Raw genomic sequence first — 47,467 nt, 5'->3', positions numbered from 1 at the left:
GAGCGAGGGAGGGGTGGGGGAGCAGCATCGAGGGCATGAACGGGATGAGGCGGGCGCGGCTGCTGCAGGCGATGCGCGAGGTCGACGGAGTCGCACGGGTCGAGCGGCTGCGGGATCGCGGGGTCAGTCGGTACGACCTCGAGACGGCGGTCGCGGAGCGGATGATCCGGCGGGTGCGGGTCGGGTGGGTGGCGCTGCCCGATGCCGATCCGCGTCGGGTGACCGCGGCCCAGCACGGTGTTCTGCTGACGTGCGTGACGCAGGCGCGGCGGCTGGGTATCTGGGTGCACGACGAGAGGCCGCGCCTTCACCTCGCGGCCAGCCCGGGCAGCCGGGGTGGCAAGCCGCCGGAGGCACGCGTGCACTGGGCTCGGCCTCTGGTTCCGCGACACCCGGATGCCCTGGAGGACCCGATCGAGAACGTGCTGAGCCTGGTGTCCACGTGTGAGCCGTACGAACAGGCGCTCGCGACCTGGGAGTCGGCATTGAACAAGGGTCTCGTCGATCGAGAGAGGCTGCTCCGACTCCGCTGGGGACCGCGCGGGTGGCGGCTCCTGGGCGAGGCGCTGCCGTTCGCGGATGCGGGGCTCGAGACCTACCTGCGCGTGCGACTGCGCTGGCTCCGTCTGCCGCTGCGCTTTCAGACATGGATCGCCGGACATCGGGTGGATGCCCTGATCGGGGAGCGGCTCGTGCTGCAGATCGACGGCGGCACGCATGTCGGAGCCCAGCGCGACCAGGACAACCGTCACGATGCGGAGCTGAAACTGCGCGGCTTCCACGTCATCCGTCTGGGCTATCACCAGGTGATGGACGAGTGGCCCGCGGTGCAGGACCTCGTCATGCGCGCCGTCGCCCAGGGACTGCATCGTGCTCGCACGACGTGATGTCGCAGATCCCGCCCCGGGTCGCAGGGGTGTCTCCGGTTCCTGCGACGTGGAAGGGAATCCGCGGGAGGAGGAGCACGCGTACAATGGGCACACGAGCATCGATCCGGCCATCACCGGGGAGCTCTCGGAAGAACGGTCCGGCGACGGACTCAGTAGAACCGAGCGGGGCAGGCCCGTCACAGCCGCAGTGAGAGTGGTCCGTGGGTCTCTGAGCTTGTCGAGGAGACGCAGGGGCACGCGAGGTGGTACCGCGGTCCGCGAGGATCGTCCTCGCAGCAGCATCCGCCACGACGACCACTGCGAGAGACCATGACCTACCCGCGCTCCTCCTTCGGCCCCGCTGCCGACCAGGCCACCACTGTGGCGCCGAGCCCCCGCTTCCCGCAGATCGAGGAGGAGGTGCTCGACTTCTGGAAGACCGACGACACCTTCCGCGCCTCCATCGAGCAGCGCGAGGGTGCCCCCGAGTGGGTGTTCTACGACGGCCCTCCCTTCGCGAACGGTCTGCCGCACTACGGCCACCTGCTCACGGGCTACGCGAAGGACGTGTTCCCGCGCTTCCAGACCATGATCGGGCACAAGGTCGACCGCGTCTTCGGATGGGACACCCACGGGCTCCCCGCCGAGCTCGAGGCGATGAAGCAGCTCGGGATCACCGAGAAGAGCGAGATCGAGGAGATGGGGATCGACGTCTTCAACGAGAAGGCGCGCTCCTCGGTCCTGAAGTACACGCGGGAGTGGGAGGACTACGTCACCCGCCAGGCCCGGTGGGTGGACTTCGAGCGCGGCTACAAGACGCTCGACCTCGGCTACATGGAGAGCGTGCTCTGGGCCTTCAAGACCCTGTACGACAAGGGGCTCGCCTACGAGGGGTACCGTGTGCTCCCGTACTGCTGGCGCGATGAGACGCCGTTGTCCGCCCACGAGCTGCGCATGGACGACGACGTCTACCAGATGCGACAGGACCCGTCGGTCACGGTCACCTTCCCGCTCACCGGCGCGAAGGCCGAGGCGCTCGGGCTCACCGGCGTGCGCGCCCTCGCCTGGACGACGACCCCCTGGACCCTGCCGACCAACCTCGCGCTCGCCGTGGGGCCGGACATCGAGTACGTCGTGCTGCCCGCCGGTCCCGCCGGCGCCTCCGACGTGCACCAGGGACGCGCCGCTCCCTCGGCCGACCAGCTCGCGGTCGAGGCCTCTGCGCACCGCTACCTGCTCGCGAAGGATCTGCTCGGCGGGTACGCCAAGGATCTCGGTTACGAGAGCCCGGAGGACGCGCTCGCCGCGGTCGACGCCACGCTGCGCGGTGCGGAGCTGGCCGACGTCACCTACGACCGCCTGTTCGACTACTACGCGGACGAGGAGACCTACGGCACGGGGAACGCCTGGCGCATCCTCGTCGACGACTACGTCACCACCACCGACGGCACCGGCATCGTCCACCAGGCACCCGCCTACGGTGAGGACGACCAGCGCGTCGCCGGCGCTGCGGGCATCCCGACGATCCTGTCCCTCGACGACGGCGGGCGCTTCCTCCCGAACGTCACGGATGTCGCGGGCGAGCTGTGGATGGACGCGAATACCCCGCTCGTGCGGATCATCCGCGACAACGGTCGCCTGGTCCGGCTGCAGAGCTACGAGCACTCCTACCCGCACTGCTGGCGCTGCCGGAACCCCCTCATCTACAAGGCCGTGTCGAGCTGGTTCATCCGGGTCACCGACATCAAGGACGACCTCCTCGCGAACAACGAGCAGATCACCTGGGTGCCGGAGAACGTGAAGGAGGGGCAGTTCGGCAAGTGGCTCGAGGGCGCCCGCGACTGGTCGATCAGCCGCAACCGCTATTGGGGCTCGCCCATCCCGATCTGGAAGAGCGACGACCCGGAGTACCCGCGCGTCGACGCCTACGGCTCGCTGGAGGAGTTGGAGCGCGATTTCGGCACGCTGCCGCGCAACCCGGAGGGCGAGGTGGACCTGCACCGCCCCTACATCGACGATCTGACCAGGCCGAACCCCGACGACCCCACGGGCAAGAGCACGATGCGGCGCATCGGCGACGTCTTCGACGTGTGGTTCGACTCCGGCTCGATGCCGTACGCCCAGGTGCACTATCCGTTCGAGAACCAGGAGTGGTTCGACTCGCACTCCCCGGCGGACTTCATCGTGGAGTACATCGGCCAGACCCGCGGCTGGTTCTACGTCATGCACGTGCTCTCGACGGCGTTGTTCAACCGCCCGGCGTTCACGGGCGTCAGCTGCCACGGCATCGTGCTCGGCAGCGACGGCTACAAGATGTCGAAGTCGCTGCGCAACTACCCCGACGTGTCCGAGGTTCTGGACCGCGACGGGTCCGACGCGATGCGCTGGTTCCTGATGTCCAGCGCAGTGCTCCGCGGCGGCAACCTCATCGTCACCGAGGAGGGCATCCGGTCCGGCGTGCGGGAGTTCCTGCTGCCGCTGTGGAACTCGTGGTACTTCTTCGCGACGTATGCGAATGCGTCGACAGGCTCAGCAACCCAGGGAGGAGCAGGCTCAGCAACCCAGGGAGGCGGGTACGAGGCATCGTGGCGCACCGACTCGACCGACGTCCTCGACCGGTACATCCTCGCGCGCCTGGGCGATCTCGTCCGCGAGGTCCGGGCCGATCTGGAGGGTCTGGACTCGACCACCGCGTCCGCGCGGCTGCGTGACTTCGCCGAGGTGCTGACGAACTGGTACATCCGCCGCTCGCGGGACCGGTTCTGGGTGGGCGTGACGGACGACCCGAAGAGCCGCGAGGCGTTCGACACCCTGTACACCGTGCTGGAGACGCTGTGCCGCGTGGCCGCGCCGCTCGTCCCGCTCATCAGCGAGCGCGTGTGGCAGGGGCTCACCGGCGGGCGCAGCGTGCACCTGCAGGACTGGCCGGATGCGGATCAGTTCCCCGCCGCCGACGAGATCCGCGACGCCATGGATGCCGTCCGTGAGCTATCGAGCGTCGGCAACGCGCTGCGCAAGAAGGAGAAGCTGCGCGTGCGCCTGCCGCTCGCACGGCTCACGGTGGTCTCTCCGCTCGCGGCCGACCTCGGTCAGTTCGAGGACATCCTCCGCGAGGAGCTCAACGTGAAGACCGTGGAGCTCGTCCCGCTGACCGATGAGGCAGCCGGGGAGTACGGCATCAGCCACCGGCTGAGCGTGAACGCCCGCGCCGCGGGTCCGCGCCTCGGCAAGGACGTGCAGAAGGCCATCCAGGCCGCGCGCTCGGGTGACTGGTCCGAGACCGACGGCGTCGTGACCGCCGGCGGCATCGCGCTGGAGCCCGCCGAGTACGACCTCGTCCTCGAGACCACGGGTCGCCCCGAGGGGGAGGCCCTGGCCATCGTCCCGTCCGGAGGGTTCGTCCTGCTCGACACCGACACGACGCCGGAGCTGGAAGCCGAGGGCATCGCCCGCGACGCCATCCGCGTCGTGCAGGAGGCGCGCAAGAACGCCGGGCTCGACGTCAGCGACCGGATCGTGCTGGCCCTCAACGCCGCTCCCGCGGAGGCGGCGGCGCTGGAGACCCATGCCGACCTCATCGCCGCCGAGACGCTCGCCGTGGCGTTCGCCGTGCAGCCGACCGATGACCTCGACCGGCTCGTCGACGAGGTCACCAGCCCCGGAGACGGCGTGCATCGGAGCGGGGCGAAGGCCCTCGGGGCCGGGAAGGCGCCGCTCCTCGTCACGATCGACACGAACCTGGAGAAGGTGGGCGCATGAGTGCGAGAGACCGGGCCGACGCCGTCTACGAGACGCTGCTGAGCCGTGCCGGGGAACGCTGGGTGCAGCCGCGCAAGGAGCGGACGGCGCGGATCCTCGAGTACCTCGACGATCCCCAGCGCACCTACCGCGTCATCCACATCACCGGCACCAACGGCAAGACGTCGACCGCGCGGATGATCGAGAGCCTGCTGCGTGCCCATGACCTGCGCACCGGCCTGTTCACGAGCCCGCACCTGGAGCGCTTCACGGAGCGCATCATGATCGACGGCGAGCCGATCGCCGACGAGGCCGTCGCCGACGCCTGGGACGAGATCGAGCCCTTCGTGGGGATCGTCGACGCCGAGCTCGAGGCGGCAGGGGAGGCCCCCCTGACGTTCTTCGAGCTGCTCACGGTCCTCGCCTTCGTCGCGGTCGCCGACGCGCCCGTCGACGTGCTCGTCCTCGAGGTCGGCATGGGTGGCGAGTGGGACTCCACGAACACCGCGGACGGCGACGTGGCGGTGTTCGCTCCGATCGACATCGACCACGCGGACCGCCTGGGAAGCACGATCGCCGAGATCGCCCAGGTCAAGGCCGGCATCATCAAGGAGGGCGCCGCCGTCGTCTCCGCCCAGCAGCCCGCCGAGGCCGCCGAGGTGCTGCGCCGCGTGGCCGCGGAGCGCCATGCCACCATCGCCTTCGAAGGCGAGGATTTCGGGCTCGCCGAGCAGAAGCTCGCCGTGGGCGGTCAGCTCCTCACCATCCGGGGCCTTGCGGGGCAGTACGAGGAGGAGTACCTGCCGCTGTACGGCGCGCACCAGGGCCACAACGCCGCGCTGGCCGTCGCCGCCGTCGAGTCGCTCATCGGCGGCGCCGGCCAGGCGATCGCCGGCGGCGTCATCTCCGACGGACTCCAGGGCAGCACATCTCCCGGCCGCCTGCAGCTCCTCGGCATCGCTCCCACCGTCATCGTCGACGCCGCGCACAACCCGCACGGCGCCGCGGCGCTCGCCCAGGCGCTGGACGACAGCTTCGACTTCGACGAGTGGGGCCTGGTGCTCGGCGTCCTCGCGGAAAAGGACGCGGCGGGGATCGTCGCGCGGCTCGCGCCGGCCGCCGCGCACGTCTTCGCGACCGCGCCGGAGTCGGACCGCGCCAGCGATGCCGACCTCATCGCCGATCTCGTCGAACAGGCCGGACAGCGCGCCACCGTGCACCCGTCCCTCGCAGACGCCGCGGACGCGGCCCGGGAATGGGCGGCCTCGTCGGATCGTCGGGCCGTGGTCATCGCCGGCTCCGTCGTGCTCGCGGGCGAGGCGATCGCGCTCTCCGAAGAGGAGGACTGGAAGTCGGGGTGGCGCGCATGAGTGCCGCCGCCGCCCCGCGTCGACCGCGCGCCCCGCGCACCCTCGTGCAGAAGCTCGCCCCGGTGGTGCTCGGCTTCGAGGCGATCGTCGTCTTCCTCGTCGGCCTCACCATCTTCGGCCTGAAGGCTCTGCCCGCCGGCATCGAGCAGTGGTGGGGGATCGTGGGCGGTGCCGTCGTGGCCGTTGCCTGCGTCGTCATCGCGGGCATGATCACGAAGCCCTGGGCGATCCCCGCCGGGTGGATCGTGCAGATCGTGGTCGCGTTGTCGGCCATCGCCGTCCCTGCGGTGCTTCTCGTCGTCCTGATTTTCGGCGGCATGTGGGCGTATGCGACCATCATGGGGGCCCGCCTGGACGCACGACGCCCGAGCGGGGCTCCGACCGCGCAGAACGCAGACACAGAGAGTGAATGACATGGCCACCGAAGAAACCCTCGTCCTCGTCAAGCCGGACGGTGTCGCCCGCGGCCTCACCGGCACGATCCTCGCCCGCATCGAGGCGAAGGGATACGCCCTCGTCGACATCCGCCTCGTCGAGCCCGACCGCGACCTGCTCGCCGCGCACTACGCCGAGCACGAGGGCAAGCCGTTCTACGAGCCCCTGCTCGAGTTCATGATGTCCGGCCCCTCGGTGGCGATCCGTCTCGCCGGCAACCGTGTCATCGAGGGCTTCCGCTCTCTCGCCGGCACGACCGACCCCACGACCGCCGCGCCCGGCACCATCCGTGGTGACTTCGGTCGCGACTGGGGGCTCCAGGTGCAGCAGAACCTCGTGCACGGCTCGGACAGCCCCGAGTCGGCCGCCCGCGAGCTGGGCATCTGGTTCGACTGATCCCGACCCTCACGACGAAGCCCGTCCGCCGGAATGGCGGACGGGCTTCGTCGTTCTCACGGAGAGATCAGAACAGGATCTTCGCCATCTCGCCGAGGAAGTCGAGTCCCTGCAGCTGCGCGAGGAAGATGATGAGCGCGTACGCGATGACGGTCGCCAGCGGCACCCACGGCATGAGCTTCTCGGCGCGCGCTCGGACCTTCGCGTTGCTCGTGAAGGTGCCGTTGCGGGCGAGATGGACCATCGTGGCGAAGAAGGTGGGGATCGTCACGGCCCAGGTGACCATGCACCAGGGGCAGAGCACGAAGAGGCTGTACAGGCTCTGCGCGATCAGCCAGCACACGAGGCCGAAGGCGAAGGTGATGCCCGCGCCGAACGCCGCCCAGAACCACCGCGGGAACCGCGCCCCGGCGAGGATCGCGACGCCGACGACGAGCGGCGCCATCCAGCCGGTGAGACCGATGATCGGGTTCGGGAAGCCGAACACCGATCCCTGCCACGACTGCAGGTTGACGCTGCACTGGATGAACGGGCTGAGATCGCACCCGAGCGCTTCCTGCGGCTTCTCCAGCAGTGCGAACTTCTCGACGGTGAGCTGGAAGGCGGCGTACCAGCCGATGACGCTCGCGATGATCAACCACACGGCATAGACGACGGGGCGGGTGCGCTGCTCGCTCATGCTCAGGATTATCCCAGCGACGGCTATGGAAAGGGCGAGAACCGCCCGGAGAAAACGGGCGGTGAGCGACGGGATGCCGCGATCGGACCGACTTGGTGCGATAATGACCTGTGATGCGATGAACGGCGTTGCCGCGACACGCGTCGAGCAGACTTCGGGGCCCATGCCCCACGCGACCAGAGCCATGAGCCGGTCGCAGGCCGATTGAGTTCGCGGCACCCGCGGGTGCCGCATGAGATTTCACGGGACACGCAGTGGACCGTGCCAGGGAGCACGCCAGAGATGGCCGATGAGAACAATGACAACAACGCCCCCGCCCTCGACGCCCCGGCTGATGCCGCGGAGCCGCTGACGGCGCCCACCCACGCCGCAGAGCTCGAGGCGGAGAGCGAGGCTCCCGCGGCGCAGGCTCTGTCCGAGGACGTCCCTGCGGAGTCCGAGGCTTCCGCGGAGTCCGAGGCCGCTGCGGAGTCCGAGGCGCCTGCCGAGCCCGAAACTCCTGCCGAGCCCGAGGCCCCTGCGGAGTCCGAGGCTCCTGCCGAGTCCGAGGCTCCTGCCGAGTCCGAGGCTCCTGCCGAGCCCGAGGCCCCTGCGCAGCCGGAGAAGCCTGCGCCGGTCACCGCCGTGTCGCTCGGACTGCTGCCCGAGGTCTTCGTGTCGCAGGTGTCGACCCAGCTGCACTTCTACGCACCGGAGATCGTCCCGCTTCCTGCTCGTCCCGGTCGTGACGACCGTGCGCCGGAGCGCGACCAGGACGAGTCCGGGGGAGGGCGCCGCGGGCGTCGTCGCCGCGGCGGCTCCGAGGGCGATGACCAGCGCGACGAGCCGCGGCAGCGCCAGCGCGTCGTCGAGTACATCACCGAGCCGAAGGCGATCAAGGGCTCGACGCGCCTCGAGGCCAAGAAGCAGCGCCGTCGTGACGGCCGCGACGCCGGTCGTCGTCGTCCGGTCGTGACCGAGGCCGAGTTCCTCGCACGCCGGGAGTCCGTCGACCGCAAGATGGTCGTGCGCTCCAAGAACGGCCGCACGCAGATCGGGGTGCTGGAGGACGGCGTGCTCGTGGAGCACTACGTCGCCCGCAATCAGGACGCCTCGCTGATCGGCAACGTCTACCTCGGTCGCGTGCAGAACGTGCTTCCCAGCATGGAGGCCGCGTTCGTCGACATCGGTCGCGGCCGCAACGCCGTGCTCTACTCGGGCGAGGTCGACTGGGACGGCGTCGAGACCGGCAACCAGCCCCGTCGCATCGAACTGGCGCTCAAGCCGGGCGATCGCGTGCTCGTCCAGGTCACCAAGGACCCCGTGGGGCACAAGGGCGCCCGCCTCACGAGCCAGATCTCGCTGCCCGGCCGCTACCTGGTGTACGTGCCCGGCGGCTCGATGAACGGCATCAGCCGCAAGCTGCCCGACAACGAGCGCGCGCGACTCAAGCGCATCCTCAAGGAGGTGCTGCCGGAGTCGTCCGGCGTGATCGTCCGCACGGCGGCCGAGGGCGCCACCGAGGAGCAGCTGACCCGCGACGTGCAACGCCTCACCTCGCAGTGGGAGCACATTCAGAAGCAGGTCGAGAGCCAGCAGGCCCCCGCGCTCCTGCACGCCGAGCCCGACCTGCTCGTGAAGATCGTCCGTGATGTCTTCAACGAGGACTTCACGAAGATGCTCATCCAGGGCGAGGAGTCGCAGCGCACGATCCGGGCGTACCTGGAGAGCGTCGCGCCCGACCTGCTCGAGCGCGTCGAGGCCTATGAGGACGACGTCGACCCGTTCGACGCGTTCCGGATCACCGAGCAGATCGAGAAGGCGCTGGATCGCAAGGTCTGGCTGCCCTCCGGCGGCTCACTCGTGATCGACCGCACCGAGGCCATGACGGTCGTCGACGTCAACACCGGCAAGTTCGTCGGCTCGGGCGGAAACCTCGAGGAGACCGTCACCAAGAACAACCTCGAGGCCGCGGAGGAGATCGTCCGCCAGCTGCGTCTGCGGGACATCGGCGGCATCATCGTCGTCGACTTCATCGACATGGTGCTGGAGTCCAACCGCGACCTCGTGCTGCGTCGACTCATCGAGTGCCTGAGCCGCGACCGGACGAAGCACCAGGTCGCCGAGGTCACCTCGCTCGGTCTCGTGCAGATGACGCGCAAGAAGCTCGGCCTCGGCCTGCTGGAGACCTTCAGTGAGGCGTGCGAGGTGTGTGCGGGTCGCGGCGTGATCGTCCACCACGACCCGGTCGTGAAGCACCGCGCGAACGGCAACGGCAACAACAACAACGGCGGCAACGGCAACGGCGGACGCCGCCAGCGCGGGAACGGCGGCAACGGCAACGGCAACGGCGGCGGAAACCACTCCGCCCCCGCCGCCCCGCCGGTGACCCACAGCATCACCGAGGGGGCCAAGTCGGCCCTCGCGCAGATCGCCGCGTCCACGATCGCCCCTGCCGGTGACGCGGTCGCCGAGGCTCCGGCCGCCGAGCCCGCACCGGCTCCTGCGTCGGAGCGCCCGAAGAAGGCCCGGAAGAAGCGCGGGGACCGCAAGGGGCCGAAGACGCCGACCGAGGAGCTTCTCGACTCGGTCCTGGACGCGCTTCCGGAACCCAAGGCGCCGGGTCAGGGTCGTGGACGGCGTCGGGTCACCACCGCCGCGCTGTCCGGCACGCCGGTGTCCGTGAGCTCGGAGGCGTCAGTGGCGCCGGTCGCGTCCGCGGACCCGGAGGCCTGACGCGATCAGGCGGGTGACCAGCTCCCTGCCGGAGACGTGCTGTGCACCGCCGGCGATGAGCCGGGGGACCGCGTCCTCAGGGACGTCGTAGTGATCGAGGTCGAAGGCCCGCGCCGGGATCCCGTGGCTGCGCGCGAACGCGTGCAGCTCGTCGAGGTTGTCGTCGCTGACCAGGTGCGCCCACAGGCGTCCGTGGGCGGGCCAGCGGGGGTCGTCGACGAGTACGGTCACTCCGTCAGCCTACGACCGGCCCCGTCACCCGGCTCACTTTGCGAGGTCGTCCGGCATCCGGTAAAGTAGTCCCTTGGTGCGCATGCCGCCTCGTCCTCGACGGCCGAAGCGGAGAGTCTTGCATTCGCGCCCGTCGTACCAGCGACGCATGCAAGCAACAGTCTTCCCGTGAGATTCTCGGAGCCGCGTGCTCCCCAACGAAACAGGTATGAAGTGGTTTACGCAGTAGTGCGCGCCGGTGGCCGGCAGGAGAAGGTCGAGGTCGGCACCATCGTTCAGCTCGACCGTGTTCAGGCTGCCCAGGGCGACAAGATCCAGCTGCCCGCCGTGCTGCTCGTCGACGGCTCCACGGTGACCACCGACGCCGACGCGCTGGCGAAGGTCACCGTCACGGCTGAGGTCGTCGGCAACCTCCGCGGCCCGAAGATCGTCATCCAGAAGTACAAGAACAAGACCGGCTACAAGAAGCGTCAGGGCCACCGCCAGGAGCTCACGCGCGTCAAGATCACCGGCATCAAGTAAGACCGAGGAGACCAGGACATGGCACACAAAAAGGGCGCAAGCTCCACCCGTAACGGTCGTGACTCCAACGCACAGCGCCTCGGCGTGAAGCGCTTCGGCGGTCAGCAGGTCCTCGCCGGCGAGATCATCGTCCGCCAGCGCGGCACGCACTTCCACCCCGGCGCCAACGTCGGCCGTGGTGGCGACGACACGCTGTTCGCTCTGGCCGCCGGTGCGGTCGAGTTCGGCGCGAAGGGCGGCCGCAAGGTCGTCAACATCGTCGCTGCTGCTGAGTGATCACAGCACCACGCTAAACATCCGGTTCGGGGCGGGCTTCGGCTCGCCCCGTCCGTGTATCTGCCGTCAGGCACCCTGAGCAACCGAAGGACTCGCACATGGTCACGTTCGTCGACACCGTCACTCTGCACCTGCGTGCAGGCAAGGGCGGCAACGGCTGCGTCTCCGTGCACCGGGAGAAGTTCAAGCCCCTCGGTGGTCCGGACGGCGGCAACGGCGGCGACGGCGGCGACATCGTGCTCGTCGCCGACACGCAGACCGGCACGCTGCTGTCGTACCACCACTCGCCGCACCGCTCGTCGGGCAACGGCGGACCGGGCATGGGCGACCACCGCTCCGGCTTCGACGGCGAGACCCTGGAGCTCCCCGTCCCGGTCGGCACCGTGGTCAAGAACCCGAACGGCGACGTCCTGATCGACATGATCGAGCCGGGCGAGCGCTTCGTCGTGGCCGCGGGCGGTCAGGGTGGACTGGGCAACGCGGCCCTGGCGACCCCCAAGCGCAAGGCTCCCGGGTTCGCCCTGCTCGGCACCCCGGGCTTCGAGGGCGATGTCGTGCTCGAGCTCAAGACCGTCGCCGACGTGGCGCTCGTGGGCTACCCGTCCGCGGGCAAGTCGAGCCTCATCGGCGCGATCTCGGCCGCACGGCCCAAGATCGCCGACTACCCCTTCACGACGCTGCACCCGAACCTCGGTGTCGTCCAGGTGGAGGACTTCCGCTACACCGTCGCCGATGTGCCCGGCCTCATCGAGGGCGCCAGCGAGGGACGCGGGCTCGGACTCAAGTTCCTGCGGCACGTGGAGCGCTGCTCCGCCCTGCTGCACGTGCTCGACTGCGCGACGCTGGAGCCGAACCGCGACCCCATCTCGGACCTCGACGTCATCCTCGCCGAGCTGGCCGCGTACGAGGTGCCGGAGGGGCAGACGCCGCTGCTGGAGCGCCCGCAGTTCGTGGCGCTGAACAAGGTCGACGTGCCGGAGGCCCGTGACCTCGCCGACCTCGTGCGTCCTGACCTGGAAGCCCGTGGTTTCCGGGTGTTCGAGATCTCCACGGTCTCGCACGAGGGGCTGCGCCCCCTCACGCTCGCGCTCGGCGAGCTGGTCGAGCAGCACCGCAAGGAGACCGCGGTCGAGGCGCCGCGCGAGCGCGTCGTCATCCGGCCGAAGGGCTCCGTGAAGCCGTTCACCATCCGCGTCGAGGGCGGCACCTACGGCAACATCTACCGCATCCTCGGCGAGAAGCCGGTGCGCTGGGTCCAGCAGACCGACTTCCAGAACGAGGAGGCCGTGGGCTACCTCGCCGACCGTCTGGAGAAGCTGGGCGTCGAGGACGAGCTCTTCCGCCTCGGCGCCGTGCAGGGTTCGACCGTCGTCATCGGCGAAGGCGACAGCATCGTCTTCGACTGGGAGCCGACGATGAGCTCCGCCGCCGAGCTCATGACGGCACCCCGCGGCACCGACCCGCGTCTGGCGCCGAACGCCCGCCGCACCACGTCCGAGCGGCGCGAGCAGTACTACGAGCGCATGGACGCCAAGGCGCAGGCGCGCGCGGAGCTGGAGGCCGAGCGCCTGGCCACCTACCGCGAGGACGAGGCGTGACCTCACGCACGCGCGCCGACCTCGCGACGGCGACGCGGATCGTCGTGAAGGTGGGCTCGTCGTCCATCAGCGGCGAGTCGTCCTGGCGCATCCCGGTGCTCGTCGAGGCGCTGGCCGCGGCGCATGCCCGCGGAGCAGAGGTCGTGCTCGTGTCGTCGGGAGCGATCGCGTCCGGCATCCCCTTCCTCCGCCTGGACGCGCGGCCCACCGACCTCGCCACGCAGCAGGCCGCGGCCGCGGTCGGCCAGAACATCCTCGTCTACCGGTATCAGGAGGCCCTGCGGCCCTTCGACATCGTCGCCGGTCAGGTGCTGCTCACCACCGGAGACCTCGAGAACCCGACGTCGCGGTCGAACGCGCGTCGCGCCATGGAGCGTCTGCTGGGGCTGCGCATCCTGCCGATCGTGAACGAGAACGACACCGTCGCGACACAGGAGATCCGCTTCGGCGACAACGACCGGCTCGGCGCTCTCGTCGCCCAGCTCATCGAGGCCGACGCGCTCATCCTCCTCAGCGACATCGAGTCGCTGTACACGCGCCCGCCGAGCGACCCCGGCGCGGAGCCCATCGACATCGTGGCCCCCGACGCCGATCTCTCCGGGCTGGAGTTCGGCGCCACCGTCGTCAACAGCGTCGGCACCGGGGGAGCGGCCACGAAGGTCTCCGCCGCCCGGCTGGCCGCGGCTTCCGGCATCGGCGTCCTCGTCACCAGCGCGGACCTCGTCGCCCAGGCGCTCGCGGGTGCCGACATCGGAACCTGGTTCGAGCCGGCCACCTCCTAGACTGGGCGGATGACCGACCTCACCCCTCAGACGCGCCTGGAGCGGGCCAAGGAGGCCTCGCGGGAGACAGCCGCCCTCACCAGCGACGACAAGGCGCGGGCGCTGGAAGCCGTCGCCGTCGCCCTCGAGGCGAACGCCGCCCGGATCATCGAGGCCAACGAGCGCGATGTCGCGCGCGGGCGTGACAACGGAATCGGCGAGTCCCTCATCGATCGGCTCCGCCTCGACGAGAAGCGGGTGTCGGCTCTCGCAGCCGCCGTCCGGCAGGTGGCCGCGCTGCCCGATCCCGTCGGCCGGGTGGTGGGTGGCCATCGGATGCCCAACGGCGTGGCCCTCGAGCAGGTGCGCGTCCCGTTCGGGGTGGTCGGCGCGATCTACGAGGCGCGTCCCAACGTGACCGTCGACATCGCGGCTCTCGCGCTGCGATCCGGCAATGCCGTGGTCTTGCGCGGAGGCAGCGCCGCGCGCGATTCGAACACGGTGCTCGTCGACGTGATGCGCGCCGCCCTCGGCACGGCGGGCGTGACGCCGGAGGCGATCCAGACCGTCGACGACTTCGGGCGCGACGGGGCGAAGGCGCTCATGCACGGCCGCGGCTTCATCGACGTGCTCGTGCCGCGCGGCAGCGCCGGTCTCATCGAGACCGTCGTGACGGAGTCGACCGTGCCGGTCATCGAGACGGGCGCGGGGAACGTGCACATCCTGCTCGACGAGAGCGCCCCGGACGACTGGGCCTGCGACATCGTCGTGAACGCCAAGGTGCAGCGGCCGAGCGTGTGCAACGCGGTCGAGACGGTCCTCGTGCACCGGCAGGCCGCCCCGCGGCTGATCCCCCTCGTCGCGAGCGCGCTCATGAGCGAGGGCGTGGCGATCCACGGCGACGATGTCGTGGCGGGCCTCGTCGCCAACGTGATCCCGGCCACGGAGGAGGACTGGGCCACCGAGTACCTCAGCCTCGACGTCGCCATGAAGGTGGTCGACAGTCTCGACGACGCTCTCGACCACATCCGCCGCTACAGCACGGGTCACACGGAGTCGATCATCACCACCGACGCGCGCAACGCGGAACGCTTCCTGGCCGAGGTCGACTCCGCGGTCGTGATGGCCAACGCCTCGACCCGGTTCACCGACGGGGCCGAGTTCGGCTTCGGCGCCGAGGTCGGGATCTCGACGCAGAAGCTGCACACGCGCGGTCCGATGGGGCTCGCCGAACTGACCAGTACGAAATGGCTCGCGCGTGGGGCCGGTCAGACGCGCGGGTGAGGGCTAGACTGGGGGACGCTGTATCCCCACAGGACCCCCGAGACAGCACGCCACGAACGGAGTCAGGATGAACCTCGTCGCACAGATCGCGATGGCCGCCGCAGAGACCGAGCACCACGGCAACGTGGCCCTCGACACCCTGATCTTCGGAGTCATCGCCGCGATCGTGTTCGCCGCGCTCGGGATCGTGACGCTGTCGTACAAGAACGTCGCGAACCGTCACTCGGCGAAGGCCGAGGCCTGGGCGGCCAAGCACGGCAAGGACCACGAGGCGGGACACGGCCACTAGGCCCTCATGAGCACCGCGACCACGCGCGCACCGCGCATCGGCGTGATGGGCGGCACCTTCGATCCGATCCATCACGGCCACCTGGTCGCCGCCAGCGAGGTCGCGCACTCGTTCGATCTCGACGAGGTGGTGTTCGTCCCGACGGGTCGCCCGTGGCAGAAGGCGGACGTGACGCCCAGCGAGCACCGCTACCTGATGACCGTGATCGCCACGGCGTCCAATCCGCAGTTCACAGTGAGCAGAGTCGACATCGACCGCGCGGGACCGACGTACACGATCGACACCCTCCGCGATCTCAAGGCCCAGCGTCCGGACGCCGAGCTGTTCTTCATCAGTGGCGCCGATGCCGTGGCGCAAATTCTCAGTTGGAGAGACCATGATGAACTGTGGGAGTTGGCCCACTTCGTCGCGGTCTCCCGCCCAGGACACGTTCTGAGCATCGACGGCCTCCCGAGCGACGACGTCAGCCAGCTCGAGGTGCCGGCGCTGTCGATCTCGTCGACGGACTGTCGTGAGCGTGTCCGTGACGATCAACCGGTCTGGTACCTCGTCCCCGACGGGGTCGTCCAGTACATCGCGAAGCATCATCTGTATCGGAGCAAGGCATGAGCACATCGGATCAGCGAGGTCCGCTGACGCGGAAGCAGCTGCGGGAGATCCGGTTGACGGGATCCACCCCGATCATCAGCGAGGAAGAGGCCAAGGCCGCCGCGGAGTCCGCTCCTCCCGCCCAGCCGCTGCCCCGCGCCGCCGAGCCCGTCGTCGTCCCCCCGGCGCCGGTCGCCGAAGGCCCCGTCGAGCCCGGCGCCGCTCCGCTGACCCGCCGCCAGGCGCGGGAGCAGGAGAAGATCAAGACCGCCTCGGTCCCGGTCCACGGCGCGGAGGATCAGGCCGGGCACGACGTCGCGGCGGATCAGCAGCCGGCGGCACCGACGGAGGAGGACGACGTCGTCGATGACGAGGTCGCCGCGGAGCCCGTCAGCGCCGCCGACGTCGCCGATACCGTCGGCACGGTGCCCCTCGTCGAGGACGAGGGTGCGCAGACGGAGTCGGCTCCGGAGGATCTGTCGGAGGTACTCGGCGTCTCCGCGGAGGACGAGGCCTCGGACGAGGATCTCCTCGAGGAGGAGGTCGACGACGACATCGAGGCGGGCGAGCGCCCGACCGTGAGCCCGACGTTCGGGGAGGGGGTGCTCCAGGAGGATGCACCCGCCGAGCCCGCGCCGTTCCGTCCCTCGTTCGACGAGCTGCTCACCTCGAACGACTCCGGGGGCACCCAGCACTCGGCACCGAACGCCCTGATCTTCACGCCGTCGGCCGGCGAGGGTTCGCTGTCCGGGCCGGTGGCCTCCACGGGCGAGATCCTCGTCACGGGGTCCTACGAACTGCCCAAGGGGCTCGGTTCGCAGGGGCACGCTCACGGCACCACGGACGGCAAAGAGGTCGACGCCGTCCTCATCGACGGGGAACTCCCGCCCGCGTCGTCCCCGACTCCGATCGCGGCGAGCTCCGCGGTCAGCACCATCAAGCCCGCCGGCGAGGTGATCCGTCCGCCGGCACCCGAGAAGGGCAACCGGCTGATGCTGATCGCCGCCATCGTCGCGGGCGCCCTCGCGCTGGGCCTGGGCACGGCCCTGGTCATCGCCTTCACAGGAAACGTCTTCTGATGCAATCACCCGAAACCGCCGAAGAGATGCTGCGCATCGCCGCCGACGCCGCCGTGGCCAAGGGTGGTGAGGACCTCGTCGCACTGAACGTCTCCGAGCCGCTTCCGCTCGTCGACATCTTCCTCCTCGTGACCGGCAACAGCGAGCGGAACGTCGCCGCGATCGCCGACGAGATCGAGGACCGTCTCGTCGAGTCCGGACACAAGCGCGTGCGCCGGGAGGGGCGTGCCGAGGCGCGCTGGGTGCTGCTGGACTTCGGCGACCTCATCGTCCACGTCTTCCACCAGGAGGAGCGGGTCTACTACGGCCTGGAGCGTCTGTGGAAGGATTGCCCGGTCATCCCGCTCGAAGTCGCCGAAGCGTCGGCTGACAACGCCTGACATGGCCACGCACCTACTGACCGGTGCGGGGTCGGGCATCGGCGCGGTCCTCGCCCGACGGCTCGTGGAGCGCGGCGACGACGTCGTGGTGCTCGCGCGCGACGCGGGACGCGCGCGACAGATCGCCGAGGAGCTGCCGGGGGTCTCGACCCTGGTCGGCGACCTCGCCCAGCCGGGACGCCTCTCGTGGGCGCTCTCGAAGCAGAGTCTGCCGGATCGCATCGACTCCCTGGTGCACGCGGCCGGCGTCGTCGATCTCGGGACGGTGGGGGAGCTCACCCCGGCGCTCTGGGACCAGCAGCTCGCCGTCAATCTCGTCGCCCCGGCGGAGCTCACCCGTCTCCTGCTGCCCGTGCTCCGGGTCTCGCGGGGGCACGTCGTGTTCGTGAATTCCGGCGCTGGGCTCCGGGCGAGCCCGGGGTGGTCGGCCTACGCGGCCTCGAAGCACGGCCTGCGGGCTCTCGCTGACGCGCTGCGGCAGGAGGAGGCCGAGCACGGTATCCGCGTGACCTCGGTGTATCCGGGGCGGACGGCGACGCCCATGCAGGAGCGGGTGCACCGGCAGGAAGGCCAGGAGTACGACGCGACGCGGTTCATCACGCCGGAGGCGGTGGCGACGACGATCCTCACCGCGCTCGACCTGCCGCGGGACGCCCACCTCACGGATCTCACGGTGCGTCCCCAAGGCTGAACGAGCCGATCACACCATTCTCCTGCACCTCCTCGTGAGGGTGTCAAGGCCCTTCCCTTCCCTGGCGGGGTATCGGAGGCTCGTCATCAGAGAGTCCTGGAGGGCCGACTGATGTCAGAAGTTCCTGATCCCCGTTTCGTGCTTCACCGCATCACGCCGTCGGAGTGGGTGATCAACGATCTGCGCTATCCCCCGAACGACCCGCGCCATGTCGTCGCCTGCGTGTACGAGCTCGCCGACACCGAAGTCGAGGTGACGTGGCTGCGCGATCTTCCGCTCGCGATCCGATACGGCACGGCGTTCGAGGTGCTGGAGGAGGTCGAGCGGATGCAGGGGGCGAGCCGGGCGACGCGTCCCATCGCGATCCCGCATCGACCGCCGCTGCTGGCCACCTGAGCCGGCTCCGCGTGAGAAAGGGCACCCCTCCGTGAGGAGGCGGTGCCCTTTCCTGTGTCCGGATCAGTCGTCGTCGCCGGCGACGGCGGCGCGGTCGGCCTCCGCACTGTCGATCTGGGCGTCGTCCGCATCCTCGTCGAGCACTTCTTCGCCGTCCACCTCGCGCGTCGGGACGTCGTCGGCGTCCCCGTCGGCGATCGGCGGGAGAGGCGGGATCGGGGGAGTCGTGTTGGACATGTCGTCTCCTTTCGTCGGATGCCCTCTGTCTACGCCGGCATGCGCACCCTGGGGAGACCGTTGACGGGCCGTGGCGGGGGCGGCTACGGAGCCGGCTCCGACCTCAGGAAGCAGGGGGCGTGCCGCCGCCTCCCGGGCCGCCCATGCCGGACGCGGCCTGCTGGGTGACGCTGTTCGCATAGTCGTTGGTCGGATCGCGGTAGATGGTGTGCACGTGCCCCCAGCCCGACGTGGTCACGCCGTCGACGTCGGCGCCCGCAGAGCCCTGCTGCGCCTGGAACGCGACGTACACCTTCGGGCCGGAGATCGAGAAGTCGATGCCGTTCCCGGTGCTCATGTCGTACGTCGTCGCCCCGGACCAGGCGATGACGGTGTCATCCAGCGTCTCCTCGATGTCGGCCAGCGTGGACGCCGTGGTCTCCTCGTCGCTCATCCCGGCCCAGTTCGCGATGAGCTGGAGCAGCAGGTCCCGCTGCTCGTCGGAGAGGTCGGCCCCGGACAGCCCGGCTCCGCTGACGAAATCGCACGTGTCGCCCGGTGCGCACATGCTCACATCGCCGGAGGTCAGCGTGGCCTGCTGGTCGGCGGTGAGGCTTTCGAAGAACGCGAAGGCGTCCGTGTAGATCCCGTCGAACGGCTGCACCTCCTCGCCGTCCTCGTTCGTGTAGACGGCGGGCTGGACGCCGAGGTGCGTGGGCGCGAACGTGATCGCGTCGGTGCTGCCGTCCAGCGTGGCGTTGATCCCGAGGTGGTGCCCGCCGAACTGCACCTCGAAGGCGCTGTCGGTCGCCGTCGGATCGCCGAAGAAGGCGATGTAGTACTGCCCGAGGGAATCCTCGGTGCTGCTGCTGTTCTCGGCGAGGTACTCGTCGCCCCCCATGATCCCGGTGACGGTGGCGTAGGCCTCGTCGCGCAGTAGAGCCTCCAGCACGGCGAGCGCCGCCGTCTGCTGCTCTTCGGTCAGATCGGTGAGGTTCAGTCCTGCCCTCTGCACGAAGGTCACCGGGAAGTTCGACCACGACGTCGTCTTCGTCTCGTCGTCGAAGTCGTACAGCACGGCCTCCCTCTGCTCGTCGGTCAGCGTTGCGAGGAAAGCCTCGGCGGCGGCGGACGTGTCGGCGATCGACCCCGCGGTCGTTCCGGCATCCGTCGAGGCGGCGGCGGAAGCCGAGGCGGACGACGAGGCAGAGGTCGTCGGTTCGGCGGTCGTGGCTGCGGCGCAGCCGCTCAAGACGAGGCCGCCCGCGAGGACGAGGCCGGAGAGCCAGGCGAGGCGCTTCTGTGCGGGAGAGGATGTCGTGTTCATGCCTCCACGGTAGGAAGGGGACCGGTGGCAGCCCTATGATCTGTCGATGTCCTTCCTATGACGATGGAGCCGCGGCCACGCCACACCGTGTTCTTCCGGACGATGACCGGGACGCCGCCTCAGGCAGGCGCGCGGGATCAGGTGGCCTCGCATATCGGAGCCTGTTGTCGCGCGAATGCCTGAGGTCGAGCGGGATCAGGGGAGGTAGCGGTCGACGATCGTGCGGAGCTGTGCCTCGTCGGGTGCCGTGGTCACGCCGGTCACGCGCTGCAGCGTCGCGAACGGGGTCGACGCGGACCCGACGGGAGCCGGCTCGATCTGCGTCTTCCAGTCGGGAGCGATGCGGTCGAGGAGGAGGCCGAGCTGTGCACCCGTGAAATAGGAGTAGTCGCGTTCCAGGACGGTCTGCTGCTCCGGGTCGTCGAACAGCGCGTCGAGACCGTCGGTGAAGGTGCTCTGCACGGGAGTGAGACCTCGTGCTCTGTCGAAGGCCCGCTCGACGTAGGTCGCCGTCCCCTCGATGGCCTCCAGCTCGATCTCCGCTTTCAGGGTCGGCCACGTCGTGTAACGCGCCATGCGCACGGTGGCGAGGTCGGAGGCGAGGGTCGCCAGCGCCTGCGGATCGGTCTCCGATTCGACCCGGTCGAAGATCCGCGCCTCCACGCGCAGCAGCTCGTACTGCGCCTCCGTGTGCGGGTAGTCCGGTATCGCGCCGCCGGCCTCCCACGGCCAGGCGCCGGGCGCTTCCGGGTCGAGCCCCTGCTTCGTGACGTGGAAGTTCTCGTGCAGGGAGAAGCGCTGAAAGCCCTGCGACGTCGTGGTCTCGGTGTCGAGCATCGTCTGGTTGTACTTGAACGCGAGGACATCATCGCCGCCCACCTCGATCACACCGAAGTTGGACGGGGCGTACAGCAGCGCGTCCCCGACGGCGAACGTCCGGCTGATGCGGACGTCATCGAGGTGGGTGGCCCCGGGGACGTCGATCTTCGTCATTCCGGAGGTGTCCGTGACACCGCTCATGTTGACGAGGATCGCATGCGACCAGAAGGAGCTCTTCTCCCCGTCCGTGCGCAGCAGAACCAGCGGTTGGTCCTCATACCGGTAGGCGTCCGTCCAGATCTCCGCCGCATGTGCGGCTGCGACGTCGTACTGCTCCGACAGCTGCGTGAGCATCTCCTTGTCGGTGGCGTCGAGGCCCTCGTAGTCCGACGGGGTGGGAGCGAGGAGGCGCCAGGCGATCACCCCGCCGATCCCGAGCGCGAGGACGGCGAGAACACCGAGGATCACGGGAGCGAAGCGGCGACCGCGTCGCGCGACGGAAGCATGCATATGTAACACGCTACCGTGATGACTGTTTCGTCTTCGTATGCTCCTCAGTCAGGCGATGGCGCGGCATCAGGCAGGGAGGGTGGTGAATGCCTGATGGAGCGCGGGCGCCTGATCTCGCGTGATGAAGCACGCCGCGGAAACACGAAAACCCCCGGCGAACCGAGGGTCTTTCGTGGACCTGAGGGGACTCGAACCCCTGACCCCCTGCATGCCATGCAGGTGCGCTACCAGCTGCGCCACAGGCCCAGACGCTGTTCCGGAGTGCTCCGGGCAACGTGAAAACACTACTACACGAATCCGCATCCGCACCAATCGGGACGGGCCGCCCGGGCGCGTCGGGGCGCGAGGAACATCCGGAGGAGCGACGGCGTTCGATCCATCGTGAGCACTCTCGACAGCATCGTGATCGGCGCCGGCCAGGCCGGGCTGTCCGCGTCGTTCCACCTGCGCCGCCGCGGGATCGAGCACGTCGTCCTGGATGCCGATGCTCGCGCCGGGGGAGCGTGGCAGCACCGGTGGGACGCTCTCACGATGCGCGACGTGCACGGGGTCGCCGAGCTCCCGGGCGACACCGCGCCGCCGCGGGACGAGCGGCGGGCCAACATCGCGGTACCGGAGTACTTCGCCGCGTACGAGGAGGCCCACGAGCTGCCGGTGCTGCGGCCGGTGCACGTCCGCCGGGTCCACGATGACGACGGCGTCCTGGTCGTCGAGGCCGACGAGGGGGAGTGGCGCACCCGCACCCTCGTCAACGCGACCGGCACCTGGACGCAGCCCTTCCTCCCGCACTATCCGGGGATGGAGACGTTCCTCGGGGAGCAGTTCCACACCGTCGACTACCCGGGTCCGGAGCACTTCCTCGGCAAGCGGGTGCTGGTCGTCGGCGGCGGTGCATCCGCCGTGCAGTTCCTCGGCGCCCTCGCTCCCCTCACCGAGACCCTGTGGGTCACCCGACGCCCGCCCGTCTGGCGCGATGACGACTTCACACCGGAGGCCGGTGCCGCCGCCGTCGCGCTCGTCGAGAAGCGGGTGGCGGCCGGGCTGCCCCCGGAGAGCGTGGTCAGTGTCACGGGTCTCATGCTGCGCCCCCAGGAACGGGAAGCGGAGCGCCTCGGCGCGTACGCCGACCGTCGACCGCTCTTTCAGCGCATCGAGCCCGACGGCGTGCGCTGGGCCGACAGATCGTTCGAGCGGGTGGACGTGATCCTGTGGGCGACGGGGTTCCGGCCGGCCATCGGCCACCTCGCCCCGCTCCACCTGCGCAGTGCCGCGGGTGGGATCCAGCTCGACCGCGGCGGCCGCGGTACGACGGCGGTGGCCGACCCCCGGGTGCAGCTCGTCGGGTACGGCCCCTCCGCGAGCACCATCGGCGCGAACCGAGCGGGGCGAGCCGCTGCGGCCGGTGTCGTCCGGGCGCTCGCGAAGACGGGAGCCGCGGTCTCGTCCTGACTGGTTCGTCGTCCGGCGCGTCCTGTGGATACGCTGGGAGGCATGCTGCGCATCGTCCTGACCGTCGTCTGGCTGCTGCTCTCCGCGTGGCTCGTGGTGTGGGTGGGGGAAGGCCTGTTCGGCGTGAACCAGCGGGAGTCGATCCTCCCCTTCGTGAGCGGTGACGGCCTGGGCGGACCGATCGTGATCGGCGTCGCCTGGGGCCTGCTGCTCACCTTCGGCGGATCGATGTCGGGTCTGGCGCGGCGTAAGAAGGTCCGCGGGCCGACGCAGATCGGCGTCGGCACCGTCGTCGAGATGTCGCGCACCGGCGTGACCGTGAACGACGTGCCCCAGTACGACCTGTTCATCCGGGTCAGCCCCAGCGTCGGCGACGACTTCATCGGACAGCTGCGCATGCTGCTCGACGCCGGTGACGTCGGAGCGCTGCAGGTGGGGCAGCCCGTCCCGGTCCGCTACAACGTCGACGACCCCGACACGGTCGAGCTCGCCGACCTCAGCGACCCGAGCGTCCGAGAGGCGATGCTCCAGTGGCGCATCGACCGGGGCCTCATCGACCCGTCCCAGGTCCGCGCGCGTACGACGGGGACCCAGGTGCCCGCGTCCGTCGTCGAGGTGCGTCCGACCGGACGGCGCCGTGAGGGGCAGAGCGAACTCGCGCTGAAGGTGCTCGTGGCCCCCGAGGGGGCAGAGCCGTGGGAGGCCGACACCACCGTGTTCGTCTACCCGCAGGCCGTGTCGCGCCTGCAGGTCGGGGCACCGATCTGGGCGTTCTACCGGCGGGAGGACCCGCACACGGTCGCCGTCACGATCGAGAAGGAGGCGGCACGATGAACCCCCTCGACACGCTGATGTGGCTGGTGAACTTCCCCGCCGCGCACGGCTATGCGATGGTCTTCATCGCGGCGTTCTCGATCCTCGGGCTGTTCGCGGTCTCCGCGCGAGGCACGACCGGAGGGGGCTCGCTGCGGGCTGTCCGTGAGCGGGAAGGCCTTGTTCCGGCGGGCACGCGATCCAGGGGGAACATCGGCGGCTCCGTGGTCCGCGTGTTCTTCCGCGTCCTGGCCTTCGTGATGCTCGGTTCCCTCATCATCGGGATCCTGAGCCTGACCGGTGTCCCGGTGACCCGCGCGTACATCTTCGAGAACGGTCGTCCCACCACGGGCACGGTCGACGGGGACTGGGTGACGTTCACGGCGGCCGACGGCACCGAGTACACGCTGGAGAGCGACTTCTTCACCCCCGCCGTGTACCCGGACCGTGACGCGTGGATCCCGACCGGGACGCCTGTCGTCGTGCGGTACCTCCCCTCGCATCCGCAGGCCTTCGTCATCGACAGTTCGCAGACCCCGGGCTGACGTCAGTCGGGGCGCGTAGGGTGAAGACATGTCGCGCATCCTCGTCTTCGGCGGCCACGGCCGCATCGCCCTGCTGCTCGCCCCGCTCCTCGTCGCCCGCGGTCACGAGGTCACCGGGGTGATCCGGAACCCCGATCACGTGACGGAGGTGGAGGACGGCGGCGCGATCGCGCTCGTCGCCGACATCGAGACCATGGACGTCGACGCCCTCACCGAGATCATCCGCGGACACGACGCCGTGGTGTGGTCGGCGGGTGCCGGAGGCGGGAGCCCGGAGCGTACGTACGCGGTCGACCGCGACGCGGCGGAGCGGACCATGGACGCGGCGGAGCGCGCGGGCGTGCGACGCTACGTCATGGTGTCGTGGATCGGCTCCACGGCCGATCACGGCGTGCCGGAGGACGACTCCTTCTTCCCGTACGCCGATGCGAAGTGGGCCGCAGACGAGCACCTGCGCGCTTCCGACCTCGACGGGACGATCCTCGGCCCCGGCACGCTGACCTTCGACGACCCGACCGGTCGCATCCGCATCGATCCGGAGGGGCGCGGCGAGGTCTCCCGCGCCGACGTCGCGGCGGTCATCGTCGCCACCCTGGAGGACCCGGGCACGATCGGGCGCACGATCCGCTTCGGCAACGGCGACGAGGAGACCTCGGTGCCGATCGCCGAGGCGCTCGCGCGCTGAGGGCGATGAAGCGGAGTCGGTCCCTCGGGCGCCGGGCACGGCGAGGTGCCGGCGCCGCGCTCGTCCTGACCGCCCTCGTGGGAGGTGCCTGCGCGTCGGCGGCTGCCCAGTCCAGTCCGGAGCCCGCTGAGGTGGTATCGGTACAGGCCGCAGAGCCCGGCGCGACCCGAGAGCAGGCCGCCGCCCTCGTCGCGGACATGAGCACCGCGGAGCAGGCATCGTCCATCGTGATGGGACACATCGGCGGGACCGATCCGGCGGCGCTGCGTGCCTATATGCAGTCGGGGCTCGGCGGATTCATCCTCATGGGCGGGAACATCCCGGCCACGGAGGAAGAGCTCCGCACGCTGACGGCCGCGCTGACCGTCGACCCCGCCCTCCCGCCGCTGATCGCCGTGGACCAGGAGGGCGGCATCGTCTCGCGCCTGCCCTGGGACGCCTTCCCGGCGTCGACGACCCTTAAGAGCCGTCCGGTCGCCGAGACCTCGGCAGCCTTCGCGGCCCGCGGCGCGCTCGTCGCGCGCGCCGGGATCACCGTCGACTTCGGTACCGTCGCCGACGTTCCCGCGGACCGCGGCTCGTTCATCTTCGGGCGGGCCCTCGGCACCGATCCGGAGAGTGCCGCCGACCGCACCGTGGCGGCGACCACCGCCCAGGAGCACTTCGTCGCGTCCACCCTCAAGCACTTCCCCGGGCACGGAGCGGCGCCGGGCGACTCCCATCACGCGATCCCGAGCACGGGCATGACGAAGGCCGCCTGGCGCGAGACGGACGGCGTCCCGTTCGCCGCCGGCATCGAGGCCGGCGCCTCGGTGCTCATGTACGGCCATCTCGCGTACACCGCCGTGGACTCCCGACCGGCGTCGCTCTCCGCGGAGTGGCATCGCATCGCGCGGGAGGAGCTCGGCTTCGACGGCGTGGCCGTGACGGACGACCTCGGCATGCTGCTGTCCTCGGGGGATCCCGCATACGCCGACCCCGTCGCGAACGGCGTCGCCGCGGTCGCGGCCGGCAACGACCTCGTGCTCATGATCGCGGGGTCCACCGCCCAGACCGCGACCGACATGGCCGCGGGGATCGCCGCGGCGGTCGACGCCGGGACGCTGCCCGCCGACCGGCTGGAGGACGCGGCGACCCGGGTGCTCACCCTGCGTCTGCAGCTCGCCGCAGCGTCGTCGTCGTGGGGCGTCTGCGGGGACTGCGCCGCCGGCTGACGCTCAGGCGGCGGCGCGCTCGTCCGGGCCGAGCCAGGCGGTGAGGAGGGAGGCGCGGAGGGCGGCGCCACGGTCCGCGAAATCACGCTGGCGCCGGACGTACTCGGCCTTGCCCTCCGGCGTCTCGATGCGTACCGGTTCGACGTCCCACGCCGACAGGTCGTACGGGGCGGCCTGCATGTCGAGCAGCCGGATGTCGCGCGCCAGCTCGAACGCGTCCAGCAGCAGCTCTCCGGGAACGAGCGGGCCGAGCTTCATCGCCCACTTGTACAGGTCCATGCCGGCGTGCAGGCAGCCGGGCTGTTCGAGGAGGGGCTGATCCTCTCTCGTCAACGCCGCCCGGTTGCGAGGCACCGCCTCCGGAGTGAAGAACCGGAAGGCGTCGAAGTGCGTGCAGCGGAGATCGTGCGCTTCCACCACGGCATCCGTGCCCGCCTGCCCCAGCCGAAGGGGGACGGCATGCCGATGCTCTGCGGCGCGGTAGACCATCGCCCATTCGTGCAGACCGAAGCAGCCGAACTGCCCGGGCCGGGAACCCGTGCGGCGCAGCATGAGGGCGACGAGGCGAGCGAGCTCGGGCTTCTCGGCGGCGAAGCGCCCGGCATCCGGCGTCACGCCGGCGGGGGTGACCCCGGGGGCGTACCAGCGCCATGCCGCCCGCTCGGGGGCTTCCTCCAGCTCCACACCCGCTCCGGGATGCCAGCGGCGGAGCTGCGCGGGCTTGTAGCCGTAGTAGGTGAAGAGGAAGTCCCACACCGGGTGCTTCTCGCCGCGCGTCACACGGTCTCGGTGCGAGGCGGTCAGCGCGTCGGCCCGCTCCCGATGCGCGTCCTTGCGCCGAAGCCAGTCGTCACGGGTGAGGATCATGTCAGTGCAGGATGCCGGCGTCGCCGAGCTGGTCGCGCAGGCCCGCGCCGTCCTCGGCACTCACCCACGGCACCTCGTCCGCGTCATGGGATTCCATCTCGGCACGGCCGCCGGCGAGCACCGCCTCGGCAGGCAGCAGCCGCCGGATCGCGACACCCGCGACCGAATCCGGGTACTCCTCCTGGAACTGCGTGTAGATCGCCTCGTCATGCTGGCCGTCGTCGCCGATCAGGAGCCACTTGATGTCGGGGAACTCGGTGGCCAGTCGCCGGAGGTTCGTGAGCTTGTGGTCGCGCCCGCTGCGGAACCAGCGATCGTGCGTGGGGCCCCAGTCGGTCAGCAGCAGCGAGCCGGCGGGGAAGAGGTGACGGCCGAGGAACCGTGACAGCGTGGGGGCGACGTTCCAGGCGCCGGTGGAGAGGTAGACCATCGGAGCCCCCGGGTGCTGCCGGAGCAGCTGGTCGAGCAGCACGGCCATCCCCGGGACCGGGATGCGGGCGTGCTCATCGACGACGAACGAGTTCCAGAAGGCGATGAAGGGCCGGGGGAGCGCCGTGACCATGACCGTGTCGTCGACGTCGGAGACGACGCCGAACCGGGTGCTCTCCGCGACGACGAAGGCCCGCGCCTCGATCGGCTCCTGTCCCTCGACGGTGATCGTGAAGGTCTGCCAGCCGGGTTCGAGGTCGGCGCGGATGACGGTGTCGATGACGCCGCCGCGGTCGGCGACCACCCGATGCGTGCTGTCGCCGACATGCACGTCGACCGAGGCGAAACCCACGGGGATGCCGACGAAGCTGCGCCAGCCGCGGATGCTCGCCGGTTCCCCGTCGCGGCCTCGGCGCTGCGGCGGGACGATCAGCACGCGACCGAGCACACGGACCCACCCGGGGCCGCCGTAGCCCGGGAAGGGCAGCACGGTGGCGCTCCGGCCGCGGCGGCGCGCTCGTCCCTCGCGCCACACGTGCAGGCGGTGCTCGAGACGGGCGAACCAGTGGATCCTGGGCGCCGGGGGTGCGGGGGCCATTGCCTCAGTCTTTCACGTCGGCGTCGGACTCCGCCGCCGGGGCCTCCAGATGACGAGCTTCGAGACGGTGCAGCAGCCGCTTGCCCAGGTAGGCGAGCACGAGGAACAGGGCGATGACTCCGACGAACAGGTAGCCCGCGAAGTGCACGCGGTCGACGAGCTCGCGGAAGCTCCCGGCCGCCAGCGAGGTGACGCTCACGTACGCCGAGGCCCAGATGATGCAGGCCGGGGTCGTCCAGGCCAGGAAGCGCCGGTAGGGGTACTCGCTCATCCCCACTGTGAGGGGGACGAGGGAATGGAGGACGGGGAGGAAGCGGGAGAGGAAGATGGCGATGCCGCCGCGTCGGGCCAGGTAGTTCTCCGCGCGGACCCAGTTGTGCTCGCCGATGCGCCGTCCGAGCCAGGAGGCACGGATGTAGGGGCCCAGCCAGCGGCCGAGCCAGAAGCCGACGCTCTCGCCGATGAGGGCGCCGACGACGACGGCCACGCCCATCGCGATGCCCTCGAGGGGAGTGGCGACGCCCATCGAGGCGATGATGACGATCGTGTCGCCGGGGACGATGAGGCCGATGAGGATGCTCGTCTCCAGCATGACGGCGAGACCTGCGACCAAGGTGCGCGTGACCGGATCGATCGACTGCACGGTGTCGAGGAGCCAGAGCAGGAGGTCGTCCACCCCATGAGGATACGGGAGCAGCCCGGTCCTAGGCTGGAAAGGTGCCCGACCGCCTGACCCCCCGAGCCCTGCCGTCCTGGGCGGCGCCGGAGCGACTTTTCGCGGTGCTCGCGCAGCGGCAGGCGGACGTGTTCTGGCTCGATGCGGGCGCTGACGCCGCCGAGGGATGGAGCTTCCTCGGCACCGGGGTCGCGGAACCGCTTCCGGAGGACGTGCGACTGGATGCCGGGTCCGTCGAGGCCGGAATGCCGCCGTTCCGCGGGGGATGGGTGGGCTGGCGCGACTACGAGAGCGGAGCCGCGCGCGCGGGAGCTCCGGTCGCCACCGAGCCGGAGCCGGAAGCCCGGACGTGGCTGCGCGTGACCAGGGCCGTGGCGGTCGATCACGACGCGCACCGCCTGTGGCTTCTCGCCCCGGAGGAGGAGACCAGTGAGGGGGAGCGCTGGCTGCAGTCCCTTCTGAGCGACGCCGGCCCCGAGGCGCCTACGCCGCGGGCAGTGGAGGACCGACACGTCGCCGAGGCCCGCCATACTCCCGCCGCGTACGAGCAGCTCATCGACCGCTGCCGCGACCTCATCCACGCCGGGATCGCCTACCAGCTCTGCCTCACGACGCGGTTCACCGTGCCCGGGGCCCACGACCCCGTCGCGGTGTACGGGCGGCTCCGGGCGGCGACGCCGGCGCACCACGGGGGATTCTTGCGCATCGGGGGACGTGCGCTCCTCAGTGCCAGCCCTGAGCAGTTCCTCCACGCCGGCGGGGGCGTCATCCGCACCCGTCCCATCAAGGGCACGCGTCCTCGGGGCGCCGATGCCGCGACCGATGCCGCGCTCGCCGCAGAGCTCGCCGCGGATCCGAAGGAGCGGGCCGAGAACGTCATGATCGTCGACCTCATGCGCAACGACCTCTCCCGGGTGTGCGTCCCGGGGTCGATCCGGGTCGACGGTCTCTGGGAGGTCGAGAGCTATCCGGCCGTGCATCAGCTCGTCAGCACGGTCAGCGGCACGGCCGCGGAGGGGATCACGGTCGGGGCGCTGCTGGAGGCGGCGTTCCCCGCCGGGAGCATGACCGGAGCACCGAAGCTGTCGGCGATGACACAGCTGCGCGACCTCGAGGGCGCCCCTCGCGACATCTACGCCGGCTGCTTCGGCTACATCGGCGTCGACGGTGCTCTTGATCTCGCGATGGTCATCCGCAGCATCGTCGTGGACGAGGAGGCGGCGTTCGTCGGCGCCGGTGGCGGGATCACGTGGGGATCGGTGCCCGCGGCCGAGGTGCGTGAGGTCGCCACGAAGGCCCGAGCCCCGCTCGCGGCGCTGGGCGCGGAAATGCCCGCCACCTGGCGTTCCGATATCCTGAACTGATCCCGTTTTTCCCTTCAGATTGGTCGTGCGTTCGTTGTCCGAGAACATGTCCACCGCTCCCGTCGACGAGGAGTTCTCCTCGCCGCACGCCATCCAGGCCAAGTGGCAGAAGTACTGGGCGGAGCACGAGACGTTCCTCACGGGCGGAGACGACGACACCCGGCCGCGGCGCTACGTGCTGGCCATGTTCCCGTACCCCTCCGGCGACCTGCACATGGGGCACGCGGAGAACTACCTCTACTCCGACATCGTCGCCCGCTTCTGGCGTCACCGGGGCCACAACGTCCTGAACCCGATCGGGTGGGACTCCTTCGGGCTGCCGGCGGAGAACGCCGCAATCCGCCAGGGCGCCGACCCGCGCGAGTGGACGTACCAGAACATCGCGCAGCAGAAGGTGGGCTTCCAGCAGTACGGCGTCTCGTTCGACTGGAGCCGGGTGCTGCACACGTCCGACCCCGAGTACTACCGCTGGAACCAGTGGCTGTTCCTGAAGATGTACGAGCGGGGCCTGGCGTACCGGAAGAAGAGCCCGGTCAACTGGTGCCCGAACGACCAGACGGTGCTGGCCAACGAGCAGGTCGTGGACGGGCGCTGCGAGCGCTGCGGCTACGAGGTCGTCAAGAAGAAGCTCACCCAGTGGTACTTCCGCATCACCGACTACGCGGACCGCCTGCTCGACGACCTGAACCAGCTCGAGGGGTTCTGGCCGCACAAGGTGCTGCAGATGCAGCGCAACTGGATCGGCCGCTCCGTCGGCGCCGACGTCGACTTCCGCATCGAGGGGCGCGAGGAGCCGGTGACGGTGTTCTCGACGCGCCCCGACACCCTGCACGGTGCGACCTTCTTCGTCGTGGCGCCCGACGGCGACCTGGCCGCCGAGATCGCGGCGGACGCTGAGCCCGAGGTGCGCGAGCGCTTCCAGGCCTACCTGGCCGAGGTGCAGAAGACCACCGACATCGATCGGCAGTCCACCGACCGTCCCAAGACGGGCGTGTTCCTGGGCCGCTACGCGATCAACCCGGTCAACGGCGAGAAGCTGCCGATCTGGGCGGCCGACTACGTGCTGGCCGACTACGGGCACGGCGCCGTCATGGCGGTCCCGGCACACGACCAGCGCGACCTCGACTTCGCACGCGCGTTCGACCTGCCGGTCAAGGTCGTCGTCGACACCACCGCTCCGGTCACCGGTGCCATGCCGGTCATCGAGGTGGACGAGGACGGCGTCCCGATCGACGCCGACGCCGCGCTCGACGAGCAGAACCCGGCGAAGACCGGCGTCGCGCTCACCGGGGAGGGGCGCATGATCAACTCCGGTCCGCTGAACGGACTGTCGAAGCGCAACGCGATCGCACGCGCCATCGAGCAGCTGGAGGCCACGGGGACGGGCCGGGCGGCGAAGAACTACCGCCTGCGCGACTGGCTGATCTCGCGTCAGCGGTTCTGGGGCACGCCGATCCCGATGCTCCACACCGAGGACGGCCGCATCGTCCCGGTGCCGGAGGACCGGCTGCCGGTCAAGCTGCCGAGCGTCGAGGGCCTCGACCTCAAGCCGAAGGGGACGTCCCCGCTGGGCGGCGCCGAGAGCTGGGTGCGCACGACGGATCCGGAGACCGGCGACCCGGTGCTGCGCGATCCGGACACGATGGACACCTTCGTCGACAGCTCCTGGTACTTCCTCCGGTTCCTGTCGCCGAACAGCGACACGGTGGCGTTCGACCCGGCCCAGGCGGCGCGCTGGGCCCCGGTGGACTCGTACATCGGCGGTGTCGAGCACGCGATCCTGCACCTGCTGTACGCACGCTTCATCACCAAGGTGCTCTTCGACATGGGGCTGATCGACTTCACCGAGCCGTTCTCCAACCTGATCAACCAGGGCATGGTGCTGCTCGACGGACAGAAGATGTCGAAGAGCAAGGGCAACCTGGTGCTGTTCCAGGAGGAGCTCGACGCCCACGGTGCCGACGCGCTCCGCGTCGGTCTGGCCTTCGCCGGTCCGGTGGAGGACGACAAGGACTGGGCAGACGTGTCGACCACCGGTGCGCAGAAGTTCCTCGCGCGCGCCCTGCGGATCGCGCACGAGGTCGCCAGCCCCGTCGACGTCGTCTTCGACGGGGGCGACGCGGCGCTGCGCCGTGCGACGCACAAGCTGCTCGCCGAGGCGCCCGCGCTGGTCGAGCAGACGAAGTTCAACGTGCTCGTCGCCCGTCTGATGGAGCTGGTCAACGTGACCCGGAAGACGATCGACGGCGCTGCCGGTGCTGCCGACCCCGCCGTCCGTGAGGCGGCGGAGACCATCGCCGTCATGCTCGACCTCATCGCCCCGCACACCGCGGAGGAGATGTGGGAGATCCTGGGACACGAGCCGTCCGTCGGCCTCGTGTCGTGGCGCTCCGCCGATCCGGCGCTGCTCGTCGAGGACACCGTCACCGCGGTCGTGCAGATCGGCGGCAAGGTCCGCGCGCAGCTCGAGGTGCCGGCACGCATCGGCGAGGCCGAGCTCGAGGCGCTGGCGCGCGCCGATGAGCGCGTCATCCGGTCGATCGGCGATCGGGAGATCGTCAAGGTCGTCGTGCGGGCCCCGAAGATCGTCAGCATCGTCGTCAAGGGCTGAGTCCTCGGCGTGCTCCGCGGTTCCGCCTCCCCCGGTGCGAAGGGATGATGCCCGGATCACGTCGCGACCGGGAACGGCCGTCCTCCACGACGAGTCCCGTCTGAGCGTCTCTCCACGGTCGCTGTGTCCGGAGCCGGGAGGCGGTGGGCGCGGAGCTTAGGGTGACCGGATGACCTCGTCCCCGCCTCCACCTCCTCCGCCCCGTCGGAGGCTCCGCCTCGGACTCGGCGCGGCGGTCGTGCTGGCGATCGTCGCGCTCTCCACGGCCGTCGGCCTCGGGCTGGTGCGGGGTCAACCGTCGTCCGTCGAGGCGGTTCCGCTCGCGGAGAGCTCGGCGTCGGTCGAGCCCGCGCCCGCGGAGATCTACGTGCATGTGCTCGGGGCGGTCGAGCGCCCGGGCCTGTACGTCCTGCGCGCCGACTCCCGGGTCGTCGACGCTCTCGCGGCCGCCGGCGGGTCGACGGACGCCGCCGACCTTGCGGGGGTCAATCTCGCCCGCCGGGTCGAGGACGGTGAGCAGATCCTGGTTCCGGTCGTAGGTGCTGTCGCCGACCCGTCGGCGCCGCCATCCGGAGACGGGACCGTCGATCTGAACACCGCGGATCAGGCGGCTCTGGAGGAGCTCCCGGGAATCGGGCCGGCGCTGGCCGAGCGTATCGTCGCGTGGCGCGAGGACAACGGTCGGTTCCGCACGGTCGACGATCTCCTGGCGGTGCCGGGGATCGGGGAGAAGGTCTTGGAGGGGCTGCGAGACGGGGTGCGCGTGTGAGAGTCGCCTACCCCTGGGGATCGCAGGTCAGCGTGGCATCCATGATCACCTGGGTCGCCAGCTCCCGCTCGGACTCGAGCGGATCGCGTCCGTCGACCAGGAGCTGGACGCTCTCATCGGACAACGCGGAGTCGTAGACGTACTGCCCGACGCAGGGATAGAAGTCCGGCATATCGTCATAGGTGGTCAGGCCGTTCGACCGGTTGATCTCCTCCGCGGACGCGCCGATCTCCTCAGGTGTCGGACGGCTCTCACTGGCGCTGCTCGGCGGGTCCGATGGCTGGGCGCTGGCCGGGGGCGCGCTTTCGGCGGGCAACGAGTCGTTCAGCGCCGACGAGGCCAGCACGAGCGACACGATGAGCACGATGACCCCGATCACGGCGCCGACGACCGAAACGACCATGCCGACGATCGACGGCCACTTCGCGGCGTTCTTCGTGAACAACCCGATCAGCGACACGACGAACCCGGCGAACAGGATCACCGCGCCGACCACGAACAACACGGGGATGAAGGCGAGAACGGCGCCGAGGACGGCCAGGCCCAGCCCGATGAACCCGAGGACCGGCGTCGGCCGAGAAGCAGCGTCAGGGACCTGTTGCGCCGGGGCGGCCGACCCGTATGTCGGCGCCTCGGGATGAGGCAGCGAGGGATTCGTCGGAGCCGAAGGGGGAGCGTAGGCGTCGGTCCACCGTGCTCCGTCCCACCACCGCTGGCGCCCGGAACCATCGTCGTACCACCCAGCCGGGACACTCATGCGCTCTCCTCCTCGTCGCGGCAGCGTCCGCCGCGCGCCAGTACCCAGGCTACTCAATCGCTTCCGACGAGGTCGTCACCGCGTCCGACGCCGGCGGTCTCCTCATCGGAGAAGTGCTCCTCCACACCCTGACCTCCGGGGTCGTTGTCCTCCGCTCGTGCGGCGGCGGTCGCGGCGGGCGGAGTGGGCGCCGGCGCGACTCTAGGGTGATCCGATGCATGAGAGGCAGCGTTCGTCCCTGGGGCCCGAGGAGGGATCGGCGTGACGGGCGATCTGCGCCTACTGCCGGTGGCGGTCGGTGCCTGGGGTGTGGCCCTGGTCTGCGTGTTCGTGCCGGGAGCGGCGGCGTGGGTGGCGGGTGGATGCCTGGCGGCCGCGGGGATCATCGGCGCCGCTCTGGCGATCCGGCGCCGCGCAGTCGCGACGATCGGGGGACTGGTCATCGTGGTTCTCGCGACGGCGGCGGCCGTGGCGTTCACCGTGTTCGCACAGTCCGCGGGCCGTGACGCCGTGCACGCGTGGGGAGGCAGAGCCGTCGAAGCGGTCGGTGAAGTCTCGTCGTCGGCGTCCGTGGGACGCGATGGGCGTCTGTGGATGGACGTGCAGCTGAGCGGCATCGGTGCGCCCGGGGCCGTGGCGCCGGCGGCCGGTCCGGTGCGCATCGGCATCGAGGAAGGGGAGGGGTTCGTCCTCGGTGCGCAGGTGCGGGTGACCGGAGAGAGTGCGGAAACGGATGCGGGGGAGCGGGCGGCCCTCGTCGTCTTCGTCACCGCGGGAACGGTGGAACGGTCCGCACCGGGCGTCTTCGGATTCGCTGCCGACCTCCGCCGGTCGTTCGTGGAGCGCGCGACGCGGCTCCCGGAACCCGGCGCCGGGCTCCTTCCGGGGCTGGCGGTGGGCGACACGACCGCTGTGCCTGCCGCAGTCGACGCCGACATGCGTACGAGCGGCCTCAGCCACCTCACCGCCGTGTCCGGGGCGAACTGCGCGATCGTGGTCGCCGCGGTGTTCGCGATCGCGGCGCTGAGCGGCGGGACGCGAGCGCTGCGGGTCGTGCTCGCGGCCCTCGCGCTGGCGGCCTTCGTCGTGCTCGTGACGCCGGAGCCGAGCGTCATCCGGGCCGCCACGATGGCCGCGGCAGGCATGCTGTCGATCCTCGTCGGGCGGCCGAGCGCAGGCGCCGGGATCCTGGCCCTGTGCGTGGGCGCGCTCCTCGTCGCCGATCCCTGGCTCGCATCGACGCCGGGGTTCGCGCTGTCCGCCGTGGCCTCCGGGGCCCTCATCCTGCTCGCCCCGGCGCTGGCGAACGGAATTGCTCGCTGGCTGCCCGGTCCGCTGGCCCTCGCGATCGCCGTCCCTCTGGCGGCGCAGCTCGCGTGCGCGCCCGTCATCGCGCTGTTCGCGGAGCAGCAGTCGCTCGTCTCGGTCGTCGCGAACCTCCTCGCCGAGCCGGCCGCGCCGGTCGCCACGGTGATCGGGCTCGTCGCCTGTCTCGCTGCGCCTCTCCCACCCGTCGCGGATCTGCTCACCGCGTGCGCCTGGCTGCCATCTGCGTGGATCGCGACCGTCGCGCATGTCACTTCCGGGCTCCCCGGCGCTCAGGTGCTCCTCCCCGCGGGGCTCGGCAGCGCTGCCCTGGTCGCGCTGGTGAGCGTCGCGATCGCCATCGTGTGCTGCCGCGGAAGGCCGCGCCTACGGGACGTCACGCGCCCGGACGTCGTGACGGTGTGGTCTCGTCGGCCGGGGCCCTCGATGTCCGGCGGCGTCCTCACCATCGTCCGATGCGTGGCGGCCGGCGTTCTCATCGTCGTGGCGTCCATTGGCGCCTCCCGCGTGCTGGTCGACGGTCCGCTCGCCCCGCTGGTGACGCCGCACGGGTGGGCGATCGCCGCGTGCGACGTGGGCCAGGGCGACGCGATCCTGGTGCGTTCGCAGGACGCGATCGCCCTCATCGACACCGGTCCGGACCCCGGGGCGCTCGACGCATGCCTCCGCTCGCTGAGCATCGACCGCATCGACCTGCTCGTGCTCACGCACTTCGACGCGGACCACGTCGGTGGTGCGGCCGTGCTCGAAGGGCGAGTGGACACCGTGTTGCACGGACCACCCGCCGACGATGCCGATGCGCGCGTGCTCGATGGCCTGGCGCGGGCGGGCGCGGCCCTCCGCGCGGTCGGCGCCGGAGACCGGGGCACTCTCGGCGGAGCATCGTGGCGGGTGCTCTGGCCGCGGAAGGACAGCGTCGCCTTCCCGCCGGGCAACGATGCGAGCGTCGTCACCGAGTTCGCCGGGGGAGGAGTGCCGCGCGCCCTGTTGCTGGGCGACCTCTCCGCGGCCCCGCAACGCGCGCTGCTCCGCGATACGCCGCTGACACGATACGACGTGGTCAAGATCGCCCACCACGGGAGCGCTGATCAGGAGCCCGCTCTGTACGAGGGTCTGCATCCGAGCGCGGCGCTCATCACGGTCGGCGCCGGCAATGACTACGGACACCCGCGTCGGGAGACCCTGGAGCTGCTGTCGGGTCTCGGCGCGCACGTCTACCGCACCGACCGCGACGGTCGCACCCTGCTCGGCATCGAGGACCATGCCCTCCGCGTCTGGACCGATGTCGCCCCGCCCTGAGTCGGGTGTCCGACACCGCCGGTAGGCTGGTCCCATGGCAGCTTCCCGTCCTCCCTCCCGCGGCGGCGCGAAGGCCACGAAGATCCCGCAGGTGTCCTGGCGAGAGCCGCACCCCGCGCCGCTGGTGCTCGTCTCGGGCCCGGAGGAGGTCTGCGCCGAGCGCGCGATCGCCGGGGTGCGCGACTACCTCCGTGCGGAGGATCCGGCGCTCGAGGTCAGCGATGTCCGTGCCGACGACTACGCGCCCGGCACGCTGCTCTCCCTGACCTCGCCGTCGCTGTTCGGAGAGCCGCGCCTGGTTCGCGTGTCCGGCGTGGAGAAGTGCTCTGACGCCTTCCTCCAGGAGGCCATCGGGTATCTGGAGAACCCGCAGGAGGGGGCCACGGTCGTGCTCCGCCACACGGGCGCCAGCGTCCGCGGGAAGAAGCTCCTCGATGCGCTGCGCGCGGGGACGGGCGGCGGGATCGAGATCGCGTGCCCCGCCATCAAGCGCGACGGCGACCGGGTCGACTTCGCGGCGGGGGAGTTCAAGGCGGCGAAGAAGCGCATCGCCCCGCCGGCACTCCGAGCGCTCGTCTCGGCCTTCGCCGACGACCTCACCGAGCTCGCCGCCGCCTGTCAGCAGCTCATCGGCGACGTCGAGGGCGACATCACCGAAGAGGTCGTCACGAAGTACTACGGCGGCCGGGTCGAGGTGTCGGCATTCGTCGTGGCCGACACCGCCATCGCCGGACGCTACGGCGAGGCTCTCGTGGCGCTCCGTCATGCCCTGTCCTCCGGCGCGGACCCGGTGCCGATGGTCGCCGCGTTCGCGATGAAGCTGCGCACGATGGCGCGCGTCGCCGGCAACCGTGAGCCCAGCAGGCAGCTCGCCCAGCGCCTCGGGATGAAGGACTGGCAGGTCGACCGCGCGCGTCGCGACCTGGCGGGCTGGAACGAGCGCTCCCTGGGGATGGCGATCCAGGCGACCGCGCGCGCCGACGCCGAGGTCAAGGGTGCGGCGCGCGACCCCATCTTCGCGCTCGAGCGCATGGTGACGGTCATCGCCACCCGTGAGCCGTTCGGGGGGTAGGGCTCCCGCCTCCCGGGAAAGCAGAAAGCCCGCCTCACGAGGAGACGGGCCTTCCGGAAGTCAGAAGCTCAGAGAGCCGAGACCTGCTTGGCGATCGCCGACTTGCGGTTCGACGCCTGGTTCTTGTGCAGGACACCCTTGCTGACGGCCTTGTCGAGCTTGACCGAGGCCTTCTTCAGGCTCTTCTCGGCGGCGGCCTTGTCACCGGCGGCGACGGCCTCGCGGGTCTGGCGGACGAGAGTCTTCAGCTCGCTCTTCACGGCCTTGTTGCGCTCGTGAGCCTTCTCGTTGGTCTTGTTGCGCTTGATCTGCGACTTGATGTTTGCCACGTGTGGACGCTTTCTGTACAGGAGTGATTCGGAGTGCCGGCAGCAGAAGAGGGCTGCTGCACGGCGGTCGTGAGGGAAGAACCCACACGCAAGCCAAGAGTCGAGTCTACCAGTACCGGGCGGGATCGTGCGAAACGACGTCACTCGGGCGAGACGCCGTCGCGCGAGAGGCGGGACCGGGTGCAGAATCATCCACAACGACGATGACGTCAGGAGCCCGATGACCCCCCTCAGCACCGACCCGGCCGCGCGTGCGCGGCTCCGCTGGTCCGCCGCCACCTCGTCCGTCCAGATCGAGGGTTCCCGCCGCGCCGACGGCGCGGGCCGGTCGATCTGGGACGACGAGATCGCCAAGCCGGGACGCATCCGGGACGGCTCGACGGCGGAGCCGGCCTGCGACAGCTATCGCCGCGTGGCGGATGACCTCGCCCTGGTGGCCGGTCTCCTGGTCGATCGGTATCGGTTCTCGATCCCCTGGGCGCGCGTGCAGCCGGACGGACGCGGCCCCGGGAACGTCGCGGCGCTGGACCACTACGCCCGCGTCGTCGATGGACTGCTGGCGGCCGGCGTCACCCCGTTCCCGACCCTCTATCACTGGGAGCTGCCGAGCGCGGTCGAGGCCGACGGCGGCTGGCTGGCCCGCGACACCGCTGAGCGCTTCGGCGAGTACGCCGCCCTCGTCGCCGCGCGCCTCGGAGACCGGGTGTCGTCCTGGTACACGCTGAACGAGCCCGCGATGACCACTCTGCAGGGCTACGCCGTCGGTGCGCTCGCACCCGGAAGGCAGCTCCTCTACGGCGCGCTTCCGACCGCACATCACCAGCTGCTCGCCCATTCCCGAGCCGCCGAGGCGCTGCATGCCCGTGGCGCGGCGAGCGTGGGACTCGTCAACAACCACACCTGGGTCCTGCCGCTGCGGGACACCGAGGAGGATCAGGCCGCGGCCGCGGTGTACGACCTCCTGCACAACCGGCTGTTCAGCGAGCCGCTCCTCTCCGGGACGACACCGGACCTGGAGGTCCTCGGGCTCCCGCCGCTGCCCGTCCTCGGTGACGACCTCGCACGCATCGCGGGATCGATCGATTTCTACGGGGTGAACTTCTACAACCCGACCACGGTCACCGCCGCCGCCGCCGAGGATGACATCCCGTTCGAGATCGTTCCGACTCCCGGAGTGCCCGTCACCGGGTTCGGTCCCGAGTGGCCGATCATGCCGTCCGCGCTGCGCGACCTCCTGATCGATCTGCACCGTCGCCACCCGAGCATGCCTCCGATCATCATCGGGGAGAATGGGGCATCCTTCCCGGAACCCGACGTCGCCGGTCCGGTGGAGGACATCGACCGGATCGCCTACCTCTCCGCGCACATCGACGCGGTGGGCGAGGCCATCGACGCCGGCGTCCCCGTCGAGGAGTACACGGTCTGGTCGCTGCTCGACAACTGGGAGTGGACGGACGGCTACACGCAGCGGTTCGGCCTCGTGCACGTGGACTTCTCGACGGGGGAGCGCACCCCGAAGGGCTCCTACGGCTGGTACCGCGACCTCATCGCGGGTGCGCGCGCAGCCGAAGACGCCGAGGCGGCACGCGCATGAGCGCGACCCCGGGCCTCGGCACCCACCGAGCGGGCCTGCGCTGGATGTCGCTGTTCACCCTCGCCTGGCTCGCGATCTGGACCGTCCAGCTCACCCCGGTCCAGCTCCTCCTCCCGCTGCAGCTCGACACTCCGGAGGACGACTGGATCCGCGGCGTCGTCTCCTCCGGGATCGTGCTCGGACTGGGTGGCCTCGCCGGCGTCGTCGCCGGGCCGCTCGCCGGGGCACTCTCGGATCGCGCCCGCGCCGGCGCGCATCGGCGGCGGCCATGGGCTCTGGGAGGGGTCGCGCTCACGGCCGCCTGTCTCGTCCTCACCGGATTCGCCGACGGCCCGTGGGCGGTCGGCGCCGGCTGGGTCGGCGTCTCGATCGGCGTCGCCGTCTCCTCCGCCGCGTTCACCGCGCTCATCGCCGACCAGCTCCCGACGACGCAGCGCGGTGCCGCATCCGCCGCGGTCGGGTCGAGCCAGGCGGTCGGGATCGTGCTCGGGGTCGGACTCGTCGTGCTGCTCGGCCTCGGCATCGTCGCCGGGTATCTGCTCCTCGCCGGCATCATCGCGGTGGTGGGCGTCGCGGCGGCACTGCTGCTGCCGGACCCGCCGAGCACGGAGGCGCTGCGCCCTCAGCGCATCGGGCGGCCCCGCCTGGCGTCGCTCCGCGACCGCGACTTCGCCTGGATGCTCTCGGGCCGGCTCGTCACCAACATCGGCAACGCCCTCGGCACGGCGCTGTTCCTTTTCTTCCTCCTCCACGGGCTCGGACAGGAGAGCACGACCGCACAGGACAACCTCCTCCTGCTGATCGTCGTCTACACGGTCTTCGTGGTGCTCGCCTCCGTGATCACCGGGATCATCTCCGACCGCACCGGGGAGCGGCGCCGGCTCGCCGTGGGGGCCACGATCGTGCAGGCGGCGTCGGGTGTGGTGATCGTGGCTCTGCCCACCTTCGAGATGACGATGGTCGCCGCCGCGCTCATGGGCGTCGGCTACGGCGCCTTCTCGACCGTGGGGCTCGCGTTCGCGGCCGATCTGCTCCCGGATGAGCAGGACCACGCGCGCGACCTCGGCATCGTGAACGTCACCGCCGCCCTCGGACAGCTCATCGGTCCCGTGCTCGGGGCGGGGCTCGTCGCGCTGGCCGGCGGGTTCTGGCTCGTCTTCCTCGCGGCAGCCATCCTGTCGCTCGTCGGCGGAGCGCTCACTGCCGCCGCGCGGCCTCGGGTGCTCTCAGCCTGACGCCGTGCGCTGCTCGATCGTCGCGATCGCGAGGGAGAGGACGGCGTTGAACACCCGCGGGCGCATGGCCGTGATCAGGTGCGTGGTCCGTGGCACGACGATGAGCTCCGCCTCCGGGGCCAGGCGCCGGAACAGGGGTTCGTTCAGCCGGAGCTGATCGTACTGGCCGTTCACGAACCAGAGGGGCACCTGGATGCGGGGGACGGCGGCCGCCACATCCAGGGCGGCGAGGCTGCGCAGCGTCTGGTCCTGGATGTCGAGGGCGTACCCGCCGGCGGCGAAGTCTCCGCGATTCTCCTCGGGGATCGTCGCGGCGAGCATGCGCTGCGTCAGCCACATGCCACGGTCGGGCAGGGAGTCGACCGCCCGGGCGAACAGGCGGTACGCGCGCAGCCCGGCGCCGCGGGGAAGCGAGGTGCATGCGGCGGCGACGAGTCCGTCGACGGGCGGAGGCTCAGCGCCACCGGTGTACGCGAGCGAGAGCAGCCCGCCCATGGAGTGGCCGACGAGCAGCACGGGGCCCGTCTCGGCCGCGGCGCGGACGGCCGCATCGATCGTGTGCAGCGCCTCGTGGAGGGTGAAGTCCTCGTCCATCCGGCTGCCGTGGCCGGGGAGGTCGACGGCGGTGACGGGGAGCCCGCGTGCCCCCAGGTACTCGATCTGCGACCGCCACATGGTGGCCGACGTGCGGATGCCGTGCACGAGGACGGTCTGGACGGTCACGCCTTCAGCATAAGGAAAGCGGGGCCGGTGGATGGACCACCGACCCCGCTTCGACACGAGATGTGTCAGAGGATGTTACTTCTCCCAGCCGACGTTCTCGACCGGCGTGACGCCGAACAGGTCGAGACCGACGTAGGGCTCCGGCGTGAGGTTCGCCAGGCCGTTCTTGACCACGTAGATCGAGGGGCCGCTGTACAGCGGGATGAGGCCCCAGGTCTGCTCGATGATCTTCGGCTCGAGGTCCATCGCCGCGGTGGTCCAGGACTCCGCGTCCTTCTGGCTCTCGACCTCGTCGGCGATCTGCTGGTCGATCTCCTCCGTGCCGGTCGCCGAGAGGTTCAGACCGCTGTCGGAGCAGTAGAGCTGGCAGAACCAGGCCGGGCCGAACGGGTCGGAGTCGGTGAAGCGGAGCGAGACGACGTCCCAGTTCTTCGTGGTGAAGTCGCTGGAGAAGTCGGCGGAGGCACGGACATCGATCTTGAGGTCGATTCCGATCTCCTTCTGCTGCGCCTGCAGCGACTTCGCGAGGGCCTCGATGGTCGGGTCCTCACCGAAGATCGGGAAGGTGACGGAGAGCTTCTCGCCGTCCTTCTCACGGATGCCGTCCTCGCCCTCGGTCCAGCCGGCGTCGTCGAGGAGCTTCTTGGCGCCCTCGACGTCGTGCTTCAGACCGGCTTCGGCGAACGAGTCCTTGTAGCCGTCCTGGAACGAGTACAGGTTGAGCGAACCGGCGACCGGCTCCTCGTAGCCGAGGCCGTTCCACGCGATCTGCTTCTGCTGGTCGACGTTCACGCCGAGGAAGAACGCCTTGCGCACGTCGATGTCCTCGAACTGCGGCTTGTCGGCGTCGACGAGCAGGACCGTCTTGGCGGTCTGCTGTGCGCGGCGGACGACGGTGTCGTCCACTTCCTGGACCTGCTTCAGGCGGTCGTTGGTGTTGGCGCCCACCATGTCGATCTCGCCGTTCTTGAAGGCGTTGATCGAGGCGTCGGGCTCCATGGCCGTGAAGGTGACCGTGTCGAGCAGCGGCGCGTTGCCCCACCACTCGGGGTTCGGCTTGAACGAGACGAAGCCGCCGTTCGCGTCGAACGTGTCGACGGTGTACGGGCCGGCGCCCCACTCGGGGTGCATGTTGCCGATGAAGGCCTCGTTGAACACGGCCGGGTCGGCGATGTCCGGGTGCAGGACGCCACCCGTGAGGAACGCCATGGACGGCCAGGCGTAGATGCCGTCGAACGTCACGACGGCGGTCTTCGCGGTGTCACCCTGCTCGACGGTCTTGATCTGCTTGTAGCCGTCGGTCGCGTTCGGGTTGAAGCCCTCGTCGTAGGAGCGGTTGGCCTTCCACGTGGCGTCGATGGACGTCCAGTCCATGTCGGTGCCGTCGTTGAAGTGCGCCTCGTCCTTGAACGTGAAGGTGATGGTCGTGTTGCCATCCTCCTCGCCGATCTCGTACGCGTCGAGGTAGGCGTCGTTCTTCGTGACCTCGCCCTCCGGCGAGACCAGGAGGATCTGCGGCATGTACCACGACCACAGGCGAGCGGTGTCAGCACTGGCATCGCTGTTGAAGCCGTTCAGCTGCTCCGGGATCTCGTTGATGGGGAAGTTGACCTCGCCACCTTCCTGGAGGTTGCTGCGGTCCTGCGGGTTGTAGTCGGCGGTCTTGGTCTCGACCTTCTCGCCGCCGTTGTCTCCGCCGCCGTTGTTCCCGGAACCGCTCGCGCAACCCGCGAGGGCGAGTGCGAGGGCGCCGCCGACCGCGACCGCCCCCAGCAACTTCTTGTTCTTCATGGTGCTCCTTTCGCCTTTCGGCGTTTCATAAAGGGAAGACTAGTTCGCGCTGTATCCCGGAACACGGCGCTGCGGTGAATGCCGCCTAACCGTTATCGGACGGTGACCAGGAACGCGCGCATGGGATCCGGGTCAGACCGTCGCGGGCTTCGTCGACATCGTCTCAGCGTCGAAGACCACCCGCTCGCGGGTGCGCTCGATGTCGGGATCCGGCACGGGGATCGCCGACAGCAGCGCCTTCGTGTACGGGTGCTGCGGGTCGTCGAACACCTGGTCGACGTCGCCGTGCTCCACGAACTCGCCGAGGTACATCACGGCCACCCGGTCGGCGATGTGACGCACCACCGAGAGGTCGTGCGCGACGAAGAGGTACGACAGCCCGAGCTTGGTCTTGAGCTCGTCGAGCAGGTTGATGACGCCGGCCTGGATCGACACGTCGAGCGCGGAGACCGGCTCGTCGAGCACGACGATCTTGGGGTTCGTGGACAGGGCCCGGGCGATGCCGATGCGCTGCCGCTGACCGCCGGAGAACGCCTGCGGGAAGCGGTCGCTGTGCGCGGGGTTGAGCCCGACGAGGTCCATGAGCTCGTCCACCCGCCGGTGCGCCTCCTCCTTCGGCGTGCCGATCGCGAAGAGCGGCTCCGAGATGATGTCGGCCACCGTCATGCGCGGGTCGAGGGCTCCCATCGGGTCCTGGAACACGATCTGGATGTCGCGGCGCAGGGCGCGCTCGACCTTGCGGCTGTGGATGTCGTTGACGCTGGTGCCGGCGATGACGATGTCGCCGTCGGTCTGCTTGACCATGTCCATGATCTGCAGCAGCGTCGTCGTCTTGCCCGAGCCCGACTCGCCGACGATGGCCATCGTCTCGCCCTCGCGCACGTCGAAGCTGATGCCCTTGATCGCCTGGACCTCGCCGACCTTGCGCTTCAGGAACGCGCCCTTGACCAAGGGGAACGTCTTGCGGAGGTTCTTCACCTCGAGCGTGATCGGCCGCTCCTCGCGCGGCGTCCGTGTGAGGTCGCTCTCCGGGACGGGGCGGACGGGGTAGACCGGCAGGCCCCCGAGGAGGCCGCCGTCCTCGATCTCGTGCGCGCGGATGCAGGCGGCCTGGTGCAGGTCGCCCGAGCCCGTCGGCACGGGGAGCAGTTCGGGCTCCTTGGCGCGGCAGGCGTCCATGACGATCGGGCAGCGGTCGGCGAACGGGCAGGCGTCCGGCAGGTTGATGAGCAGCGGCGGGTTGCCCTTGATGGGGGTCAGCGGCTCCTTCTCGGCCTTGTCCACGCGGGGGATGGCGCCGAGCAGACCGATCGAGTACGGCATGCGGGTCTTGTGGAACAGCTCGCGCACGGGCGCGTGCTCCACGGGCTTGCCGGCGTACATCACGAGCACGTCGTCGGCGGTGCGGGCGACCACACCCATGTCGTGCGTGATCATGATCACCGCGGCGCCGGTCTCGTCCTGCGCCTTCTCGATGAGGTCGAGGATCTGCGCCTGGATGGTGACGTCGAGGGCCGTGGTGGGCTCGTCGCAGATGATGAGCTTCGGATCGTTGGCCATCGCGATGGCGATGACGACGCGCTGCCGCATGCCTCCGGAGAACTCGTGCGGGAAGGACTTCATCCGGCGCTCGGGCTCGGTGATGCCGACGAGCTTGAGCAGCTCGACGGAGCGGTCCCAGGCGTCCTTCTTGGACAGGCCGCGGTGGACCGTGAGGGCCTCGATGAGCTGATCGCCGACCGTGTAGACCGGCGTGAGCGAGGTCAGCGGGTCCTGGAAGACCATCGACATGCCGTTGCCGCGGATGACCGACAGCTGCTTGTCGCTCATGCCGACGAGCTCCTGCCCGTCGTACATGATCGAGCCGGTGACCTTGGCGTTCTCGTCGAGGAGACCCATGATCGCGAGCGAGGTCACGGACTTGCCGGAACCGGATTCGCCGACGATGCCGAGGGTCTTGCCGGCTTCGAGGTCGAAGGAGACGCCGCGGACGGCGTCGACACGGCCGGCCTCGGAGGCGAAGCTGACCTTGAGGTCGCGGACGGAGAGGACGTTGGTCATGCGCGGCCTCCAGCAGCCGAGGTGGGATCGAGGGCGTCGCGCAGGCCGTCGGCGATGAGCGCCATCGACACGGTGAGCAGGGTCAGCGCCGCCGCCGGGAAGTAGAACAGCCAGGGCGCGGTGGTCAGCGAGCTCGAGCCGGCGCCGATGAGGGCACCGAGCGACACGTCGGGGATCTTGACGCCGAAGCCGAGGAAGGACAGGCCCGTCTCCGTCACCACGGCGTTGACGACGCCGAGGGTGAAGTTGATGACGAGGAGCGAGCCGATGTTGGGCAGGAGGTGGCGGAGCACGATGCGCATGCCGCCGACGCCCATGTACCGGGAGGCGCTTACGTACTCGCGCTCGCGCAGCGACAGGGCCATCGTCCAGATGACGCGGGCGGGGAAGTACCACCCGATCACGAAGATCATGATGAGGGCGATGACGCGCCAGTCGCCGCCGGCCTTGTTCGAGATCATCGCGAGGATGAGGAAGCTCGGGATCACCATCATGAAGTGGATGACCAGGAGCGAGATGCGCTCCGTCCAGCCGCCGAAGTAGGCCGCGGCCGTGCCGACGAGCGCGGACACGATCGTGACGCCGACGGAGACGGTGATGGCGATCATGAGCGACCGCTGCAAGCCGACGGCGACCTGGGCGAAGAGGTCGTTTCCGGCGTTGTTCGTGCCGAACCAGTGCTCCGCGGACGGGGGAGTGCTGAGGTTCAGGAAGTCGAGCTCGATGTGGTCGTACCGGGCGATGAAGGGCCCGAGGATCGCGAACAGCACGAGGACGACGAAGATCACGAGGCCGATGAGGGCTCCGCGGTTCCGGGAGAAGCGTCGCCAGTACAGCGTCCACTTCGACAGCCGCTTGGTGGCGACGCGGGTGGTCTCGGGGCCGGCGGTCTCCGGCTCCGGGTGGATGGTCGGGTCGAGCATGTCGGTGCTCATGTCAGCTCACTCTCACGCGCGGGTCGAGGACGACGACGGCGATGTCGGCGAGGATGGCGCCGATCGCCGTGAGGACCGCACCGAAGGCGGCGATCGCGACGGTTCCGTGGATGTCGTTCTTGGTGATGGTCTCGATGAAGTACCGGCCCATGCCGTTCCACGCGAAGATCGTCTCGGTCAGGACCGCTCCGGTGAAGATCGCGGGGATCGTGAAGGCGACCTGCGTGGCGACGGGGATGAGGGACGTCCGGAGCGCGTGCTTGCGGATGGCCTGCTGCTTGGTCAGGCCCTTCGCGCGGGCCGTGCGGACGTAATCGGCGTTGATGTTGTCCAGCAGGAGCGACCGCTGCAGGAAGTGGATGCTCGCGTACCCGGTGAGCACCAGCGCGATCGTCGGCAGCGTCAGGTGTTGCAGCACGTCTATGAGGGTGGGGAAGAAGCCCTCGACCCCTTGGCTGGCGTTACCGGTCACGTAGAAGATGCGGGTGCCGGTGGCGTTGTTCAGGCCGATCGCGAGCAGGACGATCGCGAACGCCGCGACGACGATCGGGATGTTCAGGGTGATGATGCTCGTCGCCTGGCCGATGCGGTCGGCGAGCTTGTACTGCCGAGACGCGGTGTACACGCCGAGCGCGATGCCGAGGACCGTCGTGAGGATCGTCGCGCCGAGGACGAGCTCCGCGCTGACCCACATGCGGTAGGCGACCTGCTCGTTGACGGATCCGCCCGTCGGGCTCACGCCCCAGTCCCAGCGGAGCAGGATGCCGGTGAGCCACGTCCACCACCGCTCGATGAGCGGGACGGTGTCGCTCAGGTTGCGGGGAGCGAGGGTGTTCACGATCTGCTCTTCGGTGAGCGGAGGGCGACGACCCACGTAGTTGCTGCGCGGATCGAGGAAGCCCCACGCGAGGAAGTAGGTGAGGTTCGTCGCGACCACGATCATGAGCAGCCAGCCGAGGGCACGGCGCGCGAGGTACTTGATCAAGGGGGATTTGTCTTTCTCTTCTCCAGACGCGCTCGGGGTCTGCCGACGCAACGCTGAGCCGGGCGGATGATCGGGTTTCATCCGCCGTTCCGCGCGACGCGACAGCCCTCACGGAGTCTGTGACGGAGTCGTATCGCTTACGGGATCCGGTGTCACGGATTGATCCCGGGC

The 47,467-nt window shown here is 70.0% G+C and carries 44 protein-coding genes and 1 tRNA gene; 29 read left to right on the top strand and 16 right to left on the bottom strand.

Going from position 1 to position 47,467, the window contains the following annotated elements:
* The first annotated feature begins 35 nt into the window (after positions 1-35).
* The 5 genes from BV453_RS06580 to ndk all read left to right on the top strand — a co-directional run bounded on the left by BV453_RS06580 (position 36) and on the right by ndk (position 6,808).
* Positions 36-887, top strand: a complete 852-nt coding sequence (locus BV453_RS06580; RefSeq protein ID WP_249521168.1) for a DUF559 domain-containing protein — start codon at positions 36-38, stop codon at positions 885-887.
* A 312-nt stretch (positions 888-1,199) separates the two neighbouring features.
* Positions 1,200-4,628 carry an isoleucine--tRNA ligase gene (gene ileS, locus BV453_RS06575; RefSeq protein ID WP_249521166.1) on the top strand — a complete coding sequence of 1,143 codons (3,429 nt, stop codon included), beginning with the start codon at positions 1,200-1,202 and terminating at the stop codon, positions 4,626-4,628.
* Entirely contained in the window at positions 4,625-5,977 is a 1,353-nt protein-coding gene (locus BV453_RS06570; protein ID WP_144881232.1) for a folylpolyglutamate synthase/dihydrofolate synthase family protein, read from the top strand. The genes ileS and BV453_RS06570 overlap by 4 nt, the downstream gene beginning before the upstream one ends.
* Positions 5,974-6,390: a DUF4233 domain-containing protein gene (locus tag BV453_RS06565; RefSeq protein ID WP_231919630.1), complete on the top strand. Its 417-nt coding sequence runs from the start codon at positions 5,974-5,976 to the stop codon at positions 6,388-6,390. Before BV453_RS06570 ends, BV453_RS06565 begins: the two co-directional genes overlap by 4 nt.
* Before the next feature lies 1 nt (position 6,391).
* Complete coding sequence (gene ndk, locus BV453_RS06560) at positions 6,392-6,808, top strand: nucleoside-diphosphate kinase (RefSeq protein ID WP_025104977.1); 417 nt, start codon at positions 6,392-6,394, stop codon at positions 6,806-6,808.
* 67 nt (positions 6,809-6,875) lie between these two features.
* Here the strand turns inward: ndk and BV453_RS06555 are convergent, their stop codons facing one another.
* Positions 6,876-7,487 (bottom strand): vitamin K epoxide reductase family protein, encoded by a 612-nt coding sequence (locus BV453_RS06555; protein ID WP_025104976.1) that lies wholly within the window; start codon positions 7,485-7,487, stop codon positions 6,876-6,878.
* 282 nt (positions 7,488-7,769) lie between these two features.
* On the opposite strand from BV453_RS06555, the gene BV453_RS06550 reads away from it, so the two are divergent.
* Positions 7,770-10,202, top strand: coding sequence for an Rne/Rng family ribonuclease (locus BV453_RS06550; RefSeq protein WP_249521165.1), 2,433 nt, complete (start codon positions 7,770-7,772; stop codon positions 10,200-10,202).
* Here the strand turns inward: BV453_RS06550 and BV453_RS06545 are convergent.
* The gene (locus BV453_RS06545) at positions 10,164-10,433 is read right to left on the bottom strand and encodes a DUF4031 domain-containing protein (protein ID WP_025104974.1); all 270 of its coding nucleotides are present in this window, start codon (positions 10,431-10,433) and stop codon (positions 10,164-10,166) included. The genes BV453_RS06550 and BV453_RS06545 overlap by 39 nt on opposite strands.
* Before the next feature lie 213 nt (positions 10,434-10,646).
* Here BV453_RS06545 and rplU point away from each other — a divergent pair, with 213 nt between their 5' ends.
* The 11 genes from rplU (at position 10,647) to BV453_RS06490 (ending at position 18,297) form a co-directional block, all read left to right on the top strand.
* Positions 10,647-10,955 (top strand): 50S ribosomal protein L21, encoded by a 309-nt coding sequence (gene rplU, locus BV453_RS06540; RefSeq protein WP_025104973.1) that lies wholly within the window; start codon positions 10,647-10,649, stop codon positions 10,953-10,955.
* Positions 10,956-10,973: 18 nt separating this feature from the next.
* A complete protein-coding gene (gene rpmA, locus BV453_RS06535; RefSeq protein ID WP_025104972.1) occupies positions 10,974-11,231 on the top strand; it encodes a 50S ribosomal protein L27 in 258 nt (85 codons plus the stop codon).
* 98 nt (positions 11,232-11,329) lie between these two features.
* A complete protein-coding gene (obgE, locus tag BV453_RS06530) occupies positions 11,330-12,829 on the top strand; it encodes a GTPase ObgE (protein WP_249521164.1) in 1,500 nt (499 codons plus the stop codon).
* Positions 12,826-13,611 carry a glutamate 5-kinase gene (gene proB / locus BV453_RS06525; RefSeq protein ID WP_249521163.1) on the top strand — a complete coding sequence of 262 codons (786 nt, stop codon included), beginning with the start codon at positions 12,826-12,828 and terminating at the stop codon, positions 13,609-13,611. The genes obgE and proB overlap by 4 nt, the downstream gene beginning before the upstream one ends.
* Before the next feature lie 9 nt (positions 13,612-13,620).
* Positions 13,621-14,874: a glutamate-5-semialdehyde dehydrogenase gene (locus tag BV453_RS06520; RefSeq protein WP_249521162.1), complete on the top strand. Its 1,254-nt coding sequence runs from the start codon at positions 13,621-13,623 to the stop codon at positions 14,872-14,874.
* 67 nt (positions 14,875-14,941) lie between these two features.
* Positions 14,942-15,163 carry a hypothetical protein gene (locus BV453_RS06515; protein WP_025104968.1) on the top strand — a complete coding sequence of 74 codons (222 nt, stop codon included), beginning with the start codon at positions 14,942-14,944 and terminating at the stop codon, positions 15,161-15,163.
* A gap of 6 nt (positions 15,164-15,169) precedes the next feature.
* Positions 15,170-15,772 (top strand): nicotinate-nucleotide adenylyltransferase, encoded by a 603-nt coding sequence (gene nadD / locus BV453_RS06510; RefSeq protein ID WP_029989831.1) that lies wholly within the window; start codon positions 15,170-15,172, stop codon positions 15,770-15,772.
* A complete protein-coding gene (locus BV453_RS06505; protein ID WP_025104966.1) occupies positions 15,769-16,830 on the top strand; it encodes a hypothetical protein in 1,062 nt (353 codons plus the stop codon). Before nadD ends, BV453_RS06505 begins: the two co-directional genes overlap by 4 nt.
* Positions 16,830-17,210 (top strand): ribosome silencing factor, encoded by a 381-nt coding sequence (rsfS, locus tag BV453_RS06500; protein WP_025104965.1) that lies wholly within the window; start codon positions 16,830-16,832, stop codon positions 17,208-17,210. Before BV453_RS06505 ends, rsfS begins: the two co-directional genes overlap by 1 nt.
* Before the next feature lies 1 nt (position 17,211).
* Positions 17,212-17,901, top strand: coding sequence for an SDR family oxidoreductase (locus tag BV453_RS06495; protein WP_025104964.1), 690 nt, complete (start codon positions 17,212-17,214; stop codon positions 17,899-17,901).
* 138 nt (positions 17,902-18,039) lie between these two features.
* Positions 18,040-18,297, top strand: a complete 258-nt coding sequence (locus BV453_RS06490; protein ID WP_164498151.1) for a hypothetical protein — start codon at positions 18,040-18,042, stop codon at positions 18,295-18,297.
* Between the two features lie 63 nt (positions 18,298-18,360).
* On the opposite strand, the gene BV453_RS06485 is transcribed toward BV453_RS06490, so the two are convergent.
* The 4 genes from BV453_RS06485 to BV453_RS06470 form a co-directional block, all read right to left on the bottom strand.
* Entirely contained in the window at positions 18,361-18,534 is a 174-nt protein-coding gene (locus BV453_RS06485; protein ID WP_164498152.1) for a hypothetical protein, read from the bottom strand.
* Positions 18,535-18,637: 103 nt separating this feature from the next.
* On the bottom strand, positions 18,638-19,840 hold the full coding sequence (locus tag BV453_RS06480; protein ID WP_249521161.1) for a DUF3500 domain-containing protein: 1,203 nt from the start codon (positions 19,838-19,840) through the stop codon (positions 18,638-18,640).
* A 195-nt stretch (positions 19,841-20,035) separates the two neighbouring features.
* Entirely contained in the window at positions 20,036-21,169 is a 1,134-nt protein-coding gene (locus tag BV453_RS06475; RefSeq protein WP_249521160.1) for a hypothetical protein, read from the bottom strand.
* Between the two features lie 173 nt (positions 21,170-21,342).
* Positions 21,343-21,415 (bottom strand) — tRNA-Ala (locus BV453_RS06470).
* A 135-nt stretch (positions 21,416-21,550) separates the two neighbouring features.
* Here BV453_RS06470 and BV453_RS06465 point away from each other — a divergent pair.
* The 5 genes from BV453_RS06465 (at position 21,551) to BV453_RS06445 (ending at position 25,875) form a co-directional block, all read left to right on the top strand.
* Positions 21,551-22,618, top strand: coding sequence for an NAD(P)/FAD-dependent oxidoreductase (locus BV453_RS06465; RefSeq protein WP_249521159.1), 1,068 nt, complete (start codon positions 21,551-21,553; stop codon positions 22,616-22,618).
* Between the two features lie 42 nt (positions 22,619-22,660).
* Entirely contained in the window at positions 22,661-23,452 is a 792-nt protein-coding gene (locus BV453_RS06460; RefSeq protein WP_249521158.1) for a hypothetical protein, read from the top strand.
* Complete coding sequence (locus BV453_RS06455; protein WP_249521157.1) at positions 23,449-23,976, top strand: hypothetical protein; 528 nt, start codon at positions 23,449-23,451, stop codon at positions 23,974-23,976. Before BV453_RS06460 ends, BV453_RS06455 begins: the two co-directional genes overlap by 4 nt.
* Positions 23,977-24,004: 28 nt before the next feature.
* Complete coding sequence (locus BV453_RS06450; protein ID WP_025104957.1) at positions 24,005-24,661, top strand: SDR family oxidoreductase; 657 nt, start codon at positions 24,005-24,007, stop codon at positions 24,659-24,661.
* Between the two features lie 131 nt (positions 24,662-24,792).
* Positions 24,793-25,875, top strand: coding sequence for a glycoside hydrolase family 3 N-terminal domain-containing protein (locus BV453_RS06445; RefSeq protein ID WP_249521156.1), 1,083 nt, complete (start codon positions 24,793-24,795; stop codon positions 25,873-25,875).
* Between the two features lie 3 nt (positions 25,876-25,878).
* Here BV453_RS06445 and BV453_RS06440 read toward each other — a convergent pair whose 3' ends face one another.
* Genes BV453_RS06440 through BV453_RS06430 form a run of 3 tightly spaced genes read right to left on the bottom strand, consistent with a single transcriptional unit; the run spans position 25,879 to position 28,445 of the window.
* On the bottom strand, positions 25,879-26,742 hold the full coding sequence (locus BV453_RS06440; protein WP_249521155.1) for a 3-methyladenine DNA glycosylase: 864 nt from the start codon (positions 26,740-26,742) through the stop codon (positions 25,879-25,881).
* 1 nt (position 26,743) lies between these two features.
* A complete protein-coding gene (locus BV453_RS06435; protein ID WP_025104954.1) occupies positions 26,744-27,769 on the bottom strand; it encodes an App1 family protein in 1,026 nt (341 codons plus the stop codon).
* A 4-nt stretch (positions 27,770-27,773) separates the two neighbouring features.
* On the bottom strand, positions 27,774-28,445 hold the full coding sequence (locus tag BV453_RS06430) for a DedA family protein (RefSeq protein WP_249521154.1): 672 nt from the start codon (positions 28,443-28,445) through the stop codon (positions 27,774-27,776).
* A 41-nt stretch (positions 28,446-28,486) separates the two neighbouring features.
* Between BV453_RS06430 and BV453_RS06425 the strand changes: the two genes are divergently transcribed.
* The 3 genes from BV453_RS06425 to BV453_RS06415 all read left to right on the top strand — a co-directional run bounded on the left by BV453_RS06425 (position 28,487) and on the right by BV453_RS06415 (position 33,189).
* The gene (locus BV453_RS06425) at positions 28,487-29,809 is read left to right on the top strand and encodes an anthranilate synthase component I family protein (RefSeq protein WP_249521153.1); all 1,323 of its coding nucleotides are present in this window, start codon (positions 28,487-28,489) and stop codon (positions 29,807-29,809) included.
* A 46-nt stretch (positions 29,810-29,855) separates the two neighbouring features.
* Positions 29,856-32,420, top strand: coding sequence for a leucine--tRNA ligase (gene leuS, locus BV453_RS06420; protein WP_029989824.1), 2,565 nt, complete (start codon positions 29,856-29,858; stop codon positions 32,418-32,420).
* A gap of 169 nt (positions 32,421-32,589) precedes the next feature.
* Entirely contained in the window at positions 32,590-33,189 is a 600-nt protein-coding gene (locus BV453_RS06415; protein ID WP_025104950.1) for a ComEA family DNA-binding protein, read from the top strand.
* Positions 33,190-33,196: 7 nt separating this feature from the next.
* Here BV453_RS06415 and BV453_RS06410 read toward each other — a convergent pair whose 3' ends face one another.
* On the bottom strand, positions 33,197-33,946 hold the full coding sequence (locus BV453_RS06410; protein WP_249521152.1) for a DUF2510 domain-containing protein: 750 nt from the start codon (positions 33,944-33,946) through the stop codon (positions 33,197-33,199).
* A gap of 261 nt (positions 33,947-34,207) precedes the next feature.
* Between BV453_RS06410 and BV453_RS06405 the strand changes: the two genes are divergently transcribed.
* Both BV453_RS06405 and holA read left to right on the top strand, forming a co-directional pair.
* Complete coding sequence (locus tag BV453_RS06405) at positions 34,208-36,571, top strand: ComEC/Rec2 family competence protein (RefSeq protein WP_249521151.1); 2,364 nt, start codon at positions 34,208-34,210, stop codon at positions 36,569-36,571.
* 34 nt (positions 36,572-36,605) lie between these two features.
* On the top strand, positions 36,606-37,643 hold the full coding sequence (gene holA, locus BV453_RS06400; protein ID WP_025103705.1) for a DNA polymerase III subunit delta: 1,038 nt from the start codon (positions 36,606-36,608) through the stop codon (positions 37,641-37,643).
* Between the two features lie 68 nt (positions 37,644-37,711).
* Here holA and rpsT read toward each other — a convergent pair whose 3' ends face one another.
* Positions 37,712-37,972: a 30S ribosomal protein S20 gene (rpsT, locus tag BV453_RS06395; protein ID WP_025103704.1), complete on the bottom strand. Its 261-nt coding sequence runs from the start codon at positions 37,970-37,972 to the stop codon at positions 37,712-37,714.
* A gap of 220 nt (positions 37,973-38,192) precedes the next feature.
* On the opposite strand from rpsT, the gene BV453_RS06390 reads away from it, so the two are divergent.
* The gene (locus tag BV453_RS06390; RefSeq protein ID WP_249521150.1) at positions 38,193-39,566 is read left to right on the top strand and encodes a glycoside hydrolase family 1 protein; all 1,374 of its coding nucleotides are present in this window, start codon (positions 38,193-38,195) and stop codon (positions 39,564-39,566) included.
* Entirely contained in the window at positions 39,563-40,801 is a 1,239-nt protein-coding gene (locus BV453_RS06385; RefSeq protein WP_249521149.1) for an MFS transporter, read from the top strand. The genes BV453_RS06390 and BV453_RS06385 overlap by 4 nt, the downstream gene beginning before the upstream one ends.
* Here the strand turns inward: BV453_RS06385 and BV453_RS06380 are convergent.
* The 5 genes from BV453_RS06380 to BV453_RS06360 all read right to left on the bottom strand — a co-directional run bounded on the left by BV453_RS06380 (position 40,793) and on the right by BV453_RS06360 (position 47,296).
* Positions 40,793-41,524 carry an alpha/beta fold hydrolase gene (locus BV453_RS06380; protein WP_126892957.1) on the bottom strand — a complete coding sequence of 244 codons (732 nt, stop codon included), beginning with the start codon at positions 41,522-41,524 and terminating at the stop codon, positions 40,793-40,795. The genes BV453_RS06385 and BV453_RS06380 overlap by 9 nt on opposite strands.
* Positions 41,525-41,599: 75 nt before the next feature.
* Entirely contained in the window at positions 41,600-43,315 is a 1,716-nt protein-coding gene (locus BV453_RS06375) for an ABC transporter family substrate-binding protein (RefSeq protein WP_062766639.1), read from the bottom strand.
* Positions 43,316-43,447: 132 nt separating this feature from the next.
* Positions 43,448-45,376 carry an ABC transporter ATP-binding protein gene (locus BV453_RS06370; protein WP_025103699.1) on the bottom strand — a complete coding sequence of 643 codons (1,929 nt, stop codon included), beginning with the start codon at positions 45,374-45,376 and terminating at the stop codon, positions 43,448-43,450.
* Positions 45,373-46,311 (bottom strand): ABC transporter permease, encoded by a 939-nt coding sequence (locus tag BV453_RS06365; RefSeq protein WP_062766635.1) that lies wholly within the window; start codon positions 46,309-46,311, stop codon positions 45,373-45,375. The genes BV453_RS06370 and BV453_RS06365 overlap by 4 nt, the downstream gene beginning before the upstream one ends.
* 1 nt (position 46,312) lies before the next feature.
* Positions 46,313-47,296, bottom strand: a complete 984-nt coding sequence (locus BV453_RS06360; RefSeq protein ID WP_025103697.1) for an ABC transporter permease — start codon at positions 47,294-47,296, stop codon at positions 46,313-46,315.
* Between the last annotated feature and the right edge of the window lie 171 nt (positions 47,297-47,467).

It is taken from the genome of Microbacterium sp. ER1, assembly GCF_023383675.1.
Classification (GTDB): Bacteria; Actinomycetota; Actinomycetes; order Actinomycetales; family Microbacteriaceae; genus Microbacterium.
Note: the sequence above shows the minus strand (reverse complement) of the source record. Positions and strands in the feature narration are given on the sequence as shown.

Bases quoted from the DNA above. Each gene is read 5' to 3' on its own strand.
- BV453_RS06580 (WP_249521168.1), top strand. From the start codon at position 36: ATGAACGGGATGAGGCGGGCGCGGCTGCTGCAGGCGATGCGCGAGGTC.
- ileS (WP_249521166.1), top strand. From the start codon at position 1,200: ATGACCTACCCGCGCTCCTCCTTCGGCCCCGCTGCCGACCAGGCCACC.
- BV453_RS06570 (WP_144881232.1), top strand. From the start codon at position 4,625: ATGAGTGCGAGAGACCGGGCCGACGCCGTCTACGAGACGCTGCTGAGC.
- BV453_RS06565 (WP_231919630.1), top strand. From the start codon at position 5,974: ATGAGTGCCGCCGCCGCCCCGCGTCGACCGCGCGCCCCGCGCACCCTC.
- ndk (WP_025104977.1), top strand. From the start codon at position 6,392: ATGGCCACCGAAGAAACCCTCGTCCTCGTCAAGCCGGACGGTGTCGCC.
- BV453_RS06555 (WP_025104976.1), bottom strand. From the start codon at position 7,487: ATGAGCGAGCAGCGCACCCGCCCCGTCGTCTATGCCGTGTGGTTGATC.
- BV453_RS06550 (WP_249521165.1), top strand. From the start codon at position 7,770: ATGGCCGATGAGAACAATGACAACAACGCCCCCGCCCTCGACGCCCCG.
- rpmA (WP_025104972.1), top strand. From the start codon at position 10,974: ATGGCACACAAAAAGGGCGCAAGCTCCACCCGTAACGGTCGTGACTCC.
- obgE (WP_249521164.1), top strand. From the start codon at position 11,330: ATGGTCACGTTCGTCGACACCGTCACTCTGCACCTGCGTGCAGGCAAG.
- BV453_RS06520 (WP_249521162.1), top strand. From the start codon at position 13,621: ATGACCGACCTCACCCCTCAGACGCGCCTGGAGCGGGCCAAGGAGGCC.
- BV453_RS06515 (WP_025104968.1), top strand. From the start codon at position 14,942: ATGAACCTCGTCGCACAGATCGCGATGGCCGCCGCAGAGACCGAGCAC.
- nadD (WP_029989831.1), top strand. From the start codon at position 15,170: ATGAGCACCGCGACCACGCGCGCACCGCGCATCGGCGTGATGGGCGGC.
- BV453_RS06505 (WP_025104966.1), top strand. From the start codon at position 15,769: ATGAGCACATCGGATCAGCGAGGTCCGCTGACGCGGAAGCAGCTGCGG.
- rsfS (WP_025104965.1), top strand. From the start codon at position 16,830: ATGCAATCACCCGAAACCGCCGAAGAGATGCTGCGCATCGCCGCCGAC.
- BV453_RS06495 (WP_025104964.1), top strand. From the start codon at position 17,212: ATGGCCACGCACCTACTGACCGGTGCGGGGTCGGGCATCGGCGCGGTC.
- BV453_RS06485 (WP_164498152.1), bottom strand. From the start codon at position 18,534: ATGTCCAACACGACTCCCCCGATCCCGCCTCTCCCGCCGATCGCCGAC.
- BV453_RS06480 (WP_249521161.1), bottom strand. From the start codon at position 19,840: ATGAACACGACATCCTCTCCCGCACAGAAGCGCCTCGCCTGGCTCTCC.
- BV453_RS06475 (WP_249521160.1), bottom strand. From the start codon at position 21,169: ATGCATGCTTCCGTCGCGCGACGCGGTCGCCGCTTCGCTCCCGTGATC.
- BV453_RS06460 (WP_249521158.1), top strand. From the start codon at position 22,661: ATGCTGCGCATCGTCCTGACCGTCGTCTGGCTGCTGCTCTCCGCGTGG.
- BV453_RS06455 (WP_249521157.1), top strand. From the start codon at position 23,449: ATGAACCCCCTCGACACGCTGATGTGGCTGGTGAACTTCCCCGCCGCG.
- BV453_RS06450 (WP_025104957.1), top strand. From the start codon at position 24,005: ATGTCGCGCATCCTCGTCTTCGGCGGCCACGGCCGCATCGCCCTGCTG.
- BV453_RS06440 (WP_249521155.1), bottom strand. From the start codon at position 26,742: ATGATCCTCACCCGTGACGACTGGCTTCGGCGCAAGGACGCGCATCGG.
- BV453_RS06435 (WP_025104954.1), bottom strand. From the start codon at position 27,769: ATGGCCCCCGCACCCCCGGCGCCCAGGATCCACTGGTTCGCCCGTCTC.
- leuS (WP_029989824.1), top strand. From the start codon at position 29,856: ATGTCCACCGCTCCCGTCGACGAGGAGTTCTCCTCGCCGCACGCCATC.
- BV453_RS06415 (WP_025104950.1), top strand. From the start codon at position 32,590: ATGACCTCGTCCCCGCCTCCACCTCCTCCGCCCCGTCGGAGGCTCCGC.
- BV453_RS06410 (WP_249521152.1), bottom strand. From the start codon at position 33,946: ATGAGTGTCCCGGCTGGGTGGTACGACGATGGTTCCGGGCGCCAGCGG.
- holA (WP_025103705.1), top strand. From the start codon at position 36,606: ATGGCAGCTTCCCGTCCTCCCTCCCGCGGCGGCGCGAAGGCCACGAAG.
- BV453_RS06390 (WP_249521150.1), top strand. From the start codon at position 38,193: ATGACCCCCCTCAGCACCGACCCGGCCGCGCGTGCGCGGCTCCGCTGG.
- BV453_RS06385 (WP_249521149.1), top strand. From the start codon at position 39,563: ATGAGCGCGACCCCGGGCCTCGGCACCCACCGAGCGGGCCTGCGCTGG.
- BV453_RS06375 (WP_062766639.1), bottom strand. From the start codon at position 43,315: ATGAAGAACAAGAAGTTGCTGGGGGCGGTCGCGGTCGGCGGCGCCCTC.
- BV453_RS06370 (WP_025103699.1), bottom strand. From the start codon at position 45,376: ATGACCAACGTCCTCTCCGTCCGCGACCTCAAGGTCAGCTTCGCCTCC.
- BV453_RS06365 (WP_062766635.1), bottom strand. From the start codon at position 46,311: ATGAGCACCGACATGCTCGACCCGACCATCCACCCGGAGCCGGAGACC.